We start from the raw sequence: 56,876 nt of genomic DNA, 5'->3' as shown, positions 1-56,876 counted from the left end.
TGGGCGCCGCCTTGCCGATGATCGTCGGCGCATTGGGACAGAACGCCAGCCAGCCCGGCGGCGCGGAAGTGCTGGCCGGCGTACTCGGCGCGAACCATGGCGACGCTGCCGGCGGCGGCCTCGGCGGACTGCTTGGTTCGGTGCTGGGTTCGGTGACCGGACAACAGGCGGCCACGCCCGCAACCGATGGCGGCGGCATCCTTGGCCACATCTTCGGCGGCCAGGAACAGCAGGCGTCGAACCAGGTCGGCCAGGCCACCGGTCTCGGCGGTGACCAAGCGCAGACGCTGATGAAGATCATGGCACCGATCGTGATGGCCTATCTCGCCCAGCGCATGTTCTCGCACCCGGACAGCAACAACGCGCAATCGGTCAGCGACGTGTTGCAGCAGGAACAGGCGCACACGGAATCCGGCGGCGGAATGCTGGGCCAGGTGCTGGGCAGCCTCGGCGGCAATGCCGGCGGGCTGGGCGGACTGCTCGGCTCGGTGCTTGGCGGTCGCAGCTGACGTCACATTCCCGCAGCAACATCGAAGGGGCCGCATTGCGGCCCCTTTTCATTTGGATGACAACGCGGCGCTTCCATCGTCTTGGAGGTTTCGGCTGTCGCATTGCAGCCATGCTTCCGCAACAAAAGTGTCAGCACAAGTTCTTAAGATTTCGTTTTTCGATTCTGGAACGACACAATGTATTCGCAGCGCCTCTTGCGCACGACACTTTCGCTGGCCGTGCTGGCTGCGATCGCCGCGCCGGCACACGCCGGCACCACGACTGCAACTGACGACCAAGCGCAGGCGCGCAAGCGCACGACGCAAGTGCTGGAGGAAATCGAAGTCCGCGGCAGCCGCGAGGAAACCGCGTCCAGCCTGTCGCCGAGCCAGACCGACCTCGACACCATGCAACCCAAGTCGACGGTGTCGCTGGAATGGATCAGCAACCACACCGCGCCAACGTCCGATTACGCCGACATCGCCAACATCACGCCCGGCATGAGCACCGTCAACGTAGCCGGCCCCGGCCTCGGCGAAGCCAAGCAGATGACGATGCGCGGTTTCAACGACAACCAGTACAACGTCACCTACGACGGCATCCCGCTGGGCGATACCAACGACTTCAGCCACCACAGCAGCAGCTACTTCCCGGCCAAGATGATCGGCGAAGTCTCGGTGGAACGTGGCCCGGGCGGCGCCAGCCAACTCGGCGAGGCGACCTTTGGCGGCACCATCGCGATTCGTTCCAAGGATCCGCGCGACGCGTTCTCGTTCACGCCGACGCTGTCCTACGGCAGCTACGGCACCGAGCTCTACCATTTCGAGCTCAACAGCGGCCGTCTCGGCGACGGACCCAACAGCGGCAGAGTGATTGCCAGCGCGCAGTACAACGCCACCGATACCTATCGCACGGATTCGCAGTTGCACCGGCGTACCACTTACTTCAAGTACGTGCAGCCGGTCGGGGACCACACCGAAATCACCCTGCTCAGCAACCACAACTACATCCGCTTCAACAATCCCGACAAGACCACGCTCACCCAGAACCAGATCGACACGCTGGGCCGCAATTTCGGCTTGAACAACGATCCGACCAGTACCGATTGCGCCTGCTACAACTACCAGAACAAGCGCACCGACGTCGATTACATCGGGATCGACAGCGCCTTGAGCGAACGCTGGCACTTGTCGGACAAGCTCTACACCTACGCCTACTACAACGACAGCCATGAAGCGCCGACCATTGGCACCAAGGCATCGCCGACCAACATGGGTGGCGTCGACAAGGTCAACAACTATCGCGCACGCGGCAACGTGCTGACCCTCTCCTACGACACTGCCAGCGGCCAGTTGCGCACCGGCCTGTGGTACGAACGCACCGACAACGATCGCTACAACATCAAGCTGGATTACACCACCGGCGGCTACGACAATCCGAAGAACACGACCCTCAACGGCCTGAACAACGCCTACAAGTACGTGATGGTCGACTTCCTCAAGATGCAGCAGGCCTTCGTCGAGTACGAATGGCGGATGACTCCGGCGCTGACGGTGACGCCCGGTATCCGCACGCTCCAGGTGACACGCGATATCAATGCACCGATCAACCAGACCACGCGCCTGCCGCTGAACTACAGCCAGACCTGGAACAAGACGCTGGGTTTCCTCGGCGCGAATTACGCCTTCACCCAGAACTGGCATGCGTACGCACAAGCGGCGCAAGGTTTCCTGACGCCCAACCTCAACCAGTTCTACGTACCGAACCCTGCAGAAAACAAGACCCGCCCGCAGGAGACGATGAACTACCAGCTCGGCACGGCATACCAGAGCGGTCGCCTCGCCGCCGACGCTGACGTCTTCTACATCGACTACAAGAACTATCCGCTCTCCGCCGTCGATCCGGTCACCAAGGATCCGATCTTCTATCTTGCGCAGGGTGCGACCATGCGCGGCGCCGAAGTCGAGGGTTCATTCCTGATCGCACGCGGGCTGTCGCTGTTCGCCAATGCATCCACCATCGAGGCGCGCTTCAAGAATTCGCATCTGCGCATTCCCAACGTGCCGTCAGCCACCGCAGCGATCGGTTTCAACTACCAGCACGCCGGTTTCACCGCATCCCTGCACGAGAAGTATTCCGGTGGCCAGTACGCCTATGCCGGTGGCTTCAACCCCGACATAGCCTCGAGCGTGACGGCATCGGCGCACAGCGGCGGTTACTGGCGCGCGGCGATGTCCCTGGGTTATGGCCAGAACCTGTCCGGCTCGTGGCTCAAGGACTGGAAGATTCGCCTGCAGGTGGACAACCTGTTCGATGCCAAGCAGCAAGTGGTGGATTCGGTGAGCGGCACCACGCCGTACTATCTCGTGCTGCCGACCCGTTCGTGGTTCGCCTCCGTCTCCTTCTCGATCTGAGGCAACCCTCGATGACGATGATGAAGTCGATACTTGCCACCGCGTTGCTGGCCGCATGTTTCGCGGCGCCGGCATCCGCGAAGGATGGCAAGGCGAAGGCGCCCTACCTGCATTACCTCAGCGATGCGCAGATCGCCGACGACGTGGAATTGCTGCCACCGCCGACGTCGATGGGCAGCGCCGAGGACATCGCCGATCGCGAGGTCACCGAACGCGCCTACGTGGGGCGCAGCGCCGCCGATGCAGCACAGGCCGCGAAGGAGGAATCGTTCGATGTATTCGCGTTCTCCAGTGTGCTTGGCAAGGAGTTCGACAAGGACAAGTTGCCGCGCACTGCCGAGTTGTTCGCCGACGTCAAGAAGAACCTGGCCGCTGCCAAGGATGCCGGCAAGGCCAGGTGGAAGCGCGAACGGCCCTGCCCGGTCAATTCCTGCCAGTGGGATCCCGAGAAGGACGCCAGCGACTGGAAGAATCGCGATTACGGCTATCCCAGCGGCCATTCGACCCGGGCGACCGCATTTGCGTTGCTGCTCGATGCGATGTTTCCCACCCGCAAGCCGCAACTCGACGCGTTTGGCCAGCAAGCCGGATGGCGACGCGTGATCCGTGGCGTCCACACACCGCAGGACATCTATGCCGGTCGCGTGCTCGGCCAGGCGCTGGCACGCGATCTGCTGGCGAACCAGGATTTCCGCAAGCGCCTGGACGATGCCGCCAGCGAACTGCGCGCTGCCGGATTCAAGGACGCCGTCACTCCGTGACATCCCGCATCATCGCGTGACCACGCGGTGATGTGCATTCAGAGCGACGGTGGCATGCTGGAGACCCACGCATGCCGCGATCGCCACGATGACACGTCCATCCCCGCGCACGATTCCCGCCCTGCTGGCCAGCGCCCTGCTCGCTGCCTGCGCGCAACAGCCGGTGCAGTCGGCATCGCCGGCGCCTGTCGTCGCTGCACCGACGCAGCCTGCCGCACCCGCGCCGACACCCGCACCGCAACAGGAAGCAGTGCCGGCTCCGGTCCAGCCCACGCCTGCCGCAGTGACGCCATTACCGACCAACGCCGAACTCATGCAGTTCAACTCATGCATGATCGGCCTGCGCACGCCGGCGATGGCAGCAGGGGTTGAATCCGCTGCGTTCGATCGCTACGCGATGAGCGTTACGCCGGACATGACGGTGTTGCCGCTGCTCGATCGCCAACCCGAATTCACCAGCGCGATCTGGGATTACCTCGCCGGCCTGGTCGACCAGAAACGCGTGGACGATGGCCGCACGATGATGGCGAAGTACGCATCGACGCTGTCACAGGTGCAATCACGCTTTGCCGTGGACCCGGCGACGGTGGCCGCGGTGTGGGGCGTGGAAAGCGACTTCGGGCGGATCAACGGTCGTCGTCCGTTGCTGGTGTCGCTCGGCACGCTGTCGTGCTTCGGTCGTCGCCAGGCGTATTTCCGTAGCGAGTTCTACGAACTGTTGAAGATCGCGCAACGCGGCGATGTCGCCGTCGATGATCTCAAGGGCTCCTGGGCCGGTGCATTCGGGCAGACGCAATTCATGCCATCGACCTACAACCGCATGGCGGTCGATTTCGATGGCGATGGCCGTCGCGACCTGGTGCGCAGCGCGCCGGATGCACTCGCATCCACCGCAAATTATTTGCTGAAATCCGGCTGGCGCGAAGGTCAGCCGTGGGGCTATGAAGTGAAGCTGCCTTCCGGCTTCGACGCCGGTGTTGCCGGGCGCAAGAATCGCCAGCCGTTGTCGCGCTGGCAGGCGCTGGGCATCAAGCGCGTCGATGGCCAAACCATTGCACTGGATCCGGGCACGCCCGCCGCCGTGCTGTTGCCGGCAGGCGTGAACGGTCCGGCCTTCCTGGTGTTCCGCAACTTCGATGCGATCTACAGCTACAACGCCGCCGAAAGTTACGCATTGGCGATCGCCTTGCTGTCCGATCGCCTGCGTGGTGGCTCGGGCTTGCGCACACCATGGCCAACCGATGATCCCGGCCTGTCGCGCGCCGATCGCGTCGAACTGCAACGCCTGTTGCTCAAGCGCGGACACGCCATCGGGACACCCGACGGCGTGCTCGGTACCGGCAGTCGCGCCGCCATCCAGCAGGAGCAGCAACGTCTCGGCATGACCGCCGATGGTCGCGCCGGCCAGAAGCTGCTGAAGGCGCTGCGCGACGGCCGCTGAGTTTTACTTGCCCTGCGGCGCCAGTACCAGCACCGAGAAACTGCCATCGATCATCGGCGGACGCTTTTCTCCCGCCGGTACCGGACCGAATTTCGCGGCGACGGTGTAGGCGCGATGGTCGCTTTCATCGAGGATGATCGTGCGCGCCGATGTCTGCGTCGGCAGCGACTGCACCTTGCTGTAGCGATTGGCGCCATCCACATGGATCACGTCGAGCACACCACTCTTGCCGAGCGGCACCAGCACGCTCTTCGTCGCCGGATCGAACGCCGCGCCATCCGGGCCTTCACCGATCGCTACGCGCGCCACCGCACGTCCGCTGTCGGCATCGGTCACCGCCAGCACCTTGTTCTGGCAGGTGGAAAACACCCGATGATGCGCCGCATCCATGGCGATACCGGACGGTTCCTCGCATCCATCCATCTTCCATGTGTGCGTCACCTTTGCCGATGCGGCATCGATTTCGACCAGTTGCGCGGTGCTTTCGATGTTGAGGTAGATGTGGCCGTGGCCATCGGCAACCGCGAGTTCGGGATTGCCATCGAAGGCGATTGTCGCGATTTCCTTGCCGGAAGTCGTGTCGAGCACTGAGGCGTTGTTGCTTTTCGCGTTGAACACGAACAGATGATGCGATCCGGCGTCATGGAACATCGCGTCCGGCGACTTGCCGCTGACCGGAAGATCGCGCACGCGCTGCAGCGTGGCGAGATCGAATTCGGTCACCGAGTTGGACTTGCCGTTGCTGGTGTAGCCGTGGCCGCCCGACCCGATCACGATGCCGTGCACGCCATCGGTGCCGGGTATCGTGCCGACTTCCTTGCCGCTCGTGGTATCGACCACCTGGACGCGATCGCTGCGGCTGATGAACAGATGATGGCGCGCGGAATCCACTTCCAGCAGATCCCAGCGCCCGGGGCCGGACACCGGCCAGGTCGCCGCGACATCGTAGTGCGTGGCATTCGCCGTCGCGGCCAGCAATGGCGCGGCGGAAACGGACAACAGCGAGGCAAGTGCGAGCAGACGTTTCATCGCGACGATCTCCAGGGGAATCGCCGGATCATAGACCCGCAATGTCGCAGCAATCTTTCAGAGACCTGACAGCGCCTGCTCGAAGTCGGCCCAGAGATCCTCGACGTTCTCGATGCCGACCGACAGCCGCAGCATGCCGGCAGTAATGCCGTATTTGCCCAGCGTTTCCACCGGGATCGAACGGTGCGTCAGGCCGGCGGGATGCTGGATCAGGGTGTCGACCGCGCCAAGGCTGACCGCCGGCACCATCAGCTTCACCGAGTTCATCACCTTCGACGCCGCCGCGCTGCCGCCCTTCAGGTCGATCGCCATCAGCGCGCCGGGGCCGCTCATCTGGGTGCCGACCAGATGCGCGTTGTTCACCGTGCCGAGTCCGGGATAGAACACCTTGGCGACGGCCGGATGCTGCGAAAGACGCGTCGCCAATTCGATGGCATTGGCCTGCGCGCGTTCGACGCGCAATCCCAGTGTCGGCAGGCCGCGATGGATCAGGAACGCCGCCAGCGGATGCAGGTTGGCACCGGTCGAAACACGCACCTTGCGCAGCGGTCGCGCCAGTTCTTCCGAGCAGCACACCACGCCGGCGATCACGTCGCCATGCCCACCGAGGAACTTGGTCGCGCTGTGCACCACGAAAGACGCGCCAAGTTCGATCGGACGCTGCAACACCGGCGTCGCGAAGGTGGAATCGACCATCACCGGCACTTTGCCAGCGGCCTCCACCACCGCGCGGATGTCAACGAGATCGCAGGTCGGGTTGGCCGGCGTTTCGATCACCACCAACGTGGTGTCGGGACGAATCTTCGCGGCGATCTCGTTGGCATCGACGAATTCGGCATCGAAACCCAGCAGGCCATTCGTCAGCAGGCTGTCGGTGGCGGCGTACAGCGGACGCACCACCAGCACGTGATTGCCCTGCGCGCGTCGCGACAGCAGCAATGCGGTGATCGCCGCCATCCCCGATGCGTAGGCGACGCAGGCTTCGCTGCCTTCCAGCCCGGCCACGGCGTTCTCCATGCGCGCGACGGTCGGGTTGTGGAAGCGCCCGTAGATCGAATTGGCTGCCTCGCCCTCGCCCGCGCCCCAGGCCGCGAAACTGCGCGTGCCTTCATCGAAATCGGGGATCGGATAGGTGCTGGACAGATCGATCGGCGAGGCATGCACGCCCATCGCCTTGAAGTCTTCGCGGCCACCATGGACGGCGCGGGTGTCGAAACCTGTCATCGGGATACTCTCGATCGGAAAGGTGGAAGCCTACAGAACTTTCGTTTCCCCGGTGGAATTATCGTGTTCAGCCATCCGCGCGCACGAACACCAGGTCAATCACCTGATCCATCGAAATGTTGCCGGCGCGGAACTGCAACGCGTTCTTGCCCACGGCCTTTCCACCAACCATGCAGGTCGCGAGCAGTGCACCGCCCGTGTCCACGCGCAAGGTGAAATCCTGCGCACCGGGACGCCAACCGCGACTGCCGGCGATGCGGTAACGCAACCCGCTCCAGGCGATGCCCTTGCCGCTATCGAGCGCGCGCGCATCGTTCTGCTTGGCGTCATCCATGCACGTCGCGGCGCCGATGGCGCGAATCATCTGGGATGGTCTTGCATTCGCTTCACCGGTGATCGCCGGCACGTAACTGTGGCGCACCGTCAGCGCACGACCGGGCGTGAACCACTGGTCCCAGGTGTAGGTTTCGCGCAACTGGAAGCGCGGACGCCCCTGGCGATCGAACCATGCTGTCGGCAGCGGCAGTTTCCCCGCTGGCGCCTGGCCATCGCGCAGGTATGCGATCAATTCCGATTCCTTCCAACCCAGCGTCGCGATGCGCCACGCGATGTCCTTGTCGCCGAGCATCACCGCGAGCTTGCGCGTCGGCTTGATCGTCTGGCCGTTCACCGCAAAGCGCAGGTCACGGATGATGGACGCTGCATTCGCGTCCTGTTGCAGATGCATCGCCGGCAGGGTGAACACCAGCGGCACGAACTGCTTCTGCTTGCTGGTTCCGGTAAACACGTCCTCGACCGTGATCCGTTGCGGCGAAATCGCCAGTGTTTCCTTGTCGAGGCGGATCTCGGCCTGACGCCGCAGTGCGATACCGGGATTGATGTCGCCGGGCAGGCCATCGGCGGCGGATGCCAGCGTCGCCAACATCGTCATTGCAGCTGCAATCGTGCAGCGCACCATGTTGCGGATCATCGCGGCCTCGTCGTCATGTCTCGCTGCAAGGGTAAATCACAAGGCGTCAATATCGCCCAACGCCCGGATCAACCGCCGCGCGCGCTTGTCCGGACGCGTCTGCGGCGGCTGGTAACCGGCACGCGCCGCAGTGGCCAGCGCCCGTGCCTGTTCGCGTGCAGCGATCGACTCCGCATCCTCGGCATACAAGGCCTGCGCAACGCTGGCCGGGCCGCGCTGCTCGCTCAATCCCTGCACGGTGAGGATGAATGTCTCCTCGCCACGCATGATCTTCAGGCGCTCGCCAACACGCACCACGCGCGACGGCTTGGCGCGTTGTCCATCGACTTCGATGCGTCCGACCTCGATGGCCTGCTTCGCCAGTGTGCGTGTGCGGAAGAATCGCGCTGCCCACAACCAGACATCGAGGCGCACGCCGGTCGGCATGGCGTCATCGCTCACGCCGCTTCCACCCGCTGCCTGCCTGCATTTGCGATCATCACCCGATGAACCAGCCCGATCCGGGAACACCCGCCCCAGCATCCGCGCCGCCGCGACCAGCGTCAACCACGCGCGATCTCACCACCGGCCCGATCGCCGGCACCCTGCTGAAATTCGCGCTGCCGATCCTCGCTGGCAACGTGCTGCAATCGCTCAACGGCTCGATCAACGCGATCTGGGTTGGCCGTTACCTCGGCGAGAACGCGCTCACCGCCGCGGCGAACGCCAACAGCATCCTGTTCTTCCTGATCGGCTCGGTGTTCGGCATCGGCATGGCCGCGACCATCCTGATCGGCCAGTCGATGGGTGCGCGCGACCTGGCGCAGGCGCGGCGCGTGATCGGCACCAGCGCCACCTTCTTCACCGTCGTCTCGATCGCCATCGCGCTCCTCGGCCTGCCGTTGGCACGCCATATCCTCGCGGCGATCGGCACGCCCGCTGCGGCATTGCCGCTCGCCGAAGCCTATTTGCGCTTCATCTTCCTGGCAATGCCGTTCCTCTACCTGTTTTCCTGGGTCAGCGCGATCCTGCGCGGCGCCGGCGACACCCGCACGCCTTTCGCTTTCCTGCTGCTGGCGGTCGCGCTCGACATCATCGGCAATCCGTTGCTGATCTTCGGCATCGGCCCGTTCCCGAAACTCGGCATCGCCGGTTCGGCGTTGTCCACGCTGATCGCCAATGCCGTGAGCCTCGCCGCGCTGTTGTGGTGGTTGCGACGCAAGGATCATCATCTGTGGATCGAGTGGAAGGATCGCGCGCTGTTCAAGCCCGACCTGGCGATCCTGCGCGCGTTGATCGTCAAGGGCGTGCCGATGGGCCTGCAGATGGTGGTGATCTCGGCGGCGATGATCGCGATGATCGGCATGGTCAACGGCCATGGCATCGATACCACCGCAGCCTATGGCGCAGCCGGGCAACTATGGACGTACGTGCAGATGCCGGCGATGGCGATCGGTGCGGCGTGTTCGTCGATGGCGGCGCAGAACGTCGGCGCGCGCAACTGGTCGCGCGTCGATGCCACCGCGCGCACCGGCACCATGTTCAATTTCCTGCTCACCGGCGCACTGATCGCACCGATCATCCTGTTCGACCACGCCACGCTGTCGCTGTTCCTGCCGCAGGGCAGCCCGTCGATCGAGATCGCGCGCCACCTCAATCACATCGCGATCTGGGCCTTCATGTTCTTCGGCGTGACGATGGTGCTGTCCGGCGTGGTGCGTTCGACCGGTGCAGTGATTCCTCCACTGCTGATCCTCGGCTTCGCCTTGTGGGGCATCCGCGTGCCGTTCGCGAAACTGCTGCAGCCGTGGCTGGGCGTCGATGCGATCTGGTGGAGTTTCCCGGCGAGTTCGGTGTGCTCGATGCTGATGTCGATCGCCTATTTCCGCTGGGGTCGCTGGCGCGAGGCGAAGATGCTGCAACAACCCGCCGCAGTCGCGGTGCCCGCCGAAGTGCCGTCGGAGGCACCGTCGCTGGTCGCCGATCAGGCGCACAATGCGCCGACCGATCCCTGATGGAGTCCGTCATGCGCCCGACCGTTCTTGCCGTGATGCTTGCGCTCGCCCTGCCCGTCGTGGCTCCTGCCAAAACGCCCGGCACGCCGAAGACACCCGCCTACGTCACCACCGCCATCAACGATCCCGCCCGCGATAGCGATCGCAAGGACGACGAGCACCGCCACATGGTCGAGATCATGGCGTTCTCGCAAGTGAAGCCGGGCCAGAACGTGCTGGAACTGGTTCCCGGCGGCGGCTACTGGACGCGCGTGTTCAGCGGCATCGTCGGGCCGACGGGTCATGTCTACACGATCTGGCCGAAGGAAATGATGGAACACATCGCCAAGCCCTACGCGACGTGGACCGCGCTCGCGGCGACACCGCACTACGCCAATGTCAGCGTGTCCGGGCAATCCATTGCACCACTAGATGCACCCGCAAGGAAAGTGGATCTGGTATTCACCGTGCAGAACTATCACGACTTCCACGATGTGCTGGATCCAGCTGGTGTCGCGACACTCGACAAGCAGGTCTACGACGCGCTCAAGCCCGGCGGACTGTTCGTGGTGATCGATCACGTCGCGCCGGCAGGTTCCGGTCTCGCCGCCACCAATACCACCCATCGCATCGATCCAGCCGTGGTGCGCAAGGAAATCGAAGCCGCCGGTTTCGTCTTCGATGGCGAGAGCGGTCTGCTGGGCAACCCGGCCGACCCGCACGACAAGCTGGTATTCGATCCGGCGATCCGCGGACACACCGATCAGTTCATCTACCGCTTCCGCAAGCCGGCGAAATAAGCGCCGACAGCGTCCACCCCGCTCACATCGCCGGCCGCTGCTCCACTTTCGGTTCCGCGACTTCGTGCCCGGCCTGCGCCTTGCCCGCCATCTCCGCACCGGCGTCGGCGGGCAGGCGCCACATCATCACGCTGGACAGCAGGGAAATCGTCGCGACCATCGGGAACACCAGGTAGAAGTTGCCGAGATCGGTGGCTGGAACATGGCGCGCCCAACCGCACAGTTCGAGGGCGAAACCCGCCACCGCAACGCCCATGCTGACGGAGAGTTGTTGCATCATCGCGGCGAGGCTGCTGGCCTGGCTGACCTGGACCTGGTCGACATCGGCGTAGCTGATCGCATTGAGACTGGTGAACTGCAACGAACGCATGCAGCCGCTGACCAGCAGTACCAGCATCACCACCGCATGCGGCGTACTCGGGCGGAACAAGCCGAAGATCGCCAGTGAAACCGATGCGAGTACCGCATTGAAAAGCAGCACGCGCCGGAACCCCCATTGGCGGATGATCCACGCCGCAATGGTTTTCATGAACATCGCGCCGACCGCCGAGATGAAGGTCAACATGCCCGATTGCAGCGGCGTGAGCCCGAAGCCAAGTTGCAACATCAGCGGCAACAGGAAGGGAATCGCACCGATGCCGATGCGAAAAAGACTGCCCCCGACCACGCCGGCGCGGAACGTCGGAATCCGGAATAGCCGCAGATCCAGCAACGGGTTCGGCACGCGACGCGCATGGATCACGTATGCAGCCAGCAACACCAGTCCGAGCAGCAGGGCCAGGCACGATGCCCACAGGGGAATCCGCAGGCGCCCGAAGGTCGAGACGCCGAACATTGTCAGCGCCAAACCGATTCCCGAAAGCAGGAAACCGATCCAGTCGAGCGGCTTGGTCGGTTCCTTGAGCGGCGGGATGAAGCGCCATGCCAGCAGCATGCCCAACAGGCCCATCGGCAGATTGATCAGGAAGATCCAGCGCCAGTTGAAGTAGGTGGTGATCAGTCCGCCCAGCGGCGGTCCCGCGACCGGCCCCACCAGCGCCGGAATGGTCAGCCAGCTGAGTGCCTGCACCAGCTCCGATTTGCTCACCGTGCGCAACAGCACCAGGCGCCCGACCGGCACCATCATCGCGCCGCCCATGCCTTGCACGAAGCGCGCCACCACCATCGTCTCCAGCGAACCACTGGCAGCGCAGCCGATCGACCCCAACAGGAAGACCGCGATCGCGCTGATGAAGGTGATGCGTGCACCGAAGCGATCCGCAACCCAGCCACTGATCGGGATGAACACCGCCAGCGCCAGCAAATAGGTGGTGAGCACCAACTTGAGCGAGATCGGATCGACGCGGAAATCGCCGGCGATCACCGGCAACGCCGTCGCGAGGACGGTCGAGTCCATGTTCTCGATGAACAGTGCGCAGGCGACGATCAAAGGCAGGCGCCGCGACATCTTCATCGCGTGGCCCCGCGCAGGTCGGCAAACACACGAACGCAAACGGCCGCCCGAAGGCGGCCGTTGTGCAAGACATGCATGGTTGGCTTATTCGCCAGCGGCAGCAGCGGCCTTCGCTTCGGCCTTGGCCTTGGCGACGGCGGCCAGATCCTCGCGGATACGCGCGGCCTTGCCTTCCAGTTCACGCAGGTAATACAGCTTGGCGGAACGCACGGCGCCGCGGCGCTTCACCTGCACGGAATCGATGATCGCGCTGAACGACTGGAACACGCGCTCCACGCCGAAACCGTGCGAAATCTTGCGGACGGTGAACGAGGAGTTCAGGCCGGCGTTCTTGCGGGCGATGACCACGCCTTCGTAGGCCTGGACGCGCTCGCGGTTGCCTTCCTTCACCTTGACGTTGACGATCACGGTGTCGCCGGGACCGAAGTCCGGCAAGGTGCGGGCCGCCTGCGCGGTTTCGAATTCATTGATCAGATTGCTGAGAGAGGGCTTGCTCATGGCGACACCGTTGTTCTGTAGTTCTTCTGGGCGCGGCACCCAAGTTCACGGGTCCGCGGCGGTAAGCCCATCATTATAGGACGAATTCTGGCCGTTGTGCCAGCCCTGCCCCCAACTCCGGCGCGGCCGGGTCAGGGCTCCAGCCCGTGCTCGCGCAGGAAGGCCATGTCGGCGGCCCCGAGCGGCGCACTCTCCAGCAGGTCCGGGCGCCGCTGCGCAGTCCGCAGCAGGGATTGCTGGCGCCGCCAGCGGGCGATTTCGCCGTGGTGGCCCGACAGCAACACCTCGGGCACAGCGCCCAGCGCGTGCGCCACTGGCTTGGTGTAATGCGGGCAATCGAGCAGGCCGTCCTCGAAACTGTCCTGGGCCGCCGATTCGGCATCGTTGAGCGCCCCGTCCTGGAGTCGCGCCACGGCATCGACCACCACCGCTGCGGCCAGCTCGCCGCCCGACAGCACGTAATCGCCGATCGAGATTTCCTCGTCGACGCGCGCTTCGATCAGGCGTTCGTCGACGCCTTCGTAACGCCCACAGAGCAGCGCCAGTCGCGGCATGGCCGCCAGCGTACGCGCACGCGCCTGGGTGAGCGCCTTGCCCTGCGGACTCAGGTAGATCACATGCGCGGGAGCAGCATCATCAGCCTGCATGGCATCGAGCGTGGCCAGCAACGGATCGATCATCATCACCATGCCGGGACCGCCGCCGAACGGACGATCATCGACGCGGCGATAGCCGCCTTCGGCGTGATCGCGCGGATTCCAGCCATGCAGCGACAACAATCCGCGCTCCTGCGCACGACCGACCACGCCAAAACCGGCGCACTGGGCGACGAATTCCGGAAACAGGCTGATGATGTCGATGCGCACGGCGCGACTCAGAAATCCGGATCCCAATCGACCGTGATCCGACGGGTGTCGAAGTCCACCGACGTCACGTAGTCGGGTTCCTTGAACGGAATCAGGCGTTCGCGCTCGCCTTCGACCACCAGCACGTCATTGACGCCGGTGGAGGTCAGATGCGAGACACGACCGAGCGCGACACCTTCGGTCGTGACGACTTCCATCCCTTCGAGATCGACCCAGTAGTACTCGCCTGGCGCGGGTGGCGGCAATGCGGAACGCGGGACGTAAATCTCGGCGCCGCGCAGGGCCTCGGCGGCATCACGATCCTCGATGCCGGGAATCGTCATCACCAGGCCCTTGGTGGCGGCACGGCCACCCACGCCTTCCAGTTCGCGCTCGTTGCCGCGCGGGTCACGCAGGGTCAACGGCGCATAGCGAAGCAGCGCCTGTGGCGGCTCGCTGAAGGATTCGACTTTCAGTTCGCCATGCACACCAAAGGCGCCATGCACCCTGGCCATGAGGATGCGGCGCCCGGTGTCGATCATGTGCGAGGACGCCACGCGCGGTGCGCGCGGCAGGCCATCAGGCCGCGACGGGCTTGTCGGCTTCCTTGTACAGCGCGCCGACCTTTTCGGTCATCTGCGCGCCGCGCGCGATCCAGAACTTGACGCGCTCGGTGTCGAGCTCGACGCGCTTGTCCTGGCCGGCAGCGATCGGATTGAAGAAACCGACGCGCTCGATGTTGCGGCCGTCACGGCCACTGCGGCTGTCGGTAACGATGATGTGGTAGAACGGACGCTTCTTGGCGCCGCCACGTGTCAGGCGAATCTTGACCATTGGTGTGCTCTGTGTTGCCCAGCTGCCGGAGTGGCAGGGTAAGCCAATAAGTATAGCAGGCTCAGCGCATCATTGGCGGCATCCCGCCCCCACCCATCATCCCCTTCATGCCCCGCAGCATGCCCTTCATGCCGCCGCGGCCGAGCTTGCCCATCATCTTTTCCATCTGCTGGTACTGCTTCATCAGCTTGTTCACGTCCTGCGGCTGGAGGCCGGCGCCGCGGGCGATGCGAGCGCGGCGCGAGCCGTTGAGCAGATCGGGGTTGCGGCGCTCCTTCGGCGTCATCGAGCGGATGATCGCCATCATCCGCGGAATCTCGCGGCCGGTGATCTGGTCCTTCACCTGCCCCGGGATCTGGCCCATGCCCGGCAGCTTGTCCATCAACCCGTGCAGGCCACCCATGTTCTGCATCTGCTCGAACTGGTCGTGCATGTCCTGGAGATCGAAGCGGCGCCCCTTGGCGACCTTCTCGGCGAGCTTCTGCGCCTTCTCCTTGTCGACGTTGGCCTCGACCTGCTCGACCAGCGACAGCACGTCGCCCATGTCGAGGATGCGGCTGGCGGCGCGATCGGGATGGAAGACGTCGAGGCCGTCCGGCTTCTCGCTGACGCCGACGAACTTGATCGGCTTGCCGGTGATGTAGCGCACGCTCAGCACCGCGCCGCCGCGGGCATCGCCATCGGTCTTGGTCAGCACCACGCCGGTGAGCGGCAGCGCTTCATTGAAGGCCTTGGCGGTGTTGGCGGCGTCCTGGCCGGTCATCGCATCGACCACGAACAGCGTTTCGACCGGATTGACCGCGGCGTGCAGCGCCTTGATCTCGTCCATCATCGCCTTGTCGATGGCGAGGCGACCGGCGGTATCGACGATCAAGACATCGGCGAAGGATTTCTTCGCGTCCTCGATCGCCGCACGCACGATTGCCTCGGGCTTCTGCGAGGCATCGGACGGGAAGAAGATCGCACCGACCTGGCCAGCCAGCGTCTGCAACTGCTCGATCGCGGCGGGGCGATAGACGTCCGCGCTCACCACCATCACCTTCTTCTTGCGCTTCTCTTTCAGGTGCTTGGCGAGCTTGCCGACAGTCGTGGTCTTGCCCGCGCCCTGCAGGCCGGCCATCAGGATCACCGCCGGCGCCGGCACGTTGAAATTGAGATCGACGCTCTGCGCGCCCATCGTGTTGGTGAGTTCGTCGCGCACCACCTTGACCAGCTGCTGGCCCGGCGTCAGCGACTTCATCACTTCCTGGCCGAGCGCACGCACCTTGATGCGCTGGATCAGCGCCTGCACCACTGGCAGCGCGACGTCGGCTTCCAGCAAGGCGACGCGCACTTCGCGCAGCGCCTCGCTGATGTTGGATTCGGTCAGCCGGCCGCGCCCGCGGACGCGGTTGATGGTGCTGGACAGGCGTTCGGTCAACGATTCGAACATCGTGGTCTGCGTGCTGCGGAAAGTCGCAAAGTATAGACGCTGGGGCCGTGCCGGCCTGCCGCATGCGAAACTGGCGGAATGCTGCCGACCGTCGCCGCCGTCCTCTTTTACCTGATCGCCGCCGCCCTGCTGGTGCGGGGCGTGGCGCGTGGCGCGGATGGCCGCATCTGGAAGATTCCGGCGACCATCGCCCTGATCGCCCACGCCTGGCTGCATGTCGAAGCGTGGCATTCCGGTGGCGCGCCGGACATGCATTTCTTCGCCGCGCTGTCGCTGGTGGCGCTGGCCATGGCCGCGCTGACCACGCTGCTGGGCACGCGCCAGCGTATCGATGCGATCGGCGTGGTGGTGTTCCCGCTCGCCGCGCTGTTCGCCGCCTGCTATTCCCTTTACGGCCACCCGCAGCCGCCGGCGATGACCTGGCAGGTGCAGCTGCACGCCTGGCTGGCCCTGCTCGCCTATGCCACCCTCGCCGTCGCCGCGCTGCTGGCCGCGTTGTTGTGGCTGCAGGAACGGGCGATGCGCAATCGCGAATTCCACGGCTGGATGCGCGCCCTGCCGCCGCTCACCGAGCTGGAATCGCTGTTGTTCCGCACCCTCACCGTCGGCTTCCTGCTGCTGAGCGCGGCGATCCTCGCCGGCGTCCTGTTCGTCGGCAACCTGTTCCAGCAGCATCTGGTCCACAAGACGGTGTTGAGCCTGCTGTCGTGGCTGATCTTCGCTACCTTGCTGTTCGGGCGTTGGCGCTGGGGCTGGCGCGGCGCCCGGGCGGTGCGCTGGACCCTGGTCGCGATGGCGATCCTGCTGCTGGCGTTCTTCGGCAGCCAGTTCGTGCTGGAGTTGATTCTCAAACGGACTTGAGAATCCGCCAGACCGTGGCTTATGGCGGAACGCAAACGGATTCTGAATGCGGAAAACGTTTGCATCGTTGCTGTAACAATAATTGCATTGACAATTATTTCATGTGCGTGGATCATGCCCCGTCATGAATACCCCCCCCCCGCTCTGCGCCGGATCGTCCCTCGGCCTGCTGTTCCGGCAGGTTCGCGATGCGATGTGGCATGCGATGGAGACCGAACTGGATCGGCTGGGCCATGACCTGACCTTCAGCCAGTTCGTCACCCTCAAGAAGCTCGGGATGAGCAACGGCCACATCAGCGTCGGCGATCTCGCCCGCGCGGCCGAACTGAATCCGAGCGCGATGACGCGCCTGCTCGACAAGCTCGAGGAAAAGGGCCTGATCATCCGCGCCAACGATCCCACCGATCGCCGCGCCCTGCGCATCCAGCTCACCGACGCCGGCCACGTCATCTACGACCAATGCAGCGTCTGCAGCGATCGCGTGCGTGATCGCGCGCTGGCCGGCATGAGCACATCCGAACGCGACCAGTTCGTCTCCACCCTCGAACGGGTTCGCGACAATCTCTTGAATACGGAGTCCGCGTGATGGCGAACCGCCACCCCAATTCCCTGTACCGCCCCCTGTCCGCGCTGGCGCTCGCCACCGTGCTGGCCGGTTGCGCCAGCATGCACAACCTGAAGCCGGAATCCTCGCTGCAGGATGCCGATCGCTTCCAGGCATCCACCAGCCTTGGACGCACGCCGGTCAGCGATGTCGCCTGGCCGAAGGCGCAATGGTGGAGCGCGTACGGCGATCCGCAACTCGATGCCTTGATGCAGGAAGCATTGGCGGGATCGCCGAGCATCGCGATCGCTGATGCGCGCACCCGCAAGGCCTATGCGCAAGCCGGGTTCGCCGAAGCCGGCATCTACCCGACGCTGGGCGCCGGCGCACAAGTCGCTGCGGTACAGATTCCCGAAACACTCGCGCCGGCACCGATCGGCGGCAAGATGATCCACTCCGAAGTGCTGACGCTGAGCTTTGCATGGGCGCCCGACCTGTGGGGCGGCAAGCACGCCAAGTGGCAGTCGGCCGTTGGCGCGGCGCGCGCGCAGGAAGCCGATGCGCAGGCGGCGCGATTGACACTGGAAGGCAACATCGCACGCACCTATGCCGCATTGGCACAGGCGTGGGACGCACGCGACGTCGCCGAGCGCGACGTCAAGCGCAATGCCGATCTGCATGCACTGGCGACGCAACGGGTGAAGGCCGGCATCGACAACCAGATCGCGCTGACCCAGATCACCAGCGCCGAAGACAACGCGCGCGCGCAGATGCAGGCTGCCGACCAGCAGATCAGCGCGTTGCGCAATGCCTTGGCGATGTTCGCCGGCAAGGGCCCGGATCGCGGGCTGTCGCTCACGCGTCCGCAGTTGAAGGCGGATGGCATCGCGATTCCGTCGCTGCTGCCGAGCGAACTGGTGAGTCGTCGTCCCGATGTCGCCGCCGCGCGCTGGCATGTCGAAGCGGCATCGAAGGGCATCAAGGCCGCGAAGTCGGACTTCTACCCGAGCCTGAATCTTTCGGCGATCGTCGGCCTTGCCGCCGGCAAGCTTGGTGACCTGTTCAAGTCGGATGCCGGACTGGTCTTTGGCGGCCCGGCGATTTCGCTGCCGATCCTCGATGGTGGCCGCCTGCGCTCACAACTGCGCGGCGCCAACGCCGATTTCGATCTCGCCGTCGCCGGTTATGACCAGACGGTGTTGAACGCCATCCGCGAAACCACCGACGCCGTGCAATCCGCACGCGAACTCGATACGCAGATTTCCGCCGCGACCAGTGCCCGTGACCAGCAGGCGCGTTCGGCAATGTTGGTGACGCAGCGCCAGAAGGCCGGCCTCGCCAACCAGCTCGACGTGTTGACCGCGCAGAAACCCATTCTGCAACTCGACCAGCAACTGTCGACGCTGCGCGCGCGCCGCATGCAATCGGCGATCGATCTTGACATCGCGCTGGGCGGCGGCGTACCCGTGCAACTGCCCTCGCAATCCTCCATTTCCGAATCCGGGAAGAAGTCGCAATGACCACCGAACCGAACAAGACGCCTGCCGCCGATACCGCGGCCCCATCGCGCCCCGCAGCCAGCGGCGCGCTGATGCCGCCGACCAATCCCAAGGACACGCCGCTGCAGAACAAGCGACGCAAGGCGCTGTTGCTCATCGCCATCGTCGCGATCGTGCTCGGCATCGCCTGGTTGCTGTGGTACCTGGTGGTCGGACGCTGGTCCGAAAGCACCGATGACGCCTACGTGCAGGGCGACGTCGTCACCGTGACGCCACAGGTCGGTGGCACCGTCACCCGGATTGCCGTCGACGACGGCATGAAGGTGGACGCCGGCCAGGTGCTGGTCGGCTTCGATACCAACGACAGCGATCTCGCCTATGCGCAGGCCGAAGCCGCGCTCGGCAGCGCCGTGCGCCAGGTGCGTGCGCAGTACCGCGCCGCCGAAGCCGGCAACGCCGACATCACCGCGCGAGAAGCGTCGGTGCAGCAGGCGCAGGCAGCCGTCGACATCTCCCGCCAGGATGTTTCCCGTCGCACCGGACTGGTCGCCAGCGGTGCGGTGTCCAGCGAGGAACTGGCACACGCCCGTGCCCAGCTTGAAACCGCGCAAGCCAATCTCGCAGCCGCACAGGCTGCGGTCGCCGGTGCCCGCGACAACGCCGCGCGCGCTCACGTACTGATCGACAACAGCACCATCCGCAGCAACCCTGCGGTGGTCGCCGCGGTCGCGCAATTGCGCCAGGCCTATCTCGCCCGCCAGCGTTCCGGCGTGCTCGCGCCGGTCTCCGGCTATGTCGCCAAGCGCAGCGTGCAACTCGGCCAGCGCGTCGCCCCCGGCACGCCGATGATGGCGATCATCCCGCTCGACGGCGTGTGGGTGGATGCCAACTTCAAGGAAACCCAGCTCACCAAGCTGCGCCTCAACCAGCGCGTTGAACTGACGTCGGAACTCTATGGCGACAAGGTGACGTACCACGGCACGCTCGCCAGCCTCGGCATGGGCACGGGCAGCGCGTTTTCGGTGCTGCCGGCGCAGAACGCCAGCGGCAACTGGATCAAGATCGTCCAGCGCATCCCGGTGCGCATCCTGCTCGACAAGAAGGAGCTGCTGGAACATCCGCTGCGCCTCGGCCTGTCGATGGCGGTGAAGGTGAACCTGCACGACCAGGGCGACGGCCTGCTGCCGACGACCACGCCGACGCAACCGCACCTGATGACCGATGCCTACGACAGTGCGCTGTCCAAGGCCGACGCCGCAGTGCAACGCGTGATCGACGACAACATGGGCAGCAACGGTTCGCACTAACCGATGAGCACGACTTCCGCCACCGCCGCGCCGGGGCCAGCCGCACCGGCTCCGGCCACCGAACTCACGATGCAGGGCTTCGCGCCGCCCAACGTCATGCTGACGACGATCGGTCTGGCGCTGGCATCGTTCATGCAGGTGCTGGACACCACGATCGCCAACGTGTCGTTGCCGGCGATTTCCGGCAATCTCGGCGGCAGCGCCAACCAGGCGACATGGGTGATCACCTCGTTCGCGGTCAGCAACGCGATTGCCCTGCCGCTGACCGGCTGGCTCACCCGCAAGTACGGCGAACGCAAGTTGTTCATGTGGTCGACGCTGGCGTTCGTGATCGCTTCGTTCCTGTGCGGCATCGCCAACAGCATGGGCTTGCTGGTGGTGGCGCGTGCACTGCAGGGTTTCGTCTGCGGGCCGATGTATCCGGTGACGCAAGCGCTGTTGCTGTCGATTTATCCACCGGCAAAACGCGGCCAGGCCATCGCGCTGCTGGCGATGGTGACCGTGGTCGCGCCGATCGCCGGCCCGATCCTCGGTGGCTGGATCACCGACAACTACAGCTGGGAATGGATCTTCTTCATCAACATCCCGCTCGGCATCTTCGCCAGCACCGTGGTCGGCAGGCAATTGAAGGGACGCCCGGAGCGGCTGGAACGACCGAAGATGGATTACGTCGGCCTGGCATTGCTGGTGCTGGGCGTCGGCGCATTGCAGATCCTGCTCGACCTCGGCAACGACGAAGACTGGTTCCACTCCACCACGATCGTCATCATGGCCATCGTCGCGGTGATCTCGCTGGTCGTGTTCGTGGTGTGGGAGCTCACCGATGACGATCCCATCGTCAACCTGCGGCTGTTCCGCCATCGCAATTTCCGTGCGGGCACCGCAGCCATGGTGCTGGCCTATGCCGCGTTCTTCGCGGTCGGCATCCTGGTGCCGCTGTGGCTGCAACGCAACCTCGGCTATACCGCGATCTGGGCCGGCCTCGCCACCGCGCCGATCGGCATCCTGCCGGTGTTGCTTGCGCCGATCATCGGCAAGCACGGCAACAAGGTCGACCTGCGCATCCTCGCCACCCTCGCCTTCATGGTGATGGCCAGCACCAGTTTCCTGCGCGCGGGCTTCAACCTCGATGTGAACTTCGGCCATGTCGCGTTGATCCAGTTGGTCCAGGGCATCGGCGTCGCATTGTTCTTCATGCCGGTGTTGCAGATCCTGCTATCCGACCTTGCGCCGCACGAGATCGCCGCCGGTTCCGGCCTCTCGACCTTCCTGCGCACCCTGGGCGGCAGCTTCGCGGCGTCGCTGGTGACTTATGCATGGAGCCAGCGTACCGCCGTGCATCACGCGCAATTGACCGAACACATCGACGCCACTTCGCCATCGACACTGGCGACCGTGGCGCAATACGGTGGCGGCAATCCGCAGACCGGCGCGTTCGTGCTCGATCGCCTCATCACCCAACAGGCGATGCAGATCGGATTCAACGAGATCTTCTATCTGCTCGGCTTCCTGTTCCTGTCGGTGATCCTGTTCGTGTGGATGGCGCGACCGCCATTCGCCGCCAAGATGGGTGCACCTGCGGGCGGCGGACACTGACCGAACGAACACTGGTCGAGACGAAGAAAGCCCGGCGCGAAGCCGGGCTTTCCCGTTGCGACTCCAGTTGCGCGATCAGGCGCCCAGCGCTTCCTGTTTTCCCTCTGATGCCGTCGCCGCAGCATCCACCTCTGGCACTTCGCACACCGGCAGGGCGCACTTCCAGACGAAGCGGCGACGCGCCTCGTGGTAGCTGCGATCCTCGCCGAAGAAGTTGCGGTACATGTGCGCGAGTTCCTCGGCGGCGTAGCTTTCCAGCGGTTTGCGCCGTTCGTCCTCGATGCGTCGCTCGCGCTTGGCCGCGAGCTGCTTGCGCACCGCAGTCACGCCGTTGCCGCGATGCGCACGCTCCAGCACTTCGGCGTCGAAGCTGGCGACATCGTCGCCGAACGCGGCATCGATCATCCCCATGCCTTCGGCGCCGCCGGCGGTGACCGGCTTCAACGCTTCGGTCAATTCCGTCGCTGCCGCCGAACCGACGCGACGTGGCAGCAGATACGTCCAGTACTCGGAACCATAGAGCCCGCCCATGCCCTTGTAATGCGGATTGAGCACGGTGCCCGAACGCGCCCACACTTCATCCGCTGCAAGCGCGAGGATCGCGCCACCCGCGCCGGCATTGCCGTGCATCGCCGCGACCACGCGCTGCGTATCGGTGTGGATGATTTCGCGCACCAGCGCGTTCATCGCCAGGATATTCCGCCACGATTCCAGCGCAGGATCGGCTGCCGCCTCGATGGTGTTGAGATGGATGCCATTGGACCAGATGTCCTGGCCGCCCTGCAGCACCAGCGTGCGCACCGGCCGCTGCCGCGCCTGCACCAGCGCCATCCGCAGGCGATCGCACTGCTCCGACGACATCGCGCCGTTGTAGAAATCGAAGTGCAGATAACCGATGGCATCGGCTTCGCGATAGAGGATCTCGCGCGGCCCGTCCTTCTCCGGAGCGAACGGCGACAACGCCCGTTCCGGCACGTCAACCAGTGCCGCGGCACCAAGCGCCAAAGTCGCCGGCAGCTTGAACGCGCCCTTCATCAACCGCAGATGGCTGATCCACACCGCGCCATCGCCGCTGCCGATGCACACCGCACCGTCGCGCTGCGCAATCAGCGCGCCAGGACGACCACGCAACTTCGGTTCCGCCGCCGCGCCGAACAACTGGAATTCTCGCCCGGCAAGACGACCGCGCGCCCCCGGATAACTGTCGCCGCAACGCACGCGGCGCAGGATTTCGGCGCTGCCCATTTCCCAATCGACCGCACGATCGACCGGCCGCATCGACGGACGCAAGCGACCGCGCACGTCGGCATCGCCATAGTCCAGCGCACGCGGACGGAATTCGCCGCGCTCGAAACGTTCGACCGCCGCCAGCAACGCATCGCTCGCGGCATCGGTGACTTCATGGCGATACAGCTGGCTCTTGCTGACCGCGCGCATGGCGAAGGTCTGCGTTGCCCAGATGTCGCCGGCATCCATTTCCGCATCGGCCTGCAGCACCGTCACGCCCCATTCGCGCTCGCCTTCGAGCAAGGCCCAATCAAGCGAAGACGGACCACGATCGCCAACGATCCCCGGATGGACGATCAGGCAGATGTGACGGCGCCAGATGGCTTCCGGAATCGCCGATTTCAGCATCGGCGCGACGATCAGATCCGGCTTGAATCGCTCGACGGCCGCCTGCATGGCCTCGCCATCGGCACCTGCGACCAGATCGAGAATATGACCGCGTTCGCGCAGTTCACACCACGCACGCTGTGAAAGTCCGTTGAACGCGGTGCAAAGCACCGTGATGCGAAGAGACATGACCGTACCCCTTGAGTGATTGATTGACTGGAAACTGGTGACTTGTTCCACAACGCCGATCTGCCGCAGTCACGCTTCGACTGCGACCTTCATCACCCTATCACAAACATGAACAATTAATGATGCCCGTCACATTCGGGCGGGGAATTTTCTGAATGGGGCTTTCAGCCTGCCCGGAGGACCCGCGCAGGGGCTTCAATCCGCGCTCGCTACGCTACTGGAATGTTTCGAAGTGGCGCAGGATCCATGACGCCTGATAGGCCAGCGCCAGGATGACGGATGCGGCCTGGAAACGCGGATTGGCGCTGCGCATCGCCATCAGGCACAGCGCGACGTGGATGGCGGCGCGTAACGGATATTCGATCCCGTACGCCGCGAAATATCCGGCGCCCTTGATCAGCGTGTCGCCGAGATCCAGCACGAACAATGTCGCCAGGGCACCAAAAATCCAGGCGCGCCGTGACATGAAATAGTCGCGATATCCCGCGTACTCATCGAGATTGTCCGGAAACAGCAATGCGCACAGCAGGAAATAGACCGTCGCATAGACGATCAGGAAGACGTAATAGACGAACTTCCAGTCATGCAATTGCGCGAGCCGGAATTCCCACCACCAGAAATTGATCAGGGCGAGGAACATCCACAAGGCCCAGCCAAGATGCACCCAATAGACCTTCTTTTTCCCCGGATGCTGGATGATCCGGGCCACGCCGGTCAGCAGGCGCGTCAGGCCCATGCCGGCGACCAGCGAAATCAACACGCGGATATGGTTGAACAGTTGCGGATCCACTTGCGGTGATTGCATCGTCATTCCTCGCCCGAATGCTTCGCGGAATGAATAGCACCCGCCAGCGGGCGCGACAAGCCAGCGGCGTTTTCAGGCCGCTTCCAGCGCGTCCGCCAGGCGTTCGACCGCGATCACTTCCATGCCCTTGTACGTGCCGGCCTTTGGCGCGTTCGCCTTGGGCACGATCGCGCGCTTGAAGCCATGCGTCGCCGCTTCCTTCAGGCGTTCCTCGCCATTGGGCACGGGACGGATCTCCCCCGACAATCCAACCTCGCCGAACGCGATGGTTTTCTCCGCCAACGGCTGGTTGCGCAGCGATGACAGCACCGCAAGCAACACCGGCAGATCGGCTGCGGTTTCCTGCACGCGGATGCCGCCGACGACATTGACGAACACGTCCTGGTCCGACGTCAGCACGCCGCCGTGGCGATGCAACACCGCCAGCAACATCGCCAGGCGATTGCCTTCGAGACCGACGGCGACGCGACGCGGATTCGACAGCGGCGAGCCATCGACCAGCGCCTGCACTTCCACCAGCAACGGGCGCGTGCCTTCGCGCGTCACCATCACGCAACTGCCGGGCTGGCGGGCACTGCCGCCGGACAGGAAGATCGCGGACGGATTGGGTACTTCGCGCAGGCCCTTGTCGCCCATCGCGAACACACCGAGTTCGTTCACCGCGCCGAAGCGGTTCTTGAACGCGCGCAGCACGCGAAAGCGCGATCCAGAATCACCCTCGAAATACAGCACGGCATCGACCATGTGCTCGAGCACGCGCGGTCCGGCGATGCCGCCTTCCTTGGTGACATGTCCGACCAGGAACACCGCGGTGCCGGTTTCCTTGGCATAACGCACCAGTCGCGCCGCGGACTCGCGTACCTGGCTTACCGATCCCGGCGCGGCAGTCAGCGTGTCCGTCCACAAGGTCTGGATCGAGTCGGCGATGATGAAGCCCGGCCGCGCCACTGCGGCTTGTTCGAGAATGCGTTCGACGCAGGTTTCAGCCAGCGCTTCGAGGCCATCCAGCGACAGACCGAGCCGCAACGCACGGCCCGCGACCTGGGCAAGCGATTCCTCGCCGGTGACGTACAGGCCGCGCGATCGCCCGCTCATCTCCCCCAGTGCCTGCAACAACAACGTCGATTTGCCGATGCCGGGATCGCCGCCGATCAGCACCACCGCACCTTCCACCAAACCGCCACCGAGCACGCGATCGAACTCGCCGATGCCGGTCGAGGCGCGCTGGATTTCCGATTGCTGCACGTCCACAAGCGGCGTGATCTTCGCGGCATCGATCTTCCCCGCCCAACTGCCGCGACGCGCCGGCGCCGCGCTCGTGGCCGCAGCAGCATCCAATGCGATCTCGGACAAGGTGTTCCAGGCGCCGCAAGCTTCGCACTGGCCCTGCCATTTCGGGTAGTCGGCGCCGCAACTGGTGCAAACATAGGCGGTGCGCTTGCGAGGACTCGGCGATGCCATGACGGACTCCGTGGGGATGCCGCCAGTATCCGGCTTGTGGTCGCATGGCGCGAGATCGCCAAACGCCAGGCTGAAGAATCCCGTTGCCGAGGGGATCGGCAAATTCCAGGCAAAAAGAACCCCTCGTTTCCGAGGGGGGTGTTAGAAAGCGAAAGTGGTACGGATCAGGCTTGCGCCCTCACCCCATTAAACACTATCCGGGGATGCCGTGGCTTGCGCGCGCTGTTGCAGCACTTTCTCGGCCTGGGCATCCGCCGCCACCCGATGCTGCAGGGATTTGCACAATTCTATCCCTGCGGTGGTCAGACGCAAGCCAAACTCGTCGTCTTCGATCAAGCCGCTTTCAACCATGCGCTGGCGGATTTCGCAGTCGCCATGGGTCAACTCGATCCGTTGATCGATCCTGTGGAGGACGTCCAGCAGCGCCAGATCCTCGAGCGAGATCGGATCCATGTATGGATTCCCTGCCTGTGGATTTGAAGGATGGAACTGGTGCCGGAAATAGGAATCGAACCTACGACCTACGCATTACGAATGCGCCGCTCTACCAACTGAGCTATTCCGGCTTGGCCGGATATCGTACGGGCCGGAGCCGATCTGGTCAATTATGGCCGCTCAATCTACCAGGCGCAGGCGCAGTTCCTTGGGCAGCGCGAACACCATGTCCTCGGGCTCGCCCGAGAGCTCGCGCACGCCACTGCCACCGAGTTCGCGCAGGCGCGCCAGCACGCCCTGCACCAGCACGTCCGGGGCCGAGGCGCCGGCGGTCACGCCGATGCGATGCTTGCCTTGCAGCCACGCCGGATCGATCTCGCCGGCATCGTCGATCAGGTAAGCCTCGACGCCTTCGCGCTCCGCCAGCTCGCGCAGGCGATTGGAATTGGAGCTGTTGGGCGATCCCACCACCAGCACCAGATCACATTCCTGCGTCAGGTCGCGCACCGCATCCTGGCGATTCTGGGTGGCGTAGCAGATGTCGTCGTTGCGTGGCCCCTGCATGGCCGGGAAGCGCTCGCGCAAGGTGGCGATGATGTCGCGGGTATCGTCCACCGACAGCGTGGTCTGCGTGGTGTAGGCGAGGTTGTCGGGCTGCGTGATCAAGATCGCGCGCGCGTCGTCGATGTCCTCGACCAAGTGGATGTGTCCGCCGCCGCCATTGGCATGCCATTGCCCCATCGTGCCTTCCACCTCGGGATGACCAGCGTGGCCGATCAGGATCATGTCGCGTCCGGAACGGCAATGGCGCGCGACTTCCAGATGCACTTTCGTCACCAGCGGGCAGGTGGCGTCGAACACCTTCAATCCGCGGCGGTCGGCTTCCTCGCGCACCGCCTTGGACACGCCATGCGCGGAGAAGATCACCGTCGCGCCATCGGGCACTTCGTCCAGTTCCTCGACGAAGATCGCGCCGCGCTGCTTCAGGTCATCGACCACGAATTTGTTGTGCACGACTTCGTGGCGAACGTAGATCGGCGCGCCCAGTGTTTCGATCGCGCGCTTGACGATCTCGATGGCGCGATCGACGCCGGCGCAGAATCCACGTGGATTGGCGAGCAGGATGTCCATCGTTACGGCGTCTTGTCCTTGCGGGATGAACCGCCGAGCAGTCCAAACAGGATGATGCCAGCCGCACCACCGACAATGGCTGAATCGGCGAGATTGAATGCCGGCCACACGTGGTCGCCGACGTACCACTTGATGAAGTCGATGACGTGGCCGTGCAGGATGCGATCGATCACATTGCCGATGGCACCGCCGATCACCAGTGCGTACGGCAGCGCCGTCTTCCACTCGCGTCGCGGCGTGCCGATCAGTGCATAGGTCAACGCCGCGCTGATGATCGCGGCGAGCGCGCTGAACAGCCAGATCTGCCAGCCGCCGCTGTTGGCGAGGAAGCTGAAGGCGGCGCCGGTGTTGTAGGTGCGATACCAGTTCCAGAAACCGGGAATCACCGTGACATCGGTGAATTCCGGCAGGCTGCGCAGCACCCACGCTTTGCTCCATTGGTCGAGCACGACCACCAGCGCCGACACCAGCAACCACGGCAACGCATTTGGTTTGGCGAACTTCATCAGAAGAATCTCCGGGTTTCGCCGGCACCATCGACATTCTCGATGCAACGACCGCACAGTTCCGGATGTTCGGGATTCGTGCCGATGTCGCCACGGTGCTGCCAGCAGCGCACGCACTTCGGCTTGGTGGTTTTCGTCGCCAACACCGATGACACCTTCCCGCCACTCTGCACCGTGACATCGCCGCTGATGAAGAAGAAGCGCAATTCATCGGTCATCGGCGCCAGCCATGTGTGCATGGTTTCATCCACGCTCAATACCAGTTCGGCTTCCAGTGCCGCGCCGATTTCGCCGGCGGCGCGCATCGGTTCCAGCGCCTTCGCCACCTGTTCGCGCAATTGCAGTAGCGCGTCGAACTGGTCGGCGGTCGGCGTAGCGTGCGCCGGGAGTTCGGCCAGCCCTTCGTACCAGGTCGCCATTTGCACACTGTGCGCGTGCGGGCCGGGCAGCTGCGACCAGATTTCCTCGGCGGTGAACGACAGGATCGGCGCCAGCCAGCGCGCCAGCGCTTCGGCGATGTGATGCATCGCGGTCTGCGCGCTGCGACGACCACGCGAATCTTCCTGCATGGTGTACAGGCGATCCTTGGTGACGTCGAGATAGAGCGAACCGAGATCGATGCTGCAGAAGTTCATCAGCAGCTGCACCACTTCCGCAAAATCGTAGCGGGCGTACGCCGCGGTGATCTGCGCCTGCACCTGCGCCGCGCGATGCACCGCCCAGCGATCGAGCGCGACCATCTCGTCGAGCGCAACTGCGTTCTTCGCCGGATCGAAGCCGCTCAAATTGCCGAGCAGGAAGCGCGCGGTGTTGCGGATGCGGCGATAGGCGTCGGCGGTGCGCTTGAGGATTTCCTGCGACAACGACATCTCGTTGCTGTAGTCGGCGGAAGCGATCCACAGGCGCAGGATGTCGGCGCCCAGCGTCTTGATGATCTCCTGCGGTTCGATCCCGTTGCCGAGCGACTTCGACATCTTGCGACCGTGCTCGTCGACGGTGAAACCATGGGTCAACACTTCGCGATACGGCGCCGCCTTGTCGATGGCGATCGCCGCCAACAGCGACGACTGGAACCAGCCGCGATGCTGGTCGGAACCTTCAAGATAGAGATCGACCGGCAGTTCGTAACCGCGCGCCTTGACCACGCACTGGCTGCTGACGCCGGAATCGAACCAGACGTCGAGGATGTCGCGGACCTTGTCGTAGTGCGCGGCTTCATCGCCGAGCAAATCGGCGGCATCAAGCGCGTACCAGGCATCGACACCGCCCTGCTCCACCCGCTGCGCGACCTGCTCCATCAGCTCGACGCTGCGCGGATGCGGCTCGCCGGTTTCGCGATGGATGAACAGCGCGATCGGCACGCCCCAGGTGCGCTGGCGCGAGATCGTCCAATCGGGACGGTTCTCGATCATGCCGGCGATGCGCGCTTCGCCCCACTCGGGATACCACTTCACGCCGGGGATCGACGCCAGCGCATCACGACGCAAATTCGCCTGATCCATCGAGATGAACCACTGCGGCGTGGCGCGGAACACGATCGGCGTCTTGTGGCGCCAGCAATGCGGATAACTGTGCTTGAGCGGCGCGTAGGCGAGCAGCGTGCCGTTGCCGCGCAGGCCTTCGACGATCACGTCATTGGCCTTCCAGATATGCAGGCCGGCGAGCTGGATGTCGCCGAACGGCGGCGTCGACGGCAGATAGACGCCGCGACCATCAACGGGATTGAGTTGCGCCAGCGTGTAGCGATCCATCAAGCCGTATTTCAGCGAGACCTGGTAGTCCTCCTGGCCGTGGCCGGGCGCCGTGTGCACCGCGCCGGTGCCGTCTTCGTCCGAGACGTGATCGCCGACGAGGATCGGGATTTCGCGCTCGGCATAGAACGGATGCTGCAACAATTCGTTTTCGAGCTGGCTGCCGCGGGCGTGGCCGTGCGCCACCACTTCGAGCACCCCGTAGCGATTGAGCGCCTTCTCCGCCAACGCCGAGGCCAGCACCAGCCAGCGACGGCGACCCTCGTGGCGCGGGCCTTCCACCAACGCGTATTCGATGTCCGGACCGAGCGACACCGCCAGCGATGCCGGCAACGTCCACGGCGTGGTGGTCCAGATCGGCACCGCGACTTCGACGCCTTCCGGCAACTCGGCGCCGAACAATGCGGCCAATGCCTTGGGATCGCGCGCGCTGTAAGCGACGTCGATCGCCGGCGAAGTGCGATCGGCGTATTCGATCTCGGCTTCGGCCAGCGCCGATCCGCAATCGAAGCACCAGTGCACCGGCTTCACGCCGCGCGCGAGGTGGCCGTTTGCCACGACCTTCGCGAGCGCGCGGATTTCGTCGGCTTCATACTTGAAGTCGAGGGTGCGATACGGATTGTCCCAATCGCCAAGAATGCCGAGGCGCTTGAAATCGTTGCGTTGGATGTCGATCTGGCTCAGCGCGTATTCGCGGCATTTCTGCCGGAATTCGACGGCATCAAGCTTGACGCCGACCTTGCCGAATTTCTTCTCGATGGCGATTTCGATCGGCAGGCCGTGGCAATCCCAACCCGGGATGTAGGGCGCATCGAAACCGGCCAGCGACTTCGACTTGACGATGATGTCCTTCAGCACCTTGTTGACCGCGTGCCCGAGATGGATCGCGCCGTTGGCATACGGCGGACCATCGTGTAGGAAGAAACGCGGGCGATCTTTCGCGGCTTCGCGCAGCTGGTGATAGAGACCTTCCTGCTCCCAGCGCGCCAGCATCAGCGGCTCACGCTTGGGCAAGTCGCCGCGCATCGGGAAATCCGTCGCCGGCAGCAGGATCGTGGATTTGTAGCGGTGTTCGTTGTCGCTCATCGTCTCGTCTTCACTTCAATGCAGGCGTCGTCGACGACTGCTGCAACAGGGTACGCGCGCTGGCTGCATCGCGCTGCATTTGCGCGGTCAGCGCATCCAGGCTTTCGAATTTTTCCTCGTCACGCAGCTTGGCGACGAATTCCACTTCGATGTATTTGCCGTAAAGGTCGCCATCGTCGCTTTCAACAGCCGAATGGCTGTTCCAATCGAACAGATGCGCTTCCAGCAGCGGCTCCACGCCATCCACCGTCGGCCGCGTGCCGAAGCTCGACACCGAAGGCCAGGGGCGACCGCCGACACCATGCACCCAGGTGGCGTAGATGCCCTGCAATGCCGGCTTCTTGTCGAAGCGCAGATTGGCGGTGGGAAACCCCAGCGTGCGCCCGAGTTGCTTGCCGCGCACCACGCGCCCGCCGATGGTGTACGGGCGACCAAGCAAGCGCGTCGCCGTGGCGAAATCGCCAACCGCGAGTGCCGCACGGATCGCCGAACTCGACACGCGTTCGCCTGCCAATGTCATCGGCGCGATGGCTTCGGCGACGAAGCCGGCCTGCGCACCGCGATCGTGCAGCACCGCCAAATCGCCACCACGACCGCGCCCGAAACGGAAATCGGGACCGACCAATACTTCGCGCGCGTGCAGGCGATCGACCAGGATGCGATCGATGAATTCGATGGCGTCCAGTTGCGTCAGCCGCGCGTTGAAACGCAATTGCCCGACGATATCGACGCCCATCGTGTCCAGCATGCGCAAGCGCGCGCCGGGCAACATCAATCGCGGCGGCGGATCGGCGGGCGAGAAGAATTCGCGTGGCAACGGTTCGAAACACACCACCGCCGCCGGCAGGCCGAGTGCGCGTGCGCGCTCCACCGTGCGTTCGATCAAGGCGCGATGGCCGAGATGCAGCCCATCGAACGCACCGACGCAGGCCACGCAACCTTGCGGGCTTACGGCCGGGCCATCGATGTCGCGGAACAGTCGCAGCATGTGGGCGCCCGCGACGGCGGGCGAAGCATTTTTCGGGGATTCGCAAGTATAGCGGCCGCTCACGTCGGACTCAGTGCTCGCGGAAATGGGACGGACGGAAGCCCAGTGCCAGCATCGACGCGCCGTAGATCGCGCCGCCGCCTGCGACCAGCAGCCCGAGCCAGACGATCCGATCCAACGCCGGCGCAAGGGTGAAATCGGGCGCGAAATGCAGGCCAGCCAACAGAAACGCTGCCATCGCGACATTGGCGATGCCGACACGCCACAGGAAGGATTTCCAGCCCGGCTGGGCGTCGTAGACGCCCGCCTTGACCAGCCAGCGCCATAGCAGAATCAGGTTGAGATAACTCGACAGCGCACTGGCAAGGCCCAGCGCGAAGTGCAGCCCCGGGTGCGTCGCCAGCGTTTCCGCCAAGCCGCCGGTTTTCGCCGACGCCGGCAACCTCACGTAGAGCAGCGCCAGCAACAACGCGGTGAACACCATGTTGGCAATCAATGCGGTGATGCCGGCGCGCATCGGCGTGCGCGTGTCCTGTCGTGCATAGAACGCCGGCAGCACCGTCTTCACCAGCGCGAATGCCGGCAGGCCGAAGCTGAGGCCGAATACCGACAGCGCCGCCATCCGCGTCGCGAACGCATCGAACTTGCCGTGCTGGAAGATCGTCGCGACCAGCGGCACCGACAGCAGCATCAAGCCAAGCATCGCCGGGACGATGATCATCAGGGTCGAACGCAGGCCCCAGTCCAGCGATTTTGAGAACCCGACGCGGTCGGTGTTGACGTGGTGGCGCGCCAGCGTCGGCAGGATCACCGTGCCGAGCGCGATGCCGAACACGCCCAGCGGCAGTTCGAGGAAACGATCGGCCGCCGACAGCCAACTCTGCGAACCGGGCGCCAATTTGGCAGCGACGAAGGTATCGAACAACAGGTTGATCTGCGCCACCGACGAACCGATCAGCGTCGGCCCCATCAGGCGCATCACCTTGCGCACATCGGGCTGGTTCCAGCCCCAGCGCGGCATCGACAGCAAGTCAAGCTTGGCCAGCGCCGGCATCAGGAACAGCAGTTGCAGGATGCCGGCGGCGAACACCGCCCAGCCCATCGCCATGATCGGCGGCTGCGCCAGCTTCGATCCCCACCATGCTCCGGCGATCATGCAGATGTTGAGGATGATCGGCGCCAGCGCCGGCAGTCCGAAACGCTGGTAGCTGTTGAGCGCGCCCGCCGCCAGCGCGGTCAGCGACACGCATAGCAGGAACGGGAAGGTCCACCACAGCAGGTGGACGATGAGTTCGTGCTGGCCCGGAACCGGCTTGACGGTGTTGGAGAAGGCATCGGCGAACCACGGCGCCAGCAACATGCCCAGCGCAGTGACGATCAACAGCACGCCACCCAGCGTCCCGGCCGTGCTCGCCACCAACGCCTTGAGGTCGGCGTGGCTGCGTTTTTCCTTGATCTCGGTGAACACCGGCACGAAAGCGGTCGAGAACGAGCCTTCGGCGAACAGGCGGCGCATGAAATTGGGAATGCGGAACGCCACCCAGAAGGCGTCGGTCATCGCCCCGGCGCCGAACGCGGCATTGAAACTGGTGTCGCGCACCAGCCCGAAGATCCGGCTGAGCATGGTCATGCTGCCGAACGACAGGATCCCACGGGCCATGCTGCGCTGGCGGGGTTTTGCCGCCGGTTCCCCGCTCATGCCCGGCCCCTTGACTTGACTGGGGTGAATGGGCCTGCCATACTTTTTGGTCTCGCATTCCGCGACATCAATACTTCCCGTCTTTTCAGACCGATTTTCAGGGTTACATCGTGGCCAACATCAAGTCCGCCAAGAAGCGCGCCAAGCAGACCGTCGTCCGCAACGCTCGCAACAACAGCCAGCGCTCCATGCTCCGCACTGCCGTCAAGAAGGTGCTCAAGGCGTTGCACTCCAATGACGCCGAAGGCGCTACCAGCGCGTTCGCATCGGCCCAGCCGCTGCTCGACCGTTTCGCCAGCCGTGGCCTGATCCACAAGAACAAGGCTGCGCGTCACAAGAGCCGCCTGAACGACCGCATCAAGGCCCTCAAGGCCGCCTGATCCGGTGATCGCGCCGTAGCGGCATCGTGATGCCGTTGCAGCCGCAAGGAACCCCGCCATGTGCGGGGTTTTTTCGTGCCCGCGCGACTCAGGGAACATGCGGCGTCGTGGCGTCGTTTTGCGCCTGCTCGAGCTCCTCGCGGCGCAGTTCGTCGAGGAAGGCCTGGATCTTCAACATCACCTCGCGCGTGCCTTCGTGGGCCAGCCCCGACACGATGAACCACGGCGCCGTCCAGCCGAGATCACCGATCACCTTGCGCGCCTGTTCCTGCGCGTCTTCGTGGGTGAGCAGATCGGCCTTGTTGAGCAGCAGCCAGCGCGGCTTTTCCATCAACCCGGCATCGAACTTCGCCAGCTCGTGCTCGATCGCGCGCACCTGTTCGGCGGCATCACCACCATCCAGCGGCTCGATCTCGACCAGATGCAGCAATAGGCGCGTGCGCTGGATGTGGCGCAGGAACAGCGCGCCGAGGCCAGCGCCATCGGCCGCGCCTTCGATCAGGCCGGGGATGTCGGCAATGACGAAACTCTTGTGTGGCTCGACGCTGACCACGCCCAGGTTCGGATAGAGCGTGGTGAACGGGTAATCGGCCACCTTCGGCGTCGCCGCCGAGACCGCGCGGATCAGGGTCGACTTGCCGGCGTTGGGGAACCCGAGCAGGCCGACGTCCGCCAGCAATTTCAGCTCCAGCCGCAGATCGCGCTCTTCGCCTGACGTGCCAGGCGTGGACTGGCGCGGCGAACGATTGATCGAACTCTTGAAATGCATGTTGCCGAGGCCGCCGTTGCCGCCCTGCGCCACCAGCAGGCGCTGGCCGTGGCTCGTCAGGTCGCCGATCACCTCGTCGGTGGCGACATTGGTGACCACGGTGCCGACCGGCACCCTGATCGCCAGATCATCGCCGGCCTTGCCGTACATCTGGCTGCCCAGGCCGTTTTCGCCGCGCTGGGCGCGGAACATCTTCTGGTGGCGGAAATCGACCAGCGTGTTGAGGTTCTCGTCGGCCTCCAGCCACACGCTGCCGCCGTTGCCGCCATCGCCGCCATTGGGGCCACCCAGCGGAATGAACTTCTCGCGCCGGAATGCGACGCAGCCGTTGCCGCCCTTGCCGGCGGTCACGATGATTTCAACTTCGTCGACGAGTTTCATGGGCAACGGATATCCGGAGAACGGTGAGCTTATCGCTTTTGCAAGTCGTCACTGCGAAGCGGGGGTGACAACAGGGAGAAACTAAAAACCCCGCCGGAGCGGGGCTTTCAGAGGAACGGCATCTCCGGGGAGATGCTTATGCGGCCACCACGCTGACGGTGCGGCGCTTCTGCGCGCCCTTCACCGCGAACTCGACCTTGCCATCGACCAGCGCGAACAGCGTGTGGTCGCGACCGAGGCCGACACCTGCACCCGGATGGAACTGGGTGCCGCGCTGGCGAACGATGATGTTGCCGGCTTCGATGGCCTGGCCACCGAAGATCTTCACGCCGAGGTATTTCGGGTTGGAGTCGCGGCCGTTGCGCGAGGAACCTACGCCCTTTTTATGTGCCATGACTGCGTCTCCTTAGTTCTTGCCGCCGGCAATGCCGGTGATTTCGATTTCGGTGTAATGCTGGCGGTGACCCATCTGCTTGCGATGGTGCTTGCGGCGACGGAACTTCACGATCTTCACCTTGTCGGCGCGGCCGTGGCCGATCACCTTGGCGGAGACGGTGGCGCCCTTCAGCGCATCGCCCAGCTTCACGCCTTCGCCATCACCCAGCAGAAGCACCTGGTCAAAGGTGACTTCATTGCCGGCTTCGACTTCCAGCTTTTCGACTCGCAGGGTTTCGCCCTGCATCACGCGGTATTGCTTACCGCCCGTTACAACAACTGCGTACATGACCAAGCTTCCTTTGTTGTTATCGTGGTCCAGCGCGCGGCAAGCGCACTGAACCCGGAATTATAGAAGATCGGGCGATCCCCGCGCAACTGACCCGTCACCGGGGTTTCACGGGGCGCGGGGATGATCGGCGGCGCATGGCGGCTGGACGGGACGCCGCAGTCCGCAGGAAGCGGTCCGACCATGCCCCCTCACCCAATCTGAACAGGAAGTGCGCCCATGTTCGATAGCATCCTGCAAGACGTGGCGACCCGCTACGGGATCAGCCTGGAGAAGGCCAAACAGCTGCTCGGCATGCTGGTGGCCGTCATTTTCAACGAAAAACGCGGTGGCCCGGCCGGCTTCGTCGACCTGTTCCGCAGCCACGGCCTGGGCGACCTGATCGCCTCGTGGATCGGCCACGGCCCCAACCAGGCGATCAGCCCGGCCCAGCTGGAATCGGTGCTCGGCAGCGACACGGTCGGCCATATCGCCCAGCACGCGGGCGTGGATGCCGGAACCGCCAGCACCGCACTGAGCGCGATGCTGCCCGAGGTCTTCCACACCCTGACCGAGGATGGCCAGATTCCGGTCGGCAGCGCCATTCCGGAACGCCTGCACGGCTATCTGGGCGGAATCGGCGATTTCATGCACGGTATCGGCACCGGCGTCATCGGTGCGGGCGCGGGCGTGATTGGCGCCGGCACCGCTGCAGTGGGCGCGGTTGGAGCGGCCGGTGGCAAGGCGGTCGATGCGATCGGCGGCCTCGGCAATCGCGCCACAGCGGCCGCGACAGGCGGCAGCGGATCCAGTGGCAGCAGCAAATGGCTGCCGTGGGTGTTGCTGGCAGCGCTGGTGGCAATCGGACTGTTCCTGCTGAGCCGCTGCAACAAGGCTCCGGAGCCGGCGACATCGGCACCGGCCGTCACCACTCCAAGCGACACAGCCAAACCGGCCACGGCTGCCAGCGCGCAACCTAGCCTCAAGATCGACAACCAGGATGGCTCGGTGAATGTCGGCGGCCAGTTGGTCGATGCCGACAAGACGCGCCTCGCTGACGCCCTGAAGCAGACCTTTGGTGCCGACGCAGTGAAGGGCGACATCAGCGCCGATGCCACGACCGCGCCCGCCGGCTGGCTCGACAAGGTCATCGCGGTGTTGCCCGACCTCAAGGCCAAGGGCGTCAAGTTCGCGATCGATGGCGACAAGGTGAAGATCGATCTCTCCGGCGTGCCGGAAGGCGATCGCGCCGCGCTGTCCGACAAGATCCGCGATGCCTTCGCCGGCTTCGAGATCAGCGGCCTGTATGACAAGGGCGCGGACGCCCTGTCGAAGCTCAAGGACGGCTTCAGCGCCGATGATCTGGTCAAGGCACTCAGCCTGATGGGCATCCGCTTCGACACCGGCAAGGCCACCATCACCAAGGACAGCCTCGAAATCCTCACCAAGGCCGCGGACACCATCAAGCGCGCGCCGGCCGGAACGAAGATCGAGGTCGGCGGCTACACCGACAACACCGGCAATGCGGCGGCGAACATGAAGCTGTCGCAGGAACGCGCCGACGCCGTGGTCGCCAAGCTCAAGGAACTGGGCGTCACCGACGGCATCCTCAGCGGCAAGGGCTACGGCCAGGACAAGCCGGTCGCCGACAACGGCACGGCGGATGGTCGTGCCAAGAACCGTCGCATCGAGTTCACCGTGGCGAAGTAATCGCGAGATGGTTCGAATGGACGGGGCGCTTCGGCGCCCCGTTTTCGTTGGGGCGACTTTGGGCGGTCGCGGCGAATGAGACTTGCGCCGGGCACGATTGCCCCCACCTGTATTGCGGGGCTACGCTAGGCGATTGCCCTCTCCTCCTCCCTCAGGATTGCCGATGGCGATTGACACCATCCGCGTGCGTGGCGCGCGGACCCACAATCTCAAGAACATCGATATCGATCTGCCGCGCGACAAGCTGATCGTGATCACCGGCCTGTCGGGATCGGGCAAGTCATCGCTGGCGTTCGACACCATCTACGCCGAAGGCCAGCGCCGCTACGTCGAATCATTGTCGGCGTATGCGCGGCAGTTCCTGTCGATGATGGAAAAGCCCGACGTCGACCACATCGAAGGCCTGTCGCCGGCGATTTCGATCGAACAGAAATCGACCAGCCACAATCCGCGCTCGACCGTCGGCACCATTACCGAAATCTACGATTACCTGCGCCTGCTGTATGCGCGCGTCGGCACGCCGCGTTGTCCGGATCATCATTTCCCGCTGGAAGCGCAGATCGTCAGCCAGATGGTCGACACCGTGCTGGCGATGGCGAAAGACCCCAAGCTGGCCGAACAGCGCTGGATGTTGCTGGCGCCGGTGATCCGCGATCGCAAGGGCGAGCACGCGCAGGTGTTCGAGCAGTTGAAGGCGCAGGGCTACGTGCGCGTGCGCGTCGATGGTGCCATCTACGAAATCGATGCGTTGCCGACACTGACGCTGCGCCAGAAACACACCATCGAAGCCGTGATCGATCGCTTCAAGGTGCGCGAGGACATCCGCCAGCGCCTGGCCGAATCGTTCGAGACCGCCCTCAAGCTCGGCGAAGGCATGGCGATCGTGCAGAGCATGGATCACGCCGATGCCGCGCCGCTGCTGTTCTCCTCCAAATATTCCTGCCCGGTCTGCGATTACGCGCTGCCGGAGCTGGAACCGCGGCTGTTCTCGTTCAATTCGCCGGCCGGTGCCTGCCCGAGTTGCGATGGCCTCGGGGTGACGCAGTTCTTCGATCCCGACCGCGTGATCGGCAACCCCACACTGTCACTCTCGGCCGGTGCGGTGCGCGGCTGGGATCGCCGCAATGCCTACTACTTCTCGATGGTGCAGTCGCTGGCGAAGCACTACGGCTTCTCGGTGGACACGCCGTGGGAAGACCTGCCGAAGCGCGTGCGCGAAGTGATCCTCAATGGCAGTGGCGACGAAGCCATCACCTTCCACTATGTCGGACCGCACGGTCGCAAACAGCGCAAGCACGAATTCGAGGGCATCCTCCCCAACCTCGAACGCCGCTACAAGGAAACCGATTCGCCGGCGGTGCGCGAGGAGCTGTCGAAGTACGTCAGCGAACGCGCCTGCCCGGTGTGCGAAGGCTCGCGCCTGAATCGTTCCGCGCGCAACGTGTTCGTGGCCGAACATCCGATGCACGACATCGTGCACCTGCCGGTCGGCGACGCGATGACGTTCTTCCAGACACTGGAATTGCCCGGTTGGCGCGGCGAGATCGCCAGCAAGATCGTCAAGGAAATTGGCGAACGCCTGCGCTTCCTCGTCGATGTCGGACTCGACTATCTGACGCTGGAACGCAAGGCCGACACCCTCTCCGGTGGTGAAGCGCAACGCATTCGTCTTGCTTCACAGATTGGCGCTGGACTGGTCGGCGTGATGTACGTGCTTGATGAACCGTCGATCGGCCTGCACCAGCGCGACAACGAACGCCTGCTCGGCACGCTGACGCGACTGCGCGATCTCGGCAACACGGTGATCGTGGTCGAACACGACGAAGACGCGATCCGCCTCGCCGATCATGTCGTCGATATCGGCCCCGGCGCCGGCGTGCATGGCGGCGAAATCGTCGGGCAAGGCAAGATCGCCGACATCCTGAAGTCGCCGCGTTCAATCACCGGCGATTACCTGAGCGGCCGCCGTGCGATCGAGGTGCCGAAGAAGCGCCACGAACCCAATCGCAAGATGCTGCTGAAGCTGCGCGGCGCCAACGGCAACAACCTGAAGAACGTCGATCTGGAAATTGCGGCCGGGCTGTTGACCTGCATCACCGGCGTCTCTGGTTCCGGCAAGTCGACGCTGATCAACGACACCCTGTACGCACTGGCTGCCAACGAGATCAATGGTGCCTCGCACAAGCCCGCACCGCACAAGGACGTCAAGGGCCTCGATCTGTTCGACAAGGTGGTCGACATCGACCAGTCACCGATCGGTCGCACGCCGCGCAGCAATCCCGCGACCTATACCGGGCTGTTCACGCCTTTGCGCGAGTTGTACGCGCAGGTGCCGGAAGCACGCGCGCGTGGCTATGCGCCGGGACGTTTCAGTTTCAACGTGCGCGGCGGCCGCTGCGAAGCCTGCCAGGGCGATGGACTGATCAAGGTCGAGATGCACTTCCTGCCGGACGTCTACGTGCCCTGCGACGTCTGCCACGGCAAGCGCTACAACCGCGAAACGCTGGAGATCCTCTACAAGGGCCACAACATCCACAACGTGCTGGAGATGACGGTCGAGGACGCGCTGAAGCTGTTCGAACACGTGCCGGTGATCGCGCGCAAACTCGAAACACTGGTGGATGTCGGGCTGTCGTACATCAAGCTCGGGCAGTCGGCGACCACGTTGTCCGGTGGCGAGGCGCAGCGCGTCAAGCTGTCGAAGGAACTGTCGCGACGCGATACCGGACGCACGCTCTACATCCTCGACGAACCGACCACCGGCCTCCACTTCCACGATATCGAGGCATTGCTCGCGGTGCTGCACCGCCTGCGCGACGAAGGCAACACGGTGGTGGTGATCGAACACAACCTCGATGTCATCAAGACCGCCGACTGGATCATCGACCTCGGTCCCGAAGGCGGTGGCAAGGGCGGCGAGATCATCGCGCAAGGCACGCCGGAAGAAGTCGCGAAGATGAAGGCCTCGCACACCGGGCGTTTCCTCGCGCCATTGCTGAAGAAGAAAAAGGGCTGAACATGAGCAACGCTTTCGTCATTCCGATCGAACTGCGCTGGCGCGATCTCGACGCTTTCAATCACCTCAACAACGCGACATATCTCAGCCTGCTGGAAGAAGCGCGCATCCGCTGGTTCGCCCAGCTCGGCGAGCCATGGGTGACGGAGGAATTCGCGCCAGTGGTGGCGTCATCGACGCTCAACTACCGCGCGCCGGTGAACTATCCGGCGACGCTGCAGATCGAGCTGTTCAGCGAACGCATCGGCGAAACCAGCGTCGTGATCGGACATCGCATCAAGGGCGAAGACGGCCGCGTGCATTGCGATGGCAATGTGGTGGCGGTGTGGATCAACGTGAAGAGCGGCAAGCCGCGTGCGCTGCCGGAAGGTGTGCGGCGGGCTGCGGAGCGGTTGGTGGGGTGATCGCACGCGCTGGCTGGTGTTGCCGGAGTTCCTCGCACTCGCTGGCTGGCGTGGGTTGTGGCGAGTAGCGAGAGCAACAGCGCGCACGCTGTGACTTCATCGCAGCGACGAAACACTACAACGCCCGGCAGCGCCTGCGCGGTGGGTCCCTATGGCCGACCATTCCGCCGCATGGATGCGGCGGCTGAGCCTACATGGACGTATTCACGGCGTGTCGGCGATAGGGACACCCAAGCGGGCGCACGCCGGGCGCGATAAAGCTGATCCCTCGCCATGCTCGGGACGACACCAGCTACTCGCCCATCGCGCGCACGACAAAATCGCCGCTGAATCCCGCGCTTTTCCCGGTGACAAAACGCAGCGTGACATGATCGCCCGGGCGCAGCGGACGCTTCGGCTCCATCAACATCAAATGGATGCCGCCCGGCTTCATCTCCATATCGCCGCGCGCCGGAACCGGCATCGACGGCACCGCACGCATCTTGCTAATGCCATCGACCACGCGCGTCTCGTGCAGGCTGACGTCGCCGTAATCGGCACTCCCCGCGCCGATGATGGTGATCACCGCGCCGCAGGGATTCTCGATGCGTCCGAACCCGGCGTGCATCGGCATCCCGCCCGGCACCAGGCGGATCCAGCCATCGCGCACCACGGGGGCACATGCTTCGTGATTGCCGCGCGCGAACGCCGGCAACGACAGACAGACGAGTGCAAGGACGAGTAGCGTGCGCTTGATCTTCATCCGCCTATGATACTGAGCTTGCCCCAGCGGATGCACTCCATGCTCGACCTCCACGATCACGCCGGAACCCGCACCATCACCTTGATGCGCGCCCCGGTGAATGCACTGAATCCCGCGCTCTGCGACACGCTTTGCAAGGCGATCACGCAGGCGGTGGCCGATGGCTGCGACGGCATCGTCCTGGCCGGTGGCGCGAAAGTGTTTTCGGCCGGTCTCGACGTCCCGCACCTGATGTCGCTCGGCAAGGATCGCACCGCGTTGCATGCGGCATGGGAATCGTTCTTCGCCGCCTCGCGCGCATTGGCGGAATGCCCGATTCCCGTGGCTGCAGCGATCACCGGTCATGCACCGGCGGGCGGCTGCGTGCTGGCGTTGTGCTGCGATCATCGCGTGATGGCGCAAGGACCGTTCCAGATCGGCCTCAACGAAACCCAAGTCGGACTCGCCGTACCGGAAGGCATCCAGCGCATGTTGCGGCGCGTGGTCGGCGTGCATCGCGCCGAACAACTGCTGCTGCGCGGTGCGATGGTCGATGCGGAAACGGCACTCGCGATCGGGTTGGTGGATGAACTCGCCGCGCATGGCGATGTCGTCGCCGCCGCGAACAACTGGCTCGCCGGCCTGCAGGGATTGCCGCGCACACCGATGTTGCGCACCCGTGCGATCGCCCGCGCCGACTTGATCGAAGCATTGACGCCGCAACACATCGGGCTCGATGCGATGCTCGATGCCTGGGAACATCCGGACACGCAGGCCGCGCTCAAGGCGCTGCTGGCGAAACTCGGGAAGTAAGCCCGCGAATCAGCCGCCGGTCGCTATCGGCCGCGCGTCATCGCTGATCCAGCCACTCCATGATCCGGTATAGAGCTTGGCGCCAACCAGTCCGGCATGCGCCATCGCCAGCAGGTTGTGGCAGGCGGTGACGCCGGAACCGCACATCGACACCATGTCGGACGGCGTGCGCCCGGACAGCAGTTCGGCGAATTCCGCGAACAACTGTTGCGACGACTTGAAGCGCCCATCTTCGCCGAGATTGCGCGCGAACGGACGATTCACCGCGCCGGGCACGTGACCGGCCTTGCGGTCGAGCGGCTCGACATCACCACGAAAACGCTCTGCTGCGCGCGCATCCACCAGCAGGCCACCGTGTTCCAGATGCGCGGCGACATCGTCGTGCGAGAACAACAGCGAATGATCGAACGTGGCCGGATACGATGCAACGGCGCGAATTTCCGGCAAGTCCGTCGTCACCGGATAACCCAGCGCATTCCAGCGCGCGAATCCGCCATCGAGCACCGCGACCGCGGAATGCCCCAGCGTGCGCAACAGCCACCACGCCCGCGCCGCGAACATGCCCTGGTCGGCGTCGTAAACGATCACTTGCGTGTCTGGCGTGATCCCCCATGCCCCCAGCGTGCGCGTGAAGTCGTCGTCGTGCGGCCATGGATGGCGACCTTCGCCCTGCACGCGCATGTCGGAGAGGTCGCGTTCGAGATCGGCGTAAAGCGCGCCGGGAATATGGCCAGCGCGATACATCGTCTCGCCGGCGCTGCGGTCGCTGAGCAGCACGCGCGCATCGAGCACGACCCACGCGGGATCGTCGAGACGCTGCAACAGGGTTTCGCAATCGATCAAGGTGGTGAACATCGGTTTACTCCAGTCGTTGCCGCAGTTCGTCCAGCATCATCGCGCTCGCACCCCAGATGCGGTGTGGCGACAGCGACGGCGGCAATCGGTATTCAAGGATGTGGCGAACGTCATCACCCATTTTCATCTCGACCTGACCGAGATTGGCGGGATCGCGCAAGGCGTCGAACGACACTTCGAAAGCATCGGCAACTTCGCGCGGATCGGGTTTGGCGATGTGACCGGGATCGATCCACGCGATGATCGGTGTCACCCGGAATCCGCTGACCGTGGCCATGGGATCGAGCGCGCCCAGCGGATGAATCAGCGCGGCGGGAATGTCGAGTTCCTCGCGGGTCTCGCGTAGCGCAGTCACGATCGCCGTGGCATCGCCGGGATCGCGGGCACCGCCGGGAAACGCGACCTGGCCGCCGTGGTGGCGCAGGCGATCGGTGCGCAGGGTCAGCAACACCTTCCAGCCATCATCGCGCGGCACCAGCCCGATCAACACCGCCGCTTCACGGAAGGTCTCGATGCCGAACCATGCGCGCATCAGTGGCGCGTTGGCGCCCTCGCCCGTCGGCAACGCATCGAGTGGATGGAGGACGCGGCGCAATCGCCGCAACAACGGATCGTCGTCTCTATCGCGCGTCATGTCCGCGCCGCCGCGCGTGCCGGGATCAGTTCGTCGATGACGTGCAGGCGCAACTGCGGCGACATCACCATCCAGCCACCGATTTCATCGAGCGTGCGCAGGCAGCCTTCGCACAGGCCGTCATCGCCCATCTCGCACACGCCGACGCAAGGCGAGAGGATCGGCAATGGCAGCGCGGCGTTCATCGCGCCATTCTCCCATCCCGTGCCCACAAACGAAAACGCCGGCACTGGGCCGGCGTTTCCACACTCGACCGCGTCGATTACTTGACGCTGTTGAGCTTGACGTCGAACTGCACGGCGGCATTCGGCGGCATGCCGGTGCGCGGATCGGCGCCGAACGCCTTGCTCGGCGGCAAGGTGATTTCCCACTGCGAACCGGCCGGCATCTGGGTGATGGCTTCACGCAGGCCTTCGACCTGCACTTCGCTCAGCTTCATCGCCGGCGCCTGTTCCAGCTTGGCGCCTTCCGGCGGACGCTGACCCATGAAGAACGGGCCGGCGAACGCGACGGAGATGGTGCTGCCCAGCGCCGGACGCGCGCCGGTGCCGGCGGTGACCACGCGGTACTGCACGCCAGACGGCAGGGCCTTGACGCCCGGCTTGGCCTTGTTGGCGGCCAGGAACTGGTTGCTCTTGGTCAGGTTGGCGGCGGCGGCCTTGTCGTATTCGGCCTTGGCCTGCTGCGCACGCGCTTCCTGGCGGCGCTGGAAGGCTTCCATCACCGGCTTGGCCTGCGCTTCGGCGAGCGCGGGATCCTTCTTGGCGTAGGCATCCTGGATGCCCTTGACCGCCGAGTTGATGTCGATCTGCTCGCCGCTGTCCTGGACCTGTGCCAATTGGCCGCCAAGCTGGTATCCGAAGACATAGCTGAGCTTGCCCTTGTCGGTCGTCATGTCCTGGGCGCTGGCTGCCCCGGCCGTCATCGTCAAGGCCGCAAGTACGGCGGCCAGGGTACGCATCTTCATCGAAACAACACTCCTTGGATGGTCTGGCGTCCCGACGGACGTCAGGAAGCGCGGGTAGCATAATCGCCTACGGCCTCGACCGCGACTATGGATGGACAGCGCAATCGGCCGGAAAGTTCCCATTCAGTCATCCGGACCCCGCCCCATGCCCGATTCTCCCCTCCTGATCGCCGACCAGGACGCCGTGCGCCTGATCCGGATCGACCGCCCGGACAAGCTCAACGCCTTGAATTCCGCGACCATCGCGGCGCTGGACCTGGCCTTCGCCGAGGCCATCGCCGACCCCGCGGTGCGGGTGATCGTCCTGACCGGATCGGGCAACAAGGCCTTCGTGGCCGGGGCCGACATCTCCGAAATGAATGGGCTGACCCCGACCGAAGGCCGCGATTTCTCCCTGCGCGGGACGCGGATGATGCGGCGGATCGAGCGCGCGCCCAAGCCGGTGATCGCGATGGTGAATGGCTTTGCCCTCGGTGGCGGGCTGGAGCTGGCGATGGGTTGCCATCTGCGCATCGCCGCCGATAGCGCCAAGGTTGGCCAGCCGGAAATCAATCTCGGGCTGATCCCGGGTTTCGGCGGCAGCCAGCGCCTGCTGCGGCTGGCGGGACGCGCGGCGACGCTGGAGCTGTGCCTGACCGGCGCGGCGATCACAGCCGAGCGTGCATTGCAGCTCGGCATCGTCAATCGCGTGGTGCCGGCGGCCGATCTCGAAGCGGAGACGATGAAGCTGGCGCAGCAACTGGCGAAGGCGGCACCGCTGGCGCTGCGCGGCCTGCTCGACTGCGTGAACATCGGCGAGGATTGCGCGCTGGAAGAAGGGCTGGAATACGAGTCCGCGCAATTCGGCCTGGTGTTCTCCACCGACGACATGCGCGAAGGCACCACGGCCTTCATGGAAAAACGCGCTGCGGAGTTCAAGGGACGCTGATCCGGTGGCGAGTGCGAATTGCCCGTTGTGTGCGGATGGAAGCGCGATCGATCCGGCGCGATTGCGCGACGTGGTCGCTGCGCTCGATGCCGGCGATGTCGACGCCGCGCTGGAATCCGGATTGATGGAACTTGCCTGCGCCGACTGCCTCGATCGCGCCAAAGTTGAACTCGGTGATCGCGAACGCATCCTCGTCGCCGCGGTGAAATTGCGTTTCGCCTGGGATGCACGCGAACGCTATCGTGCGCGCCAGCATCGTCTCGCCGAGCGTGCACGCAGGCGCGATGCGCGTCGTGCGCAGGCGTCATCACCCGATGTTTCATCGTCAACGCCTGCCCTGCCAACAGCCGCAGCGAACGCGCTCGCAAAAGCGCTGGCACGCGCAAAGGGGCAGTGATGGCGCAGATGACCCGTGCCGAAATCCGCGAGGCGTTCGAACGCTGGCGGCAACTCGATCCCGAACCGAAGACCGAACTGATCTACCAGTCGCCCTACCAGTTGCTGGTGGCGGTGGTGTTGTCGGCGCAGAGCACCGATGTCGGCGTCAACAAGGCGACGCGCACGCTGTTCAAGGTCGCGCCGACGCCGAAGAAAATGGTCGCGCTGGGCGTGGATGGGGTGAAATCGCACATCGCCACGCTCGGCCTCTACAACGCCAAGGCGGCGAACGTGGTCGCGCTGTCGCAGCAACTGATCGATCTGCACGGCGGCGAAGTGCCGCACGATCGCGCGGCATTGGAAGCGCTGCCCGGCGTCGGCCGCAAGACCGCCAACGTGGTGATGAACGTGGTCTTCGGCGAACCGACGATGGCGGTGGATACCCACATCTTCCGCGTCGGCAATCGCACCGGGATGGCGCCGGGAAAGACGCCGCGCGCGGTCGAGGACGGACTGCTGAAGCGCGTGCCGGAAGAATTCATGGCGCATGCGCACCACTGGCTGATCCTGCACGGTCGCTATGTATGCGTGGCGCGGACGCCGAAGTGCCCGCAGTGCGCGATCCGCGATCTGTGCAAGTTCAAGGACAAGACGGCGGGTTGAAGCCTTGAGCACGTGCTGGCTGCGCCCCAAAGAAAACGGCGGCACGTGGCCGCCGTTTCACTTGCTTGTTGCGTCAATCGCTTACCACTTGACCTCGGTCCAGAGACCGAATTCGTCGGCCTTGGCATTGGTCTTGGAGTTGTCCTTGACGTCTTCGTGCTTGTACACGGCTGCCACCTTGACGCCCTTGGTCAGCGCGTAATCGAGACCAATGTTGTAGTACTTGTCCTTCAGCGCCGGGTCCAGCCAGCGGCTGACGTCAGCCTGGTCATAGCGACCGAACAGCGACATCTTGTCGGTGAAGTTGACGTTGCCGAACATCGCCCAGCCGCGGGCGCGGTCGCCGACGTAGGGCTTGAGGTTGGTCGGCGTCGCCGGTGCGTAGACCGGCAGGCCATAACCACCCACCGCAGACGGCGGCGCGGCGGTGCCAAGCAGTACGCGATTCCAGTTGTTGGCCTGGAAGTACTCACCGCCGACATGGAACCACTTGTTGCCGTAGCCGATCATGCCGTCGATGCGGTTGGCACTGTGTTCGGTCGGGGTGTTGGTCGGATAGGCTTCCTTGCCGAGCTTGCCGTGATAGCCGCCCACCGACAGGTTCAGGCCTTCGATCGGCGTCACGCCGACGCGGGCTTCGACATCGACGCCCTTGCTGCGGGTCGGGTTCTTGTAGCCGCCACCGTTCACCACGGACGCGGCGTAGTTGAACATGCCATTGCTGCCGAGGTTGCCCAGCACGTGCAGGCCCCAGTCAGCCGAGTTGCCGACCTTCATGCGATCGACCAGCGAGTTTTCGACATAGCGATACGGATGCTGCGAGTCTGCATAGCCGATCCACGGCATGTCGGCCGAGCCCAGGCGCACGATGAAGGCATCGCTGTACTTGCCCTGCAGATAGGCTTTCTTGATGAACAGTTCGGTCGAATTGATGGCAGTGCCGTTGATCGTGCCGAGGTACTGGAAGTCGGTAGTGATGTTGGCCGAATAGGTATCGTTGAACTTGTGGTTGATGCCGATGTAGGCGCGCTTGACGTCGAAGCCGATGCCATTGTTGGCCGCCTTCTTGACGCCGTTGTCCTTGATGGTCAGGTTGGACATGTCGGCGAAGATGACGCCGGTGATGCTGGTGTCGTTGACCAGCTTCTCCAGCTTGTCGGTCTTGGCCGTGCTCTTGGCGACGTCGTCGTTGGTCTTGGCTTGCTGCGTGTTGACTTCGGATTGCGCGTCGGTGCGCTCCTCGAGGTTCGCCAGCTTTTCCTGCACGGCGGCGAGCTGTGCTTTCAGCGCATCGATTTCGGCGCGCTCGGAAGAAGCGGCCGGCGCGGCGGTTTCGGTGGCGACCGGCGCTGCCTTCTTCTTCGCGACATGGCGCTTGGTCGAATGCTTCGTGCGCGGATCGGGATCGGCGTGGGCCGCGGTGGCCGCGCCGAAGAGACTGACGGCGATCATCGCCGCGAGCAGATTGGTACGCATGGACAGCTTCCTCATGGGGAGATTGGCGAATGGCGGGCGCCGTGGCGGAGTGCCTGCCGGCGGGTGGTGTTAAGAATCCGTCAGTCTTGTGACAAATTTGCGACAAAAATGCAATTGATGGTTTTTCATGTCGTCATGAGCAAAACCTGCACACGTTGTCACGCTGTCACGCAATGGAAATATTTGAGTCGCGCGGCTGTCATCTTTTCAACATGAAATCGTCCCGACGGTTCCGACCGCCCACTCATCCAGATCCAAACCCAAGGGAGCATCCCGTGAAGTTCACCCCGCAACTCCGCCTGGCCGCCGGCCTGGCCATCGCCGCCTGCGCTGTCTCCGCGCACGCCACCGACGTCACCGGCGCCGGTTCCAGTTTCGTCTACCCCGTGTTGTCGAAGTGGTCGGCCGCCTACGCGCAGTCCACCGGCAACAAGGTCAACTACCAGTCGATCGGCTCCGGCGGCGGCATCGCCCAGATCAAGGCCGCCACCGTCGATTTCGGCGCCTCCGACAAGCCGCTGAGCGCTGCCGAGCTGCGCCAGTTCGGTTTCGTCCAGTTCCCGGTCGTGGTCGGCGGCATCGTGCCGGTCGTGCACATTCCGGGCATCAAGGCCGGCGCAATGAAGCTCGACGGCGACGTGCTGGCCGACATCTTCATGGGCAAGATCACCATGTGGAACGATCCGGCGATCGTCGCGCTCAACGGCGGCCTCGCTCTGCCCGACATGAAGATCACCGTCGTCCACCGTTCCGATGGTTCGGGCACTTCGTTCAACTTCACCAACTACCTGTCGAAGGTCAGCGCGGACTGGAAGGGCAAGGTCGGCGAAGGCACCACCGTCAACTGGCCGACCGGCATCGGCGGCAAGGGCAACGAAGGCGTGTCCGCCTACGTGAAGCAGGTCAACGGCGGCATCGGCTATGTCGAATACGCCTACGCGCTGCAGAACAAGCTGTCCTTCACCCGCATGAAGAACGCCGCCGGCAACTGGGTGCAGCCGCGCGCGGCGACCTTCTCGGCCGCCGCCGACACCGCCGACTGGTCGTCGGCACCGGACTTCAACGTGATCATGACGAATGCCAAGGGTGGCGAAGCGTGGCCGATCACCGCGACGACCTGGGTGATCATGTACAAGAAGGCCAAGCGCGCCGCGCCGTCGAAGACCGCGATCGATTTCTTCAAGTGGTCGCTGGAAAGCGGCCAGGCGCAGGCCGAATCGCTGGCCTACGTGCCGCTGCCGGAAGGCCTGGTCAAGAAGATCGAGGCGTACTGGGCGCAGAACATCAAGTAAGAGCTCTTTCGGTCGCTTGAAGCAGAAGCGCGGGCCGCAGGGCTCGCGCTTTTTGCTTTCTGCATGACAGCCGCCTGACCGCAGTCACTTCATTGTCACAAAGTCGCGGTTTCATAATGGGGATTCGACCCCAGCGGAGATTCCGATGCGCCCTGCCCTGCGCCTGACCATCCTGGCCGCCGCCCTCGTGGCCGTGGCTGCCTGCAAGCCCGATTCCACCGGCACCGCGTCGTCCGCCGCAGGCGGCAGCCAGCCGGATTCGGCCGCCAAGGTCCAGGCCGGTGTCACCGGCGCAGGCGCCAGCTTCGTCTACCCGCTGATGTCGAAGTGGGCCGCCGATTACGCCAAGGCCAACGGCAACCGCATCAACTACCAGTCGATCGGTTCCGGCGGCGGCATCGCCCAGATCAAGGCGGGCACGGTGGCGTTCGGTTCTTCCGACAAGCCGCTGTCCCCCGATGAACTCGCGGCCTCCGGTCTCGGCCAGTTTCCCGATGCCATCGGCGGCGTGGTGCCGGTGGTCAATCTCGACGGCGTCGATGCCGGCAAGCTCAAGCTGACCGGCGCGCTGCTGGGCGACATCTTCCTCGGCAAGATCACGATGTGGAACGATCCGGCGATTGCCAAGGTCAACGAAGGCGTGGCGCTGCCGGCGACCAAGATCAACCTGGTGCATCGTTCCGATGGTTCCGGCACCACCTTCAACTTCACCAACTATCTCTCCAAGGTCAACGCCGAGTGGAAGAGCAAGATCGGCGAAGGCACCACCGTCAACTGGGCGGGCGGCATCGGCGGCAAGGGCAATGAAGGCGTCTCCGCCTACGTGAAGCAATTGAAGGGATCGCTCGGCTACGTCGAACTGTCCTATGCACTGCAGAACAAGATGGCGCATGTGCAGTTGCAGAACGCCGCCGGCAACTGGGTGCAGCCGAGCGCGGAATCGTTCGCCGCCGCCGCGACCAGCGCCGACTGGAAGAATGCGAAAGACTTCAACCTGGTGATCACCAATGCGTCCGGCGCGCAGGCGTGGCCGATCACCGCGACCAACTTCATCCTGATGCAGAAAACGCCGAAGAATCCGGCTGATCGCAAGGCCGCGATCGATTTCTTCAAGTGGGCCTTCGAGCACGGCCAGGACCAGGCCAAGGCGCTCGACTACGTGCCGCTGCCGCCGGAACTGGTGCAGCAGATCGAAGCCTACTGGGCCGAGAATTTCAAGTAAGCGCGAATGAACTCGACCGCCATCAGCAGCCCGGCCACGCCGGGCAACAGGGACGTCAAGGACGCCCGCAACGACAAGCTGTTCCGCTGGCTGCTGACGGCCATGGCGGTCTTCGTGCTGCTGACGCTGGCGGGCGCCGCGCTGTCGATGTTGTGGGGCGGACGCAGCATCCTGCTGACGCACGGGCTTGAATTTTTCACCACCACGGCGTGGGATCCGCCGGCCGGCAAGTTCGGCGCGCTGGTGCCGATCTACGGCACCGTCGTCACCGCCATCATCGCGATGCTGATCGCGGTGCCGGTGAGTTTCGGCATCGCTTTCTTCCTCACCGAAGTCGCGCCGCGCAAGTTGCGCACGCCGATCGGCCTCGCCATCGAACTGCTCGCGGGCATTCCCTCGATCATCTACGGCATGTGGGGCTTCTTCGTGCTGATGCCGGTGATGCGCGACACCTTCATCCCGTGGATGACCGAACACATGGGCAACTGGCCGGTGGTCGGCGCGTTGTTCCAGGGCCCGCCGATCGGCGCCGGCATGCTGACCGCAGGCTTCGTACTGTCGATCATGGTGGTGCCGTTCATCGCCTCGGTGATGCGCGACGTTTTCCTCACCGTGCCGCAGCGCCTGAAGGAATCGGCCTATGCGCTCGGTTCCACCAAATGGGAAGTGACCTGGGACATCGTGCTGCCCTACACCCGTTCGGCGGTGATCGGCGGCGTCTTCCTCGGCCTTGGCCGTGCCCTGGGCGAAACCATGGCGGTCGCCTTCGTGATCGGCAACAGCGTCAACTTCACCAAGTCATTGCTGGAACCGTCGACCACGATTGCCGCACTGATCGCCAACAACTTCGGCGAAGCCGGTGAAGAGGAACGCGGCGCGCTGTTGCTGCTCGGCTTCGTGCTGTTCATCGTCACCTTCGTGGTGCTGGCGCTGGCGCGCTTGATGCTGGCCCAATTGGCGCGCCGGGAGGGCAACTGATGTCCGCCACGATGACCGCGCAGGAACGCGCGAGCCAGTCGCTGTACCGCCGCCGCTCCATCATCAACGCGATATCGGTCGCGCTGGCCTGCATCACCGCGATCTTCGGCCTGGTGTTCCTCGCCTGGATCCTGTGGACGCTGGTCAAGAACGGCATCCCGGGGCTGTCGTTGCACCTGTTCACCCAGGACCAGCCGCCACCGGGCGAAACCAGCGGCGGCCTGCGCAACGCCTTCGTCGGCAGCCTGATCATGTGCGGAATGGCAGTACTGATCGGCACGCCGATCGGGATCGCCGCCGGTACCTGGTTGGCGGAATATGGCGACCACACCAAACTCGGCACCGCGGTGCGCTTCGTCAACGACATTTTGATGTCGGCGCCGTCGATCGTGCTCGGCCTGTTCGTCTATGCGATGTATGTGCTGCAGACCGGCGGCCAGTTCTCGGCGGTCGCGGGTGCGATTGCCCTCGCCTTCATCGTGCTGCCGGTGGTCGTGCGCACCACCGACGAAATGTTGCGTCTTGTCCCGACGCAGATGCGCGAAGCCGCGCTGTCGCTGGGCGTGCCGCAGTGGAAGGTGATCATGCAGGTATTGTATCGCTCGGCGCGTGCCGGCATCGTCACCGGCATCCTGCTCTCGATCGCGCGCATCTCCGGCGAAACCGCGCCACTGTTGTTCACCGCGCTCGGCAACGATTTCTTCACCCTCGACATCTTCCATCCGATGTCGGGCGTGCCGCAGGTGATGTACAAGTTCGCTGGCGCACCGGACGACAACTGGCAACATCTCGCCTGGGCGGGTGCGCTGGTGGTGACGCTGCTGGTGCTGGCGATCAGCCTCGCCGCCCGCACTTTCCTGTTCCGCAAGCACGTTTCCAATGACTGACTTGAGCCCCGCCTCAAACATGAATGGTCCCGACATGAACGACGCAAGGCCCACCATCAAGCCAGTCGTGGCGAACGCGACGCAGCAGCTTCCGGCCGCCGCGCCGAAACTCGCCGCGCGCGACCTCGATTTCTACTACGGAAAATTCCACGCGCTGAAGCACATCACGCTGGACATTCCGGAAAAGCGCGTGACCGCGCTGATCGGCCCATCAGGCTGCGGCAAATCGACACTGCTGCGCATCTTCAACCGCATCTACGCGCTGTACCCGGGCATGGAAGCGAAGGGCGAAGCGCTGCTGGACGGAGAGAACATCCTCGATCCGAAGTATTCGATGAACCGCCTGCGCAGCAAGGTCGGCATGGTCTTCCAGAAGCCGGTGCCGTTCCCGATGACGATTTACGACAACGTCGCCTATGGCATTCGTCACCACGAAAAGTTGTCGAAGTCGGAGATGAACGATCGCGTCGAACTGGCGTTGCGCCAGGGCGCGCTGTGGGACGAGGTGAAGGATAAGCTCGGGCAGAACGCACTCGGCCTGTCGGGTGGCCAGCAGCAGCGTCTGTGCATCGCGCGCGCGGTGGCGTTGCGTCCGGAAGTGCTGTTGCTCGATGAACCAACCTCGGCGCTCGATCCGATCTCGACCAGTCGCATCGAACAGCTGATCGAAGAGTTGAAGCAGGAATACACCATCGCCATCGTCACCCACAACATGCAGCAGGCGGCGCGCGTTTCCGACTACACCGCCTTCATGTACCTCGGCGACCTGATCGAACACGACACCACCTCGACGATCTTCAGCGCGCCGACGCAGAAGCAGACCGAGGACTACATCACCGGCCGCTTTGGATAAGCAATTCGGCCAAGCAACCCGGCGATCACGAGAGAAGAATCGACATGGCCAGCGAACACGAACAGCACATCCTGAAGAGCATCGACGCCGAACAGCAGCGCCTTGAGGGCGAGTTGCTCGACATGGGCGAGATGGCGGTGGCGCAACTGGAAGCCGCGCTCGACGTGATCGATCGCCGCGACGACCGCGCCGCCGCGCGCATCATCGCCAACGACGAAGCCATCGACGCACTCGAGGACGAAATCAGCCACGACGTGATGAAACTGGCGACCGGCGGCCCGCTGGCGCGCGACCTGCGCATCATCCTCACCGCGCTGCGCACCGCGTCGGACATCGAGCGCGTCGGCGACTATGCCGCCAACCTCGCCAAGCGTTCGATGGCGCTGAACAAGACGCCGCCGCTGCCATTGACGCATGTCACCGGGCTTACTTCGCTCGGGCGGCTGGCGGCGCGACAGATGCGCGACGTGCTGCGCGCCTACCGCGACAACGACATCGAACTGGCGCAGCAGGTGCGCGACAACGATGCCGAACTCGACCTGCGCTACACCAGCCTGTTCCGCGAACTTCTCACCTACATGATGGAAGACCCGCGCAACATCACGCCGTGCACGCACCTGTTGTTCATGGCCAAGAACCTCGAACGCATCGGCGACCACGCCACCAACATCGCCGAGAACATCTGGTTCCGCGTGCAGGGGCAGAATCCGTTGCCGCCACGCATCAAGCGCGACGATTCCAATACGGTGGGTTGACCGCTACACCTCGACGCTCACGCCCGGACGCGCCAAGCGCGCGTCGATGCCGAAGCGTTCCTTGATCTCGCCGGCCAGCGCCTCGCGCGCGGGGTCCTCGCCATGCAGCAAGGCGACCTGCGGCGACGGCTTGAACCCGCCGTACCACTCCAGCAAACCGCTGCGATCCATGTGCGCGGACAATCCACCGACGGTGTGCATCTGCGCGTTGACCGCGATGTCCTGGCCGTGGATGCGCACCCGTTTCGCGCCATCCACCAACCTGCGCCCGAGCGTGCCCTGCGCCTGGTAGCCGACGAACACCACATGCACTTCAGGGCGATCGAGGCCGTGCTTGAAGTGATGGAGGATGCGGCCACCGCTGGCCATGCCGTTGCCGGCGATGATGATCGCGCCGTGGGTGATGCGGTTGATCGCCATCGATTCGTCGACCGATTCGGTGACGTGCAGGTTGGGCAGGCGGAACGGATTGGGCGTGCCCTTCCACGCGTCCTGCGCCTCGGCATCGAACAGTTCGTGGTGATGGTCGTAGACCTGCACCACCTTCGCCGCCATCGGGCTGTCGAGGAAAATCTGCCAGCGCGACATCTGCCATTCGTCCCAATGTCGCGCGAAAAAGTACAGCAGTTCCTGGCTGCGCCCGACCGCGAATGCGGGGATCAGCACGTTGCCGCCATCCTTCCATGCCGCATCGAGGATGTTGCCGAGCTCGCGGATGGTCTCGGCGCGATCCTTGTGGTCGCGATCGCCATAGGTGCTTTCCATCAGCAGGAGATCGGCGGTTCCGGGGTTTTCGGCATCGCGGAGGATCGGCGTGCCCTTCGGCCCGAGATCGCCGGAGAACACCAGCTTGCGTCCATCGGCGAACACTTCGACGATGCACGAGCCGAGGATGTGTCCGGCATCGAGCAGGTTGATCTCGATCCCCGGCAGGATTTCCGTGCGTTGGTGGTAGTCGAGCGTGCGCAACAGCGGCAAGGTCTTCTGCACGTCATCGCGGGTATAGAGCGGCACCGTTTCCGCTTCGCCATCGCGACGGTGGCGATTGCTGCGCTCGGAATCGCTTTCCTGCAGTGAGGCCGCGTCCATCAGCATGATCGGCATCAGCTCGGCCGTAGCGGCCTGGGCGAAGATTGGTCCGCGATAGCCACGCGCGACCAGCAGCGGCAGGCGTCCGATATGGTCGATGTGGGCGTGGCTGATCACCACCGCATCGATCGTGGCGACATCGAAGTTGAACGGCGCGACGTTGAGCGCCTCCTCGGCGTCGGAGCCCTGGATCATTCCGCAGTCCAGCAGCAGGCGCTTGCCCGCCGCCTCGACCACATGCAGCGACCCGGTGACCCGGCCGGCGGCCCCATCGAAGCGGACGTCCATCTACCCTCTCCCGTTGTTTCGGCCGGCTGACGCTAGCACGCCGGCAATACCCGCGGCGTGACCCAGCGCCCGCACCCATGACTTTCCACACCCTTCCAGCCATGACTTCCAGCCTATAGTCGGGAGTTCGACTCCACTGCCAACGACGGCCCACCGCATGAATCGCATCCGACCGGCTTCAACCAAGTTCAGCCTGCTTGCCCTCGCCCTGCTGCCGTCCTTGGCGCTGGCACAATCCGCGGCGCCGGTCTACGACGTCAACGATCTCGACAGCTCCGTCTCCGCCTGCCAGGACTTCAACGCCTACGCCAACGGCAAGTGGGTCAAGGCCAATCCGATCCCGGCCGACAAGACCAGCTGGGGCGCGTTCAACGCCTTGCGCGAGCAGAGCCTCAACGCCCAGCACGACATCCTCAACAAGGCCGCCGCCGGCGCCGACGAGGCCAAGGCCGGATCGATCGACCAGAAGGTCGGCTGGCTGTACCGCAGCGGCATGGACAACTCCGCGATCGAGAAGGCCGGTTATTCGCCGATCAAGCCCGACCTCGCCGCCATCGCCAAACTGAAGAAGCCGGAAGAGATCGCGGCATGGCTGGGCAAGGCCGCCGCGCAAGGCACGGGCCATGTCTTCGGCTTCGGTTCCGGCTCCGACTTCAAGAACGCCAGCAACCAGATCGCCTTCGCCGGACAGGGCGGCCTCGGCCTGCCGACGCCGGATTACTACACCAAGGATGAGTACGCCGCGCTGCGCACCGCCTATCGCGACCACCTGGCCAAGCTGTTCACGATGACCGGCACCAAGGCCGCCGATGCCACAAAGCGCGCCGACAACGTGCTCGCCTTCGAGACGCGCCTGGCCAAGGCGTCGCTGTCGCGCGTGGAATTGCGCGATCCCAAGAACCAGTACAACTTCGTCACCCTCGCCGAAGCCGACCACATCACCCCGCACTTCAAGTGGGAAGCGTTCTTCAAGGCCATCGACGTCAAGCCTGGCAAGGGCTTCTCGCTGTCGCAGCCGAAGTTCTTCGCCGAATTCGACAAGATGCTGGCCGACGTTCCCGCTGCGCAATGGCGCGACT

The 56,876-nt window shown here is 64.3% G+C and carries 52 protein-coding genes, 1 tRNA gene and 2 pseudogenes (2 of these 55 only partly in view); 26 read left to right on the top strand and 29 right to left on the bottom strand.

Features of this window, described 5'->3' with window-relative positions:
- From Lysil_RS09750 to Lysil_RS09735, 4 genes are all read left to right on the top strand, one after another.
- Window positions 1-509: the 3' portion of a DUF937 domain-containing protein gene (locus Lysil_RS09750; RefSeq protein WP_103075403.1), read on the top strand. The gene continues 100 nt to the left of window position 1, outside the view; the window shows 509 of its 609 coding nt (coding positions 101-609); its start codon lies beyond the left edge, outside the window; its stop codon occupies window positions 507-509.
- 177 nt (window positions 510-686) lie between these two features.
- Window positions 687-2,903, top strand: coding sequence for a TonB-dependent receptor (locus Lysil_RS09745; protein ID WP_103075402.1), 2,217 nt, complete (start codon window positions 687-689; stop codon window positions 2,901-2,903).
- An 11-nt stretch (window positions 2,904-2,914) separates the two neighbouring features.
- Window positions 2,915-3,664 (top strand): phosphatase PAP2 family protein, encoded by a 750-nt coding sequence (locus Lysil_RS09740; protein ID WP_103075401.1) that lies wholly within the window; start codon window positions 2,915-2,917, stop codon window positions 3,662-3,664.
- 88 nt (window positions 3,665-3,752) lie between these two features.
- A complete protein-coding gene (locus Lysil_RS09735; RefSeq protein ID WP_103075400.1) occupies window positions 3,753-5,105 on the top strand; it encodes a lytic murein transglycosylase in 1,353 nt (450 codons plus the stop codon).
- Window positions 5,106-5,108: 3 nt separating this feature from the next.
- Here Lysil_RS09735 and Lysil_RS09730 read toward each other — a convergent pair whose 3' ends face one another.
- The 4 genes from Lysil_RS09730 to Lysil_RS09715 all read right to left on the bottom strand — a co-directional run bounded on the left by Lysil_RS09730 (window position 5,109) and on the right by Lysil_RS09715 (window position 8,754).
- Window positions 5,109-6,134 carry a YncE family protein gene (locus Lysil_RS09730; RefSeq protein ID WP_129588423.1) on the bottom strand — a complete coding sequence of 342 codons (1,026 nt, stop codon included), beginning with the start codon at window positions 6,132-6,134 and terminating at the stop codon, window positions 5,109-5,111.
- Window positions 6,135-6,191: 57 nt separating this feature from the next.
- Window positions 6,192-7,358 carry a trans-sulfuration enzyme family protein gene (locus Lysil_RS09725; RefSeq protein ID WP_103075398.1) on the bottom strand — a complete coding sequence of 389 codons (1,167 nt, stop codon included), beginning with the start codon at window positions 7,356-7,358 and terminating at the stop codon, window positions 6,192-6,194.
- Between the two features lie 67 nt (window positions 7,359-7,425).
- Entirely contained in the window at window positions 7,426-8,328 is a 903-nt protein-coding gene (locus tag Lysil_RS09720) for a DUF4424 family protein (RefSeq protein WP_103075397.1), read from the bottom strand.
- A gap of 36 nt (window positions 8,329-8,364) precedes the next feature.
- Window positions 8,365-8,754 carry an RNA-binding S4 domain-containing protein gene (locus Lysil_RS09715; protein WP_103076009.1) on the bottom strand — a complete coding sequence of 130 codons (390 nt, stop codon included), beginning with the start codon at window positions 8,752-8,754 and terminating at the stop codon, window positions 8,365-8,367.
- A 59-nt stretch (window positions 8,755-8,813) separates the two neighbouring features.
- Between Lysil_RS09715 and Lysil_RS09710 the strand changes: the two genes are divergently transcribed.
- Window positions 8,814-10,322, top strand: coding sequence for an MATE family efflux transporter (locus Lysil_RS09710; RefSeq protein ID WP_103075396.1), 1,509 nt, complete (start codon window positions 8,814-8,816; stop codon window positions 10,320-10,322).
- An 11-nt stretch (window positions 10,323-10,333) separates the two neighbouring features.
- Entirely contained in the window at window positions 10,334-11,101 is a 768-nt protein-coding gene (locus tag Lysil_RS09705; protein WP_103076008.1) for a class I SAM-dependent methyltransferase, read from the top strand.
- A 22-nt stretch (window positions 11,102-11,123) separates the two neighbouring features.
- Here the strand turns inward: Lysil_RS09705 and Lysil_RS09700 are convergent, their stop codons facing one another.
- The 6 genes from Lysil_RS09700 to ffh form a co-directional block, all read right to left on the bottom strand.
- Window positions 11,124-12,554, bottom strand: coding sequence for a DHA2 family efflux MFS transporter permease subunit (locus Lysil_RS09700; RefSeq protein WP_103075395.1), 1,431 nt, complete (start codon window positions 12,552-12,554; stop codon window positions 11,124-11,126).
- An 84-nt stretch (window positions 12,555-12,638) separates the two neighbouring features.
- Entirely contained in the window at window positions 12,639-13,052 is a 414-nt protein-coding gene (rplS, locus tag Lysil_RS09695) for a 50S ribosomal protein L19 (RefSeq protein WP_103076007.1), read from the bottom strand.
- A gap of 131 nt (window positions 13,053-13,183) precedes the next feature.
- Window positions 13,184-13,918 (bottom strand): tRNA (guanosine(37)-N1)-methyltransferase TrmD, encoded by a 735-nt coding sequence (gene trmD, locus Lysil_RS09690; protein WP_103075394.1) that lies wholly within the window; start codon window positions 13,916-13,918, stop codon window positions 13,184-13,186.
- A gap of 8 nt (window positions 13,919-13,926) precedes the next feature.
- Window positions 13,927-14,439 carry a ribosome maturation factor RimM gene (gene rimM, locus Lysil_RS09685; protein WP_103076006.1) on the bottom strand — a complete coding sequence of 171 codons (513 nt, stop codon included), beginning with the start codon at window positions 14,437-14,439 and terminating at the stop codon, window positions 13,927-13,929.
- Between the two features lie 37 nt (window positions 14,440-14,476).
- Complete coding sequence (rpsP, locus tag Lysil_RS09680; protein WP_103075393.1) at window positions 14,477-14,731, bottom strand: 30S ribosomal protein S16; 255 nt, start codon at window positions 14,729-14,731, stop codon at window positions 14,477-14,479.
- Window positions 14,732-14,792: 61 nt separating this feature from the next.
- Window positions 14,793-16,163, bottom strand: a complete 1,371-nt coding sequence (gene ffh, locus Lysil_RS09675; protein ID WP_103075392.1) for a signal recognition particle protein — start codon at window positions 16,161-16,163, stop codon at window positions 14,793-14,795.
- A 78-nt stretch (window positions 16,164-16,241) separates the two neighbouring features.
- On the opposite strand from ffh, the gene Lysil_RS09670 reads away from it, so the two are divergent.
- The 5 genes from Lysil_RS09670 to Lysil_RS09650 all read left to right on the top strand — a co-directional run bounded on the left by Lysil_RS09670 (window position 16,242) and on the right by Lysil_RS09650 (window position 21,970).
- Entirely contained in the window at window positions 16,242-17,024 is a 783-nt protein-coding gene (locus Lysil_RS09670; protein ID WP_103075391.1) for a cytochrome C assembly family protein, read from the top strand.
- A 124-nt stretch (window positions 17,025-17,148) separates the two neighbouring features.
- Window positions 17,149-17,610, top strand: a complete 462-nt coding sequence (locus tag Lysil_RS09665) for a MarR family winged helix-turn-helix transcriptional regulator (protein ID WP_240600487.1) — start codon at window positions 17,149-17,151, stop codon at window positions 17,608-17,610.
- Window positions 17,610-19,088 (top strand): efflux transporter outer membrane subunit, encoded by a 1,479-nt coding sequence (locus Lysil_RS09660; protein WP_103075390.1) that lies wholly within the window; start codon window positions 17,610-17,612, stop codon window positions 19,086-19,088. The genes Lysil_RS09665 and Lysil_RS09660 overlap by 1 nt, the downstream gene beginning before the upstream one ends.
- Window positions 19,089-19,159: 71 nt before the next feature.
- Window positions 19,160-20,374 (top strand): HlyD/EmrA/EmrK family protein, encoded by a 1,215-nt coding sequence (locus Lysil_RS09655; RefSeq protein ID WP_103076004.1) that lies wholly within the window; start codon window positions 19,160-19,162, stop codon window positions 20,372-20,374.
- 3 nt (window positions 20,375-20,377) lie between these two features.
- A complete protein-coding gene (locus tag Lysil_RS09650) occupies window positions 20,378-21,970 on the top strand; it encodes a DHA2 family efflux MFS transporter permease subunit (protein WP_103075389.1) in 1,593 nt (530 codons plus the stop codon).
- A gap of 75 nt (window positions 21,971-22,045) precedes the next feature.
- On the opposite strand, the gene Lysil_RS09645 is transcribed toward Lysil_RS09650, so the two are convergent.
- The 10 genes from Lysil_RS09645 to murJ all read right to left on the bottom strand — a co-directional run bounded on the left by Lysil_RS09645 (window position 22,046) and on the right by murJ (window position 33,596).
- Window positions 22,046-23,773, bottom strand: a complete 1,728-nt coding sequence (locus tag Lysil_RS09645) for an enoyl-CoA hydratase-related protein (protein WP_103075388.1) — start codon at window positions 23,771-23,773, stop codon at window positions 22,046-22,048.
- Between the two features lie 214 nt (window positions 23,774-23,987).
- Window positions 23,988-24,578: a hypothetical protein gene (locus Lysil_RS09640; protein ID WP_103076003.1), complete on the bottom strand. Its 591-nt coding sequence runs from the start codon at window positions 24,576-24,578 to the stop codon at window positions 23,988-23,990.
- 72 nt (window positions 24,579-24,650) lie between these two features.
- Complete coding sequence (gene radA, locus Lysil_RS09635) at window positions 24,651-26,039, bottom strand: DNA repair protein RadA (RefSeq protein WP_103075387.1); 1,389 nt, start codon at window positions 26,037-26,039, stop codon at window positions 24,651-24,653.
- Between the two features lie 186 nt (window positions 26,040-26,225).
- Entirely contained in the window at window positions 26,226-26,492 is a 267-nt protein-coding gene (locus tag Lysil_RS09630; RefSeq protein ID WP_103075386.1) for a hypothetical protein, read from the bottom strand.
- Window positions 26,493-26,529: 37 nt separating this feature from the next.
- Window positions 26,530-26,605, bottom strand: a tRNA-Thr gene (locus tag Lysil_RS09625).
- A 49-nt stretch (window positions 26,606-26,654) separates the two neighbouring features.
- Entirely contained in the window at window positions 26,655-27,605 is a 951-nt protein-coding gene (gene ispH, locus Lysil_RS09620; protein ID WP_103075385.1) for a 4-hydroxy-3-methylbut-2-enyl diphosphate reductase, read from the bottom strand.
- A gap of 2 nt (window positions 27,606-27,607) precedes the next feature.
- A complete protein-coding gene (gene lspA, locus Lysil_RS09615; RefSeq protein WP_103075384.1) occupies window positions 27,608-28,111 on the bottom strand; it encodes a signal peptidase II in 504 nt (167 codons plus the stop codon).
- Window positions 28,111-30,948: an isoleucine--tRNA ligase gene (ileS, locus tag Lysil_RS09610; protein ID WP_103075383.1), complete on the bottom strand. Its 2,838-nt coding sequence runs from the start codon at window positions 30,946-30,948 to the stop codon at window positions 28,111-28,113. The genes lspA and ileS overlap by 1 nt, the downstream gene beginning before the upstream one ends.
- Before the next feature lie 10 nt (window positions 30,949-30,958).
- On the bottom strand, window positions 30,959-31,936 hold the full coding sequence (locus tag Lysil_RS09605) for a bifunctional riboflavin kinase/FAD synthetase (RefSeq protein ID WP_103075382.1): 978 nt from the start codon (window positions 31,934-31,936) through the stop codon (window positions 30,959-30,961).
- Between the two features lie 70 nt (window positions 31,937-32,006).
- Window positions 32,007-33,596, bottom strand: coding sequence for a murein biosynthesis integral membrane protein MurJ (gene murJ / locus Lysil_RS09600; RefSeq protein WP_103076002.1), 1,590 nt, complete (start codon window positions 33,594-33,596; stop codon window positions 32,007-32,009).
- 149 nt (window positions 33,597-33,745) lie between these two features.
- On the opposite strand from murJ, the gene rpsT reads away from it, so the two are divergent.
- Window positions 33,746-34,015 (top strand): 30S ribosomal protein S20, encoded by a 270-nt coding sequence (rpsT, locus tag Lysil_RS09595; protein WP_103075381.1) that lies wholly within the window; start codon window positions 33,746-33,748, stop codon window positions 34,013-34,015.
- A gap of 88 nt (window positions 34,016-34,103) precedes the next feature.
- Here the strand turns inward: rpsT and cgtA are convergent, their stop codons facing one another.
- From cgtA to rplU, 3 genes are all read right to left on the bottom strand, one after another.
- Complete coding sequence (gene cgtA, locus Lysil_RS09590; RefSeq protein WP_103075380.1) at window positions 34,104-35,165, bottom strand: Obg family GTPase CgtA; 1,062 nt, start codon at window positions 35,163-35,165, stop codon at window positions 34,104-34,106.
- Window positions 35,166-35,301: 136 nt separating this feature from the next.
- Entirely contained in the window at window positions 35,302-35,559 is a 258-nt protein-coding gene (gene rpmA, locus Lysil_RS09585; protein ID WP_103075379.1) for a 50S ribosomal protein L27, read from the bottom strand.
- 12 nt (window positions 35,560-35,571) lie between these two features.
- Window positions 35,572-35,889, bottom strand: a complete 318-nt coding sequence (gene rplU / locus Lysil_RS09580; RefSeq protein ID WP_103075378.1) for a 50S ribosomal protein L21 — start codon at window positions 35,887-35,889, stop codon at window positions 35,572-35,574.
- A gap of 219 nt (window positions 35,890-36,108) precedes the next feature.
- Here rplU and Lysil_RS09575 point away from each other — a divergent pair, with 219 nt between their 5' ends.
- The 3 genes and pseudogenes from Lysil_RS09575 (at window position 36,109) to Lysil_RS09565 (ending at window position 40,998) form a co-directional block, all read left to right on the top strand.
- Window positions 36,109-37,578 carry an OmpA family protein gene (locus Lysil_RS09575; RefSeq protein ID WP_103075377.1) on the top strand — a complete coding sequence of 490 codons (1,470 nt, stop codon included), beginning with the start codon at window positions 36,109-36,111 and terminating at the stop codon, window positions 37,576-37,578.
- 163 nt (window positions 37,579-37,741) lie between these two features.
- Window positions 37,742-40,588 (top strand): annotated as a pseudogene (gene uvrA, locus Lysil_RS09570) (excinuclease ABC subunit UvrA); the annotation flags it as partial.
- Window positions 40,589-40,596: 8 nt separating this feature from the next.
- Window positions 40,597-40,998, top strand: a complete 402-nt coding sequence (locus Lysil_RS09565; protein ID WP_103075375.1) for an acyl-CoA thioesterase — start codon at window positions 40,597-40,599, stop codon at window positions 40,996-40,998.
- Window positions 40,999-41,290: 292 nt separating this feature from the next.
- Here the strand turns inward: Lysil_RS09565 and Lysil_RS09560 are convergent, their stop codons facing one another.
- Window positions 41,291-41,740 carry a copper chaperone PCu(A)C gene (locus tag Lysil_RS09560; protein ID WP_103075374.1) on the bottom strand — a complete coding sequence of 150 codons (450 nt, stop codon included), beginning with the start codon at window positions 41,738-41,740 and terminating at the stop codon, window positions 41,291-41,293.
- 30 nt (window positions 41,741-41,770) lie between these two features.
- Between Lysil_RS09560 and Lysil_RS09555 the strand changes: the two genes are divergently transcribed.
- Entirely contained in the window at window positions 41,771-42,532 is a 762-nt protein-coding gene (locus Lysil_RS09555) for an enoyl-CoA hydratase/isomerase family protein (RefSeq protein ID WP_103075373.1), read from the top strand.
- Window positions 42,533-42,541: 9 nt separating this feature from the next.
- On the opposite strand, the gene Lysil_RS09550 is transcribed toward Lysil_RS09555, so the two are convergent.
- The 3 genes and pseudogenes from Lysil_RS09550 to Lysil_RS09540 form a co-directional block, all read right to left on the bottom strand.
- Window positions 42,542-43,387: a sulfurtransferase gene (locus Lysil_RS09550; RefSeq protein ID WP_103075372.1), complete on the bottom strand. Its 846-nt coding sequence runs from the start codon at window positions 43,385-43,387 to the stop codon at window positions 42,542-42,544.
- Window positions 43,388-43,391: 4 nt separating this feature from the next.
- Window positions 43,392-44,206, bottom strand: a pseudogene (locus tag Lysil_RS09545) (NUDIX hydrolase).
- A gap of 77 nt (window positions 44,207-44,283) precedes the next feature.
- Complete coding sequence (locus Lysil_RS09540; RefSeq protein ID WP_103075371.1) at window positions 44,284-44,988, bottom strand: FKBP-type peptidyl-prolyl cis-trans isomerase N-terminal domain-containing protein; 705 nt, start codon at window positions 44,986-44,988, stop codon at window positions 44,284-44,286.
- A 145-nt stretch (window positions 44,989-45,133) separates the two neighbouring features.
- Here Lysil_RS09540 and Lysil_RS09535 point away from each other — a divergent pair, with 145 nt between their 5' ends.
- Genes Lysil_RS09535 through nth form a run of 3 tightly spaced genes read left to right on the top strand, consistent with a single transcriptional unit; the run spans window position 45,134 to window position 46,957 of the window.
- On the top strand, window positions 45,134-45,916 hold the full coding sequence (locus Lysil_RS09535; RefSeq protein ID WP_103075370.1) for an enoyl-CoA hydratase/isomerase family protein: 783 nt from the start codon (window positions 45,134-45,136) through the stop codon (window positions 45,914-45,916).
- 25 nt (window positions 45,917-45,941) lie between these two features.
- Window positions 45,942-46,313 carry a hypothetical protein gene (locus tag Lysil_RS09530; protein ID WP_103075369.1) on the top strand — a complete coding sequence of 124 codons (372 nt, stop codon included), beginning with the start codon at window positions 45,942-45,944 and terminating at the stop codon, window positions 46,311-46,313.
- 8 nt (window positions 46,314-46,321) lie between these two features.
- A complete protein-coding gene (gene nth, locus Lysil_RS09525) occupies window positions 46,322-46,957 on the top strand; it encodes an endonuclease III (protein WP_205756946.1) in 636 nt (211 codons plus the stop codon).
- Window positions 46,958-47,038: 81 nt separating this feature from the next.
- On the opposite strand, the gene Lysil_RS09520 is transcribed toward nth, so the two are convergent.
- On the bottom strand, window positions 47,039-48,433 hold the full coding sequence (locus tag Lysil_RS09520) for a porin (RefSeq protein WP_165782457.1): 1,395 nt from the start codon (window positions 48,431-48,433) through the stop codon (window positions 47,039-47,041).
- Between the two features lie 275 nt (window positions 48,434-48,708).
- On the opposite strand from Lysil_RS09520, the gene pstS (Lysil_RS09515) reads away from it, so the two are divergent.
- The 6 genes from pstS (Lysil_RS09515) to phoU all read left to right on the top strand — a co-directional run bounded on the left by pstS (Lysil_RS09515) (window position 48,709) and on the right by phoU (window position 54,420).
- The gene (gene pstS / locus Lysil_RS09515; protein ID WP_205756928.1) at window positions 48,709-49,725 is read left to right on the top strand and encodes a phosphate ABC transporter substrate-binding protein PstS; all 1,017 of its coding nucleotides are present in this window, start codon (window positions 48,709-48,711) and stop codon (window positions 49,723-49,725) included.
- Between the two features lie 145 nt (window positions 49,726-49,870).
- On the top strand, window positions 49,871-50,947 hold the full coding sequence (pstS, locus tag Lysil_RS09510; protein ID WP_103075365.1) for a phosphate ABC transporter substrate-binding protein PstS: 1,077 nt from the start codon (window positions 49,871-49,873) through the stop codon (window positions 50,945-50,947).
- A 6-nt stretch (window positions 50,948-50,953) separates the two neighbouring features.
- A complete protein-coding gene (pstC, locus tag Lysil_RS09505; RefSeq protein WP_103075364.1) occupies window positions 50,954-51,925 on the top strand; it encodes a phosphate ABC transporter permease subunit PstC in 972 nt (323 codons plus the stop codon).
- Entirely contained in the window at window positions 51,925-52,812 is an 888-nt protein-coding gene (pstA, locus tag Lysil_RS09500) for a phosphate ABC transporter permease PstA (protein ID WP_103075363.1), read from the top strand. Before pstC ends, pstA begins: the two co-directional genes overlap by 1 nt.
- The gene (gene pstB, locus Lysil_RS09495) at window positions 52,805-53,665 is read left to right on the top strand and encodes a phosphate ABC transporter ATP-binding protein PstB (protein ID WP_425477160.1); all 861 of its coding nucleotides are present in this window, start codon (window positions 52,805-52,807) and stop codon (window positions 53,663-53,665) included. The genes pstA and pstB overlap by 8 nt, the downstream gene beginning before the upstream one ends.
- Before the next feature lie 44 nt (window positions 53,666-53,709).
- Window positions 53,710-54,420 carry a phosphate signaling complex protein PhoU gene (phoU, locus tag Lysil_RS09490; protein ID WP_103075361.1) on the top strand — a complete coding sequence of 237 codons (711 nt, stop codon included), beginning with the start codon at window positions 53,710-53,712 and terminating at the stop codon, window positions 54,418-54,420.
- A gap of 3 nt (window positions 54,421-54,423) precedes the next feature.
- On the opposite strand, the gene Lysil_RS09485 is transcribed toward phoU, so the two are convergent.
- Window positions 54,424-55,797: an MBL fold metallo-hydrolase RNA specificity domain-containing protein gene (locus Lysil_RS09485; RefSeq protein WP_103075360.1), complete on the bottom strand. Its 1,374-nt coding sequence runs from the start codon at window positions 55,795-55,797 to the stop codon at window positions 54,424-54,426.
- 157 nt (window positions 55,798-55,954) lie between these two features.
- On the opposite strand from Lysil_RS09485, the gene Lysil_RS09480 reads away from it, so the two are divergent.
- On the top strand, window positions 55,955-56,876 hold the 5' end (the start) of the coding sequence (locus Lysil_RS09480; RefSeq protein WP_103075359.1) for a M13 family metallopeptidase. Its footprint extends 1,124 nt past the window's final position; 922 of the gene's 2,046 nt are visible here — the first part of the coding sequence; it begins with the start codon at window positions 55,955-55,957; its stop codon lies off the right edge, out of view.

This window comes from Solilutibacter silvestris, from assembly GCF_002895945.1.
Classification (GTDB): Bacteria; Pseudomonadota; Gammaproteobacteria; order Xanthomonadales; family Xanthomonadaceae; genus Solilutibacter; species Solilutibacter silvestris.
Note: the sequence above shows the minus strand (reverse complement) of the source record. Positions and strands in the feature narration are given on the sequence as shown.

What these genes read in the sequence shown, in the direction of transcription:
- Lysil_RS09550 (WP_103075372.1), bottom strand. Translation starts at nt 43,387, where the DNA reads ATGTTCACCACCTTGATCGATTGCGAAACCCTGTTGCAGCGTCTCGAC.
- Lysil_RS09660 (WP_103075390.1), top strand. Translation starts at nt 17,610, where the DNA reads ATGGCGAACCGCCACCCCAATTCCCTGTACCGCCCCCTGTCCGCGCTG.
- radA (WP_103075387.1), bottom strand. Translation starts at nt 26,039, where the DNA reads ATGGCATCGCCGAGTCCTCGCAAGCGCACCGCCTATGTTTGCACCAGT.
- ileS (WP_103075383.1), bottom strand. Translation starts at nt 30,948, where the DNA reads ATGAGCGACAACGAACACCGCTACAAATCCACGATCCTGCTGCCGGCG.
- murJ (WP_103076002.1), bottom strand. Translation starts at nt 33,596, where the DNA reads ATGGCCCGTGGGATCCTGTCGTTCGGCAGCATGACCATGCTCAGCCGG.
- Lysil_RS09670 (WP_103075391.1), top strand. Translation starts at nt 16,242, where the DNA reads ATGCTGCCGACCGTCGCCGCCGTCCTCTTTTACCTGATCGCCGCCGCC.
- Lysil_RS09565 (WP_103075375.1), top strand. Translation starts at nt 40,597, where the DNA reads ATGAGCAACGCTTTCGTCATTCCGATCGAACTGCGCTGGCGCGATCTC.
- pstB (WP_425477160.1), top strand. Translation starts at nt 52,805, where the DNA reads ATGACTGACTTGAGCCCCGCCTCAAACATGAATGGTCCCGACATGAAC.
- nth (WP_205756946.1), top strand. Translation starts at nt 46,322, where the DNA reads ATGACCCGTGCCGAAATCCGCGAGGCGTTCGAACGCTGGCGGCAACTC.
- rimM (WP_103076006.1), bottom strand. Translation starts at nt 14,439, where the DNA reads ATGATCGACACCGGGCGCCGCATCCTCATGGCCAGGGTGCATGGCGCC.
- Lysil_RS09605 (WP_103075382.1), bottom strand. Translation starts at nt 31,936, where the DNA reads ATGCTGCGACTGTTCCGCGACATCGATGGCCCGGCCGTAAGCCCGCAA.
- Lysil_RS09485 (WP_103075360.1), bottom strand. Translation starts at nt 55,797, where the DNA reads ATGGACGTCCGCTTCGATGGGGCCGCCGGCCGGGTCACCGGGTCGCTG.
- phoU (WP_103075361.1), top strand. Translation starts at nt 53,710, where the DNA reads ATGGCCAGCGAACACGAACAGCACATCCTGAAGAGCATCGACGCCGAA.
- Lysil_RS09575 (WP_103075377.1), top strand. Translation starts at nt 36,109, where the DNA reads ATGTTCGATAGCATCCTGCAAGACGTGGCGACCCGCTACGGGATCAGC.
- rplS (WP_103076007.1), bottom strand. Translation starts at nt 13,052, where the DNA reads ATGAGCAAGCCCTCTCTCAGCAATCTGATCAATGAATTCGAAACCGCG.
- Lysil_RS09735 (WP_103075400.1), top strand. Translation starts at nt 3,753, where the DNA reads ATGACACGTCCATCCCCGCGCACGATTCCCGCCCTGCTGGCCAGCGCC.
- cgtA (WP_103075380.1), bottom strand. Translation starts at nt 35,165, where the DNA reads ATGAAACTCGTCGACGAAGTTGAAATCATCGTGACCGCCGGCAAGGGC.
- Lysil_RS09665 (WP_240600487.1), top strand. Translation starts at nt 17,149, where the DNA reads ATGAATACCCCCCCCCCGCTCTGCGCCGGATCGTCCCTCGGCCTGCTG.
- pstA (WP_103075363.1), top strand. Translation starts at nt 51,925, where the DNA reads ATGTCCGCCACGATGACCGCGCAGGAACGCGCGAGCCAGTCGCTGTAC.
- lspA (WP_103075384.1), bottom strand. Translation starts at nt 28,111, where the DNA reads ATGAAGTTCGCCAAACCAAATGCGTTGCCGTGGTTGCTGGTGTCGGCG.
- Lysil_RS09740 (WP_103075401.1), top strand. Translation starts at nt 2,915, where the DNA reads ATGACGATGATGAAGTCGATACTTGCCACCGCGTTGCTGGCCGCATGT.
- Lysil_RS09745 (WP_103075402.1), top strand. Translation starts at nt 687, where the DNA reads ATGTATTCGCAGCGCCTCTTGCGCACGACACTTTCGCTGGCCGTGCTG.
- Lysil_RS09710 (WP_103075396.1), top strand. Translation starts at nt 8,814, where the DNA reads ATGAACCAGCCCGATCCGGGAACACCCGCCCCAGCATCCGCGCCGCCG.
- Lysil_RS09705 (WP_103076008.1), top strand. Translation starts at nt 10,334, where the DNA reads ATGCGCCCGACCGTTCTTGCCGTGATGCTTGCGCTCGCCCTGCCCGTC.
- ffh (WP_103075392.1), bottom strand. Translation starts at nt 16,163, where the DNA reads ATGTTCGAATCGTTGACCGAACGCCTGTCCAGCACCATCAACCGCGTC.
- pstS (WP_103075365.1), top strand. Translation starts at nt 49,871, where the DNA reads ATGCGCCCTGCCCTGCGCCTGACCATCCTGGCCGCCGCCCTCGTGGCC.
- rplU (WP_103075378.1), bottom strand. Translation starts at nt 35,889, where the DNA reads ATGTACGCAGTTGTTGTAACGGGCGGTAAGCAATACCGCGTGATGCAG.
- Lysil_RS09540 (WP_103075371.1), bottom strand. Translation starts at nt 44,988, where the DNA reads ATGAAGATGCGTACCCTGGCCGCCGTACTTGCGGCCTTGACGATGACG.
- Lysil_RS09650 (WP_103075389.1), top strand. Translation starts at nt 20,378, where the DNA reads ATGAGCACGACTTCCGCCACCGCCGCGCCGGGGCCAGCCGCACCGGCT.
- rpmA (WP_103075379.1), bottom strand. Translation starts at nt 35,559, where the DNA reads ATGGCACATAAAAAGGGCGTAGGTTCCTCGCGCAACGGCCGCGACTCC.
- Lysil_RS09535 (WP_103075370.1), top strand. Translation starts at nt 45,134, where the DNA reads ATGCCCGATTCTCCCCTCCTGATCGCCGACCAGGACGCCGTGCGCCTG.
- Lysil_RS09645 (WP_103075388.1), bottom strand. Translation starts at nt 23,773, where the DNA reads ATGTCTCTTCGCATCACGGTGCTTTGCACCGCGTTCAACGGACTTTCA.
- Lysil_RS09560 (WP_103075374.1), bottom strand. Translation starts at nt 41,740, where the DNA reads ATGAAGATCAAGCGCACGCTACTCGTCCTTGCACTCGTCTGTCTGTCG.
- Lysil_RS09555 (WP_103075373.1), top strand. Translation starts at nt 41,771, where the DNA reads ATGCACTCCATGCTCGACCTCCACGATCACGCCGGAACCCGCACCATC.
- Lysil_RS09700 (WP_103075395.1), bottom strand. Translation starts at nt 12,554, where the DNA reads ATGAAGATGTCGCGGCGCCTGCCTTTGATCGTCGCCTGCGCACTGTTC.
- rpsP (WP_103075393.1), bottom strand. Translation starts at nt 14,731, where the DNA reads ATGGTCAAGATTCGCCTGACACGTGGCGGCGCCAAGAAGCGTCCGTTC.
- Lysil_RS09630 (WP_103075386.1), bottom strand. Translation starts at nt 26,492, where the DNA reads ATGGATCCGATCTCGCTCGAGGATCTGGCGCTGCTGGACGTCCTCCAC.
- Lysil_RS09720 (WP_103075397.1), bottom strand. Translation starts at nt 8,328, where the DNA reads ATGATCCGCAACATGGTGCGCTGCACGATTGCAGCTGCAATGACGATG.
- pstC (WP_103075364.1), top strand. Translation starts at nt 50,954, where the DNA reads ATGAACTCGACCGCCATCAGCAGCCCGGCCACGCCGGGCAACAGGGAC.
- Lysil_RS09730 (WP_129588423.1), bottom strand. Translation starts at nt 6,134, where the DNA reads ATGAAACGTCTGCTCGCACTTGCCTCGCTGTTGTCCGTTTCCGCCGCG.
- ispH (WP_103075385.1), bottom strand. Translation starts at nt 27,605, where the DNA reads ATGGACATCCTGCTCGCCAATCCACGTGGATTCTGCGCCGGCGTCGAT.
- Lysil_RS09655 (WP_103076004.1), top strand. Translation starts at nt 19,160, where the DNA reads ATGCCGCCGACCAATCCCAAGGACACGCCGCTGCAGAACAAGCGACGC.
- Lysil_RS09640 (WP_103076003.1), bottom strand. Translation starts at nt 24,578, where the DNA reads ATGCAATCACCGCAAGTGGATCCGCAACTGTTCAACCATATCCGCGTG.
- Lysil_RS09725 (WP_103075398.1), bottom strand. Translation starts at nt 7,358, where the DNA reads ATGACAGGTTTCGACACCCGCGCCGTCCATGGTGGCCGCGAAGACTTC.
- Lysil_RS09520 (WP_165782457.1), bottom strand. Translation starts at nt 48,433, where the DNA reads ATGCGTACCAATCTGCTCGCGGCGATGATCGCCGTCAGTCTCTTCGGC.
- Lysil_RS09715 (WP_103076009.1), bottom strand. Translation starts at nt 8,754, where the DNA reads ATGCCGACCGGCGTGCGCCTCGATGTCTGGTTGTGGGCAGCGCGATTC.